Here is a 42,728-nt window from a genome sequence, read left to right as displayed (position 1 = left end):
AAGGTCCATACTATCAAGGTCAATAATCCTGATGGTACTGAAACTACTTGGGATATTCCTGCTGGTAATTATGGCGACAAACCTAAATCTATTACTAATGATAAAGATGATGTTTACGGATACGTAACCCCTGTACTTAACGTCGTATATGGTCAAGACGGTACTCCAGTTATAACTGATCAATTTGGTAATGTCCTTGATAAGGATAATCCAGTAGCTGCATATACTGGTAAACCTAACGATGCACAAAAGCTATCAATCACAAACCCTGATGGTTCAAAAGACCCTATCACTTTGGACATCCCTGCCGGACACTATGGTGATACTCCTAAGACAATCACGGCTCCAGCAATACCTGGTTACAATTCACCATCTATTATTGTTACTTATGGTGCTGACGGAACTCCTACTATAACTTATGCTAATGATCCAACTAAGGAAGTTAAGTTAACTGACGTTCTTTCATACACAAGAAGATCATCAGGTAGCTCAAATACTGTCAAGCCTGTAACTCCTGACGAAGGCGTAATTGAACACAAGGTTCAAACAATTGCCACTTATTCTGACAAGCCAGACGTTGAGATTTATCAACTTGGTTCTGACAATAAGATGTCAATGGTCACAAACCGTATGTTGAAGCATCAAACTAACTGGTACAGCGATGCTACTATCACTGTCGATGGAGTTGGCTACTACCGTGTTGCTACAAATGAATGGGCTAAGGTTAGCCAAGCTTATCCATATCAAGCACTCAACTTACACATTAGAACTTATGACGATTCTGACAAGGCTCTATACAAGGCTGAAGATGTCGTCATCAGCAATGAGACACTTGCTCCAAGCAGCAGCTGGATCACTGATCGTGAAACTTACGTTATCAACAATACTAAGTACTATCGTGTTGCCACAAACAAGTTTGTTAGTGCCGATGATGTCTATGTTTACTCACCAGTAAACATGGTCGTTACAACTCACGCTAACACATACACAACTGTCTACACTGCCAAAGGTGCTGCAGTAACCAACAGATCATTGATGAATGATAGCAGTTGGAAAGTTGATAGTATTACATATATCAACGGTGATAAGTATTATCGTGTTGCTACAAATGAATTTGTCAAAGCTAGCGATGTTGATGTTAATAATATGATTTAATCGATTAAGCGCCATACAATTTAAATATTGTATGGCACTTTTTTTGTTGCTAAATTTCACATGTCAGTCGGAGGTACAGAAATATTTATCAGCCGTGAAAAAGGACGAGCTTGGAGATTTGCGGGTCCATGCAAAGCTCCAAGTCGAGGCTCGAGACCTTGGCTCGAGCCGGTCCACGGCAGATGAATATTTCTGCACCGGAGATTCTAAAACAAAAAAGGCTTGATTCCGCTAAAAAGCAGAACCAAACCTTTTTAAAATCTATAAACGCACAACACCGACACCAACTAATCCAGGACCAGTGTGAACCCCAAGTGCAGGTCCAACCTGTCCGAAGAATTGCTTAGTACCGTGAATTCCGTTATCAGCTAATAGTTTGACCATCCGTTGACCCATTTCTTCATCAGCACCATGGCCGACTGCCAACAAATAATCCTTGTGATCACCAATGAAATCTTTGGCAAGATCAAGCATTAATCGCTGACCCTTTTTCATACCACGTGCCTTAGCAGCCGTAGTATAGATGCCTTCGCTATTGCATGTAATGATCGGTGCCAATTTTAACATGCTACCGACCACTGACGTTACGAGACCGATACGACCACCGGCACGCAAGTATTCAAGCGTTGGAATACAGAAGTAAACCACCGTATTCTTGACCATCTTATCAACACCAGCAACAACTTCTGAATAGCTCTTGCCAGCATCGATCAAGTCCTTGGCACCAACGGCAATAAGTCCCGCCGCCACAGCAACTTGCTTCGTATCAAATGTTGTATAAGTAAATCTGTCATCGTCTTCTAGTAATACTTTTAAGAAGTTATAAGTACCACTCAAACCGGATGAAACTGAGATCGACACGATGTGATCATATCCATCTGCAGCAATTTCATCCAATGTCTGATTGATACACTCACCTGAAGGTAGGGACGTCTTAGGAATCTCCTTTTCTAGTCCGTCATAAACCTCAACCGCCGTAATATCTCTTCTATCTAAATACGTTTTGTCTTTATAAATAATTTGTAATGGTAATTCATAGATTCCTGACTTCTTAAGGTACTCCTCAGGGATATCACAGCAGGAATCAACCAATATAGCAATACGTTCTGTCATTTCTCTTTACTCTTTTCTTTCGAGCCGTCACTATCACTTAGCATCAATATCTTCTTTGTCACCCACTTGGATGCAAATGACATTGTTACCATCTCAACCATCAGGTACGCTGAAGAATCATTGCCTTCAGACAACTTCTGATCTTCAGTCCGATGATTGATCAATTTCAAAGCTGTCTCTTGCTTGGCACAGAAGAAGTCAAAGGCATTATCGATCCCGCCGTTGAGCTTCGTCATGAGTTCAATGCCCTCTTCGATCTCGCTGATCGAGACAACTTGCTTCAAAAAAGTAATAGCAATTAAATACGCCAAATGTTCTCTGGTATATCTCTTTTTAATCGGATGTGGTAGAAGTCCGTTCTTAACATAATTGTTGACCATTGATGTAGTAACGATTGGCCCGTCATCTAACCAAATGGGACCTAAGTACTTATCTATCAATGTCAACAACTGATCTCGATACAAATCCAATTCTGGCAGATCAGACCAGCGTGGTAACTTGAATTCCTCTAAATTATCTAACCATTCTTGCAATTCATCCATTAAAAAGCACCTCTTTATAATTACTAATATAATTTATCATAATAATTAATACTATTCAATCTAGTTTTTAAAACTAGATAAAAATAATAATAAAAAAAAGCCGAATCACTTCGACTTTCTTTTGCGTATTGCTTCATTGATTTTTTTCGTACCGACAATGTCTGAGAGATACATGATCAACCAAACTATCGCATACATGATAACCACCGTGAAAATAAAATCTAACTTGTGATTGATAATCTGCCATCCCGCTGTAAACATCATTAACCCAACAATGATTATTGTAATAACCATATGAATTAACAGTCTTATCGGAAAATTAAACCAGTCCGTTTCAAATATCATCGAGACAATTCCAATCAGACCGCTGAAGAAGAATAGAGATATGATTCCACGTACGGTGGCTGTTATTCCGCCTTGAAACAGGCCTATGAGGAGGAAACTGAACGATCCCAACAAAACACCAATCAAAAAATATCTCATAGCTTTAAATAATTTATTCATGTCTTTACCTCACATCCCCAACTGTCTTTTTAGCTCGGTCAAATATTTTCGACTGACACTAAACTTCAGATCATCTGTCAAAAAGGCCGTCATATTGCCCGAAAAAGCTGTTTCCAATGAGTCCAGATGATTCAAATTAATGACAGTATTCTTAGATATCTGGACAAAGTTACCGTCATTGATTCGCTCAACCATTTTCTTCAACTGACCACGTAGACGATAAACATTCTCATGTGTATAGATCGTTAATTCATTTTCAAAAACCTCAATAGCAATGATTTGGTCGATTTGAACCATAACCACCCGATCATCAACAGAAAGTGGAACAACAGAAAACTTGGAATTCAGTTCTTCTAACTTCTTCATTAGTTCTTGAACCTCATTAGAAAAATTGGCTGCTTTAACGGTGACATCAATCTCATTTTTAGGAATTTTATCGTCTTGATTAAAATTTATTTTCATCCCACATTCTCCTAAACAACTTGCAACTAGACTCGGCTAATAACTAATCTCCGACTGATGCTCGAAATTAGCAATACGCAGATACTGATAACTACTGCAAAGCCAATAATTATCAACATGTCCTGTTGAAAAGTAAGTGTACCATGCAATTGAATACTTATCCCCATAATTTTTTTGAATTCAGTTAATACTGACGCTGGCAAATCTTTGAAAGACTTATGTAATTGCGAATTCATCAGAATATTGCGATACATCGCCGTATTGTATGGTGCTGGCGTGTACTTCATAATTCTCTGCATCGTGGTCGGCAATACTCCAATCGGCATGTATACCCCGGCGAAGAATCCTGAAGCTGTACCAATGATCGTTGATATTTTACCTAGAGTATCAACTTTTCTGACAAACGATAGGATTAATAAATTAAAGATTGTCCACATAAAACTACTTAAAATTGCAATTCCAAGTATTTGTGGGAAAAGACTCAGATCAAAAGTACTGTTATCCACAATCAAAAAATACGTTCCCATAATAAAATACATAATTAATTGCATGACTACTCCGATGATCACTGAGGTAATCAGATATGAGCATTGAATCCCGATGTAACTAATATCAGTCAAACTGAGATCTGCCAAAACTTTACTTTCTCTATCCTTCACCATTAAGCTCAAACTACTCAATGTCGTAGTGATTGCAGTAATCGTCATAGTTCCGCCAATTAACCATGGATCTAGAAGTAACCTGGCATCAGGAACTTTTCCCCAACTACTTATCATGTTTTGACTTAAAAAAGCTAGGTATAGGATAAAAGAAATCATGGCACCCATCAATGAGAAAAAGATTCCACTTCTATCATTGAAGTACATTTTTAAATTGCGATAAACTAATCCATTCATATTAGCGAATCTCCTTTCCAGTTAAGTTCATAAAGACATCATTCATTGTTCCCGGACGATATGCGAAGTCGGATATGACTTGAGAATTTTTAGATAGTATTTGTATTGCCTGATTTTTATCGCTGACAGTAATATTTTTTGGTTCACCATTTTGATAATATAGAGTCAAAATATTTTTCGTATATTTCTTTTGAAGCTGATCAACCGTATCTTCAGCAATTATTTTGCCTTGATCAATAATGTAAACATAATCTGCATTTTGAGTTTCTTCCAAATAATGCGTTGTAAGAATAACCGTCAATCCCATGTTGTGCCGCAACTCATCAAGCACATTCCAAATTGCGGTTCTAGTTTGAATATCTAAGCCAGTCGATGGTTCATCTAGAAATAATAGTTCTGGACTATTGATCAATGCTCTCGCAATATCAACCCGACGCTTCTGCCCACCGGATAGACTTCCATATTTTTGTTTCCAGATACTTTCCAATCCAAACTTATTAATTAATGGTTGAATCTGAGTTGGCTTATTGTACATTCTGGCTCTGGCCATAATGTTGTCCTTGACCGACAAATTATCGTCCAAAACACTATTCTGAAAAACAACCCCAATTTTGTTCTTATATTCACAATTGTTGCTGGTTCTGCCATCAAAATCAATTCGACCGTCAGTTGGTTGAATAACTCCCGTCAGCATATTGATCGTGGTAGATTTTCCAGCTCCGTTGGGTCCCAGTAATGCGACGAAGTCACCTTTGTTGATCGTCAGATTGATACTATTAACAGCTATTTTATTTTGAAATTTTTTGGTTAATGAGGTTGCTTGCAGTAGTTTCATAATGGTCATCTCCATTTGCTTTATGAACATTATTTTATGCAGAAAATTTTATTTGTATCCAGTTATGCAACAAGTGGTAAGTATTTGATGTTTAGTGGTTAATTTTGGGTAATAAAAAATCTTCCTAGATTTCTCTGGGAAGATTTTTATTGCTTATTTAAATATTCCATCATTTTATCAACATCAGTAAAAGTCGGCGTATCATCAGGGATTATTCCTAAAGCTTTGTCCTTTGCGATTTCCATTGCCATACGGGTAACCTCATTTGGAACTAATTCTTCATTCAACTTATCACCACTTTCTTTTTGTATGCTTACAAATATAATTCATTACTCCAATATTTTGCCTAAATTAATCTCAAAGCTATCAGTGTTCTTAATCAACGGATTGTGGAACCAGCCGACTCCTTCATTGACCACTTCACCAATAACTAATGCCCGAATACCACGGGTAATAGTCAGTTTAGTCTCATCATCCGTAACGAACTCTTCAATAAATTTGTACATAATATATTTCAATCTCAAAACTGCTTCACCAATACTTTTATCATCGGAAGTTTCTGATGTTTTCAAGGCCAGCAACGACAATGACAAATTTTTGAGCCCATATGCACGCATGACTTTTGCAGTTTGAATCAAGCCTTCTTTACCCGAATAACCGATACATTTAGTTTTGATTTCATCGTCTAGATTATCGAAGCACTTCTTAGTTAGAGCCAGATTTAGAGCGTCACGATTCTTGAAGTAGAAATACAACGCTTGAGTTTTACAATCTAACTTCTGGGCAAGATTCTTAAAGGTCGCAGAATCGGAATTTCCATCATTAATTATTTCTATTGCCGTTTGAATAATTTTTTCTTCTGACAGGTCACGTTTTTGAGCCACTTATAATTGCCTCCATATATTGCTTTCTTTACATTTTACAACTTGTAAATTATAATTACCAATTGTAAGTAGGAGATGTAAATATGACATATTTAGCCTTAGTTATAATTGGATTTGTAATTGGTGTTTTTGTTCTTTCAACTGGTGGCGGCGGTGCAGCCTTCTATCTAGGAGTACTGACAAGTGTCTTCCATTTGAGTGCTCCAGTTGCAGCCGCAACTTCACTATTAACAGCTTTTCCATCACTAGTCGTCGGTGCCTACGGACACTACCGTGCCGGAAATATTCGCTTCAAAGTCGGTAACAGAATGCTGATATCGGCGGTACCCGCTGTTGCCGTTGGTGCATTGCTTGCTCCATATATACCAATCAAAGTCTACACTTGGATTGTTGCACTAATCCTAGTTATTTTGGGACTTCAAATTCTGATGCGTCTCTTTTTTCCCAGTAAATCATCCACAAAGAAATCTACTAATGAATCTTTAAAAGCGTCGTTATTTGGAATTATCAGTGGACTAATGGTTGGTGTGGCAGGCTTAAGCGGTGGTGGTCCCATTTTAGCCGGACTATTATTACTTAACCTCGATATGGTCCGTGCCGCCGCGACATCTTCATACGTCTTAGCTGGAACTACTTGTGTCGGATTATTATTCCATCTCTCAGGCGGCAATGTGAATTGGTCGATCGGTATCAGCTTGATGATTGGTGCAATTCTGGGTGCTATTTTGGCTCCTAGATTATTGGCCAAGGTTGATCCCATCAAGTTCAACAAAATCGTTAGACCTGTTATCGGTGTACTTTTGGTTATCATGGGTACACGTATGGTTATTTAAATTCTGAAATTTGACCAAAAAAAATAACCGCTGATTAAGACTTTTAGCAGAAGTCGCGGTTATTTTTCGCACTTTTAGCTACCGCCTAGGCGGACGATTCTTCAAGCAGACCAGTGAGGTCTGCTTTTTTATTACACCGAAAGTATAACAAGATTATATTCACATATCAATTTTAAGACATCAAAAAAGAGTTGAGATTTCTCCCAACTCTTAACTAATTAATCTTCTGTAATTAAATCACGTTCATGCCAACCAAAGATAACGATCAACACAGCACCGACAACAGTCAATCCTGCGATCATAGCAATGTTATTAGCAGCTTTTGAACCACCTAGGTACAAATCACCTACAATAACAACTAATAGTGTAGCAAGGATTCCTGTCCATTGTAGACGTGTGAATGCTGAGCCAGTTTGACTACGTTCTTCACGACGAGTGACATATGGCATGATGGCACCAAGTCCAATCAATACAATGATAGCAACGAAGTTAATAATCAATTCGTACCACCATGTACTTGATCCAGTAGCGACATCTTGAGGTGCAATACCAAAAATTGTTGCAACGGCTGTGATAATCAAGCACCACCAACCAACTGACAAGGCAATTTTATCGTTCTTAATGTAGACATATTCAGAAGGATATTTTTGGCTATCCATACGAATTTTAATGAAAGCGAAGAAGATCCAGCAAGTAACACCTGGTGAAATGATTCCATTAAGGTTCAGTAGCCAATTGAAAATATCGTTCATACTTGGAAGGAAAATACCTAGTAACATAATGAAGGCACTCAATCCACAAGTTAATAGATAACCATTAACTGGTAATCCTGACTTGTTTCTTTTACGAAGAACCTTAGGCATATATTTAGCACCTGTATCAGAGATCAACATTCTAGTCATAGCGTCTAGCAATACGGCTAGTAAAGCAGCTAAGTAGAATACTTCAGTCCAGGCAAAGATATACATAAGAGTATTTCCCATATGGAATTGTTCACCTAAAGCTTGGAAAGCATAGTATGAACCGTTCATCTTCAAATCATTTGGTAAATGATAAGCATCGAAGAAGACACCAAGTGAGAATGAACCGAAGATAGTAAGGAAGGCCGTCATAACGGCTAACATAATCATAGCCTTAGGAAATTCACTCTTTGGCTTACGCATTTTAGTAATAAATGGAGCAATCAATTCAGCACCATTCATTGCATAAATCAATAGACCCAAAGTAGTTAAATAATGCAAGTCAAATTTTGGAACAATGGTATGAACATTCATTGGTTGAGTAGCAATGTGACCACCCATACCCAGTGCGGCAAATGTCATGATTACGAATAACACTGTCATTCCAAACATGGCAACCCCACCGATAGTACTCAAAAATTCAAGTGAGTGCTTGAATCTAGATTGAACAAAAATGAAGACAACGAACGTTATAACGGTCCAAAATGCGAACCAACCGTTAGACATCGTATTCTGTAATTTACCATTTCCGTACCATGCCCAACCTAATCCAACAACGATTGAATTAGCTGTATCGACAACGTAAGGAATTGATGCAGCCCAGTATGTCCAAGCTGTAAAGTAACCTAGAAATTCGCCACTAGTTCCACGAACCCAAGATGTCAGTCCACCACCCTCATGATTGAAGACTGATCCTAACTGTCCAACCATAAGTGAATATGGAATGACATATAAAAATAGCATAATAACCCAGGAAGTGATAACTCCCATACCTTGTTTTGAAAATTATAAGTCAAATCATCAAAACCAATTACCGTAACAAAACTCATCAACGCCAGTACTGGCCAGCTAATGAAGCTTTTTTTCGGCTCTAAAGTTTCCATAAAAATCCCCCGAAAATATTTTTATCGTTTAGTAAACATTTGCAATTAAATATTTTACAACTTTTTGAACCACTTTATGTGTGAAAACGTTTTTTAATATAAAAAAATTCAAAATTGATTGGCGCCCAATTTTGAATTTTGGATTAGTTTGTTTATTTAAATGTATATGAAGTTTTATATCTGATAATTGCTTTTGCATTGTTAGTAATTGAAATTCTGAAATTTGACCAAAAAAATAACCGCTGAGTAAGACTTTAGCGAGTCGCGGCTATTTTTGCATTTCTTGCTACCGCCCAAGCGGACGATGTTTCAGGCAGACCAGTGAGATCTGCCTTTTTTATTACACCGAAAGTATAACAACTTTCTTTTTTATTATCAATTGATATGATGCTGGCGAGTTTGGTGCCTTACTATGGCAATAACTCGATAAGCAATATCTTCACCAACAAGCGTAATAGCTGAGCCTAATAGAATTACAACGATTCCTACAATTGTTCGACTAGTGATGGCTTCACCTAAGATCAGCAGCGACAAGACCGGAGCCAAAGCTGGCTTGATCAAGAATATAAGTGACGCTTGAACGATTCCAACCTCTTCCATTGAGATGAAGTACAAACCAAAAGCTACACCAGTGACCAATACGGAAATGTAAAGTATCAATGGTAATGTTTGTAACGTCAAACCTTTGAAGAATGGAATATTAACGAACTCACTGTAGTGTGCTGGTAAATTTTGGGCCATCGGTGTGTGACTTAATAGCATCAACACACCCAATTCTAGTGATCCAAACAAGAATGAGAAACAGGTCATCGATAGACCATTGATTCCGATCTTATGTCCATTGATCCGCGACATGACTCCGTAAACACCGAAGATGATCGATGCAAGAAGTCCAAGTACGATTCCCATTGGATTCTTTAAATTAAACGGATTAATAATAATTAATAAACCGACAAGTGTCAGCACTAAGGCGAAGACATTTGTTCGGGAAAGCTTCTCATGTAAAAAGATAAATCCAATGATCAATCCGAAAATTGGATTTGCACTCAAAATAATGGCAATGACAGAAGCTTCTGTCACCTGAATCGACAATTGGTATAGTGTCATGCTGACAACTACGATGACAAAACCAGTCAGAGCACAACGACCCCAATCGTATAAGGACATCTTAACGCCATTCTTCTTAAGGTGAAGAATCGCAAACGGCAATAATGCCAATCCACCGATTAAAAATCTGATAAAGTTCAATTCAACTGGATTGAATTGACCACCGGCAATCTTCAAAGCAATTTCCATCGAACTGAATAAAAACATCGGTATTATTATGTATAGAAAACCTTTTAACTTCAAAACGCTTGTTTCATCCCCTAATTGTAAAGTAACAATACTAGTTTACTCTTCTTGGCATGGTATTTTCGACCCGATTTATGAAAACGTTCTACAAAAATATTAATTATTTATTTTTTAGTAAGATCGCTTTAATACCTGAGATCAAGAATACTGGTATAGCTGGAATAAATATCACCATTAGATATACACTGTCACTCAATCTGGCAGTTCCCATAACTTCATTGAAGAACGGCGAGATCGTCACAAACAATGAGCTCAGTGCCGAGAATGTTACCGCCATAATCAACTTAGGATTACTGAACGGATTGCGGTGAAACAATGTCTTAGAACTTCTAGCATCAAAGACGTTCCACAATTGTCCAAAGACTAATGTCAAGAATGCCACTGTCTGTGCCTCCTCAACTTGCATACCACTTCTTGCAGCCAAAATGAAGGCAATGAAAACTACCACACCCATGGTAATTCCTCGAACAATGATTCGACTCATCATTCCATCAGCCAAAATCGACTTATGCGTATCACGTGGTGGTTCATTCATAATGTCTGATTCTGGCACATCATAACCCAGTGCAAACGATGGTAAGGCGTCACTGATCATATTCACCCACAATACCATTAAAGCCGTCAATGTCGGCGTATTACTGCTGACATTACCAATATCATGTGTGATCAATAGCAGACCAAACATCAATGACAATATTTCTGCCACATTAGTCGTTAATTCATGACGCATAAAATTCTTGATGTTAGTAAAAATCGTTCGACCGGCTTCAACTGAATGTTCTATCGTTGTGAACTTGTCATCTAACAAAATCAAATCAGCCGAGTCCTTCGTTACATCAGTTCCGTTGATTCCCATCGCCACACCAATATCAGCAGCACGCAGTGCTGGAGCATCGTTGACGCCATCACCCGTCATTGCCACTACTTCATCGTGGCGTTGTAATTGATTAACGATACGTTGTTTGTGTTCAGGTGATACTCGTGCATAAACTCTGATGTTCTCGACTTGATCAAATAATTCATCATCAGACATTCTATCGATCTGCTTGCCTTCCATAACTTGTGTACCATTATTAGAAATAATGCCTAACTTAGCAGCGATTGCTTGAGCAGTCTTGGCATGGTCGCCCGTGATCATTACCACATTTATATCGGCGTTATGCAGTGTCTCAACCGACTGCCTAACTTCCTCACGAGGTGGATCGATGATGCCAGCTAATCCTAGCAACGAAATATTATTCTCTAATTCCTCCATTGCAGCGTTCATAGCTTCATCTTCAGAAATAATCCTTTCACCAACCGCCAAAGTTCTTAAAGCTTCGTTAGCAAACTTATCAATTTTTTCTTCGAATGCCTTTTTATCAGTATCCGCATCTGCCTTGTTAAGCAAGACATCCGGCGCACCTTTAGTCAGCACTTTGAACTCATCTCCAGCTTTGACCACAACACTCATCATTTTTCGAGTACTGTCAAATGGGAAAATCCTCAAAATATCATAGTCAATCTCAGATTTCTTATTTAATAATTCATGACGATCTAAGTCGTTCTTTAGACCCAAGACAACTAGTGCTACATCCGTTGGATTACCGAACGGAACGTAATTACCATTTTCATTTTTGGATACATTAGATTCGTTGTTTAGAATACTTGCAACGATAAATTGCCTCGCTGATTCTACTTGGCCATTAGGAGTGATCTCCCTAATGGGTCATAGCCGCGGCCCTCAACCTCGAACTCAATTCCATTCGCAAAAAACCTTGTCACGGTCATTTCATTCTTAGTTAATGTTCCTGTCTTGTCTGAAGCAATAAAAGTGGTTGAACCAAGTGTTTCAACGCTGTTCAAAGATTTGATCAAACCTTTGCTCTTCGTCAAAACAGTGGCACCAATCGTTAGTACGATCGACAATACTGCCGGCAAAGCATCAGGTATTGCGGCAACCGCGAGTGCGATTGCTGTCGAAAGAATCGCTGCAAAACTAGTGAATGAGAATGTTCCAGTTGTTAGCCACGTCTTAAGTGAACCCGCCACAAGAGTGAATAACACCACACAACCAGCAACGTACATCAACTTGCGTGTCAATTCGTTAACTGTTTTTTCGATCGGCGTTTTTGAATCTGGAGTGTCCTTTAACAATCCAGCAATCTTACCTAGTTCAGTTTCCATTCCAGTTGCCACAACAACGGCATAACCATTACCATTCGTTACCGTGGAGCCTGAGTAACCCATATTCTTACGGTCACCCAAATCAGTTTCTTCAGGTAAAATCTCAACTGCTTTGCTGATGGGTTCTGATTCACCAGTCAAATGTGCTTCCAAAACTTGCAATTCTGACGTTTTAAACCAACGAACGTCAGCTTCAATGAAGTCACCCATTTTAACCCCGATAATATCTCCGGGTACCAACAGATTGACTGAGATTTTTTCCCAGTTGTTGTCGCGCAATACCGATACTTGATGGTCATTCATTTTCTTGAGACTATCAAGTGACTTTCTGGCACTAGCAGTCTGCCAAACGGACAGACCACTGTTGATCAGAATCAAAATCATAATCGCAATGGCTTCGTAGAAGGATGACATCGCATGTTTGACATCCCCACTACTAGTTAAGTCATAGATTCCACTTACCAAAGATAACAAAACCGCTAGCAACAAAATTATTACTAGTGGCTCTTTGAAACTGTGAATAAATATTTTCCAAATCGGCGTGGGTGGATCTTGTTGCATCTCATTTCGACCGTACTTCTCAAGCCGAGCTTGAACTTCTTTTTTAGTTAATCCTTCGTGACGGCTAGTATTTAGTTCTTTCAGCACATCATCTTTGCTTTGATTGTAAAACATCTCCACGCCTCCTTTAATTTGGCATATTCATTTAATTGGCTATTAGTGTCTTCTTATAGTTTAACAAATATTTTTATGATATACGAGATAAATCGCATCATTTAGAAAAATATTATCCAGATATTGACTAAAAGTACAAAATCCTTCCTATGTATATATCAACGCAAAAAAACACGAGTCGAAATTTCGACTCGTGTTTGCTTTATTTTGTAAATCCAGCTTTTGTACTGTAGCCTTTTCCAGCTGTTAAATCATATTGGATCAACTTGTAATCTGACAATAATTTTTTTTGATTGTTACTTAGATCTTTGTAATCTACTTGTTTACCAGTCTTCTTATTAACGTAGAGACTTTCAGAATTACCAACTGTACTCTTCGCCATCGCTGGTGCATCTTCTTGAATCTTAGTTAACATAGCGTAGAATGGTGTAACCTTTTGTCCCATTTGTTTGTATGCCAAAGCAATGAATCCGTTCGGGTCAGTTATCTTAGTGCTACTATTTAATTTCTTTGTAGCCTTGTCATGCTCGACAGCATATTTATTACTGTAAACAAAATATTCTGTCTCATGTTGAACAACATTGTATTTCTCCATACTGTTGCCATCATAAATACCAGGTAAATGGTCACCATACCAAACAACTGTAATGGGCTTATTTATTTTATCAAGGTTTTCTAGGAAGGCCTTAGTTGAAGCATCTGTCAAATTCAAACCTTTAGAGAAGTTAGCGACTTGTTTGGCATTCTTACCAGTACCGCTACCACTAGCTTTGAACTCATTATCCTTGTACTTATTAGTGTATGGCATATGATTTTGCATCGTGACCAAACTAATGAATTGACCATCTTTGACATTATTAACTTGCCACAAGGCGTCGTTATACGCTGCTTCATCACCGATATACTGTCCGCCATCTGCAGGTTGAGTATACTGCAATGCTAAGTTGCCACTTGTATCAATATTTCTAAACGTTTGGAATCCAAACTTCTTATAAACACTGGCACGACTATAGAAATTACCAATATAAGGGTGAATAGCAGCCTTCGTGTTGAATTGATTAGTGATATTTTCAGGATTACTTTGTTTTTGAACTAACTGTACATATGGTGATTGCAATGACTTAGAGAACTGGTTAAATGCCAAACCTGTGAAAGTCATGTATTCCATATTGGCGGTTCCCCCACCGTATCCAGAACTGAGCATCAGACCAGAAGTATTGTCTTTCATGGTTTGACGGATATTAGGAATCGCATCTTGATTGATTTTGACATTCGGAACCCGACTCGGATCAGCGAAACTTTCGCTCAAAACAAAGATCAATGTTTGCTTATTAACATTGCTGTTCGGACGATCTTGATTAATGTCTGAAGCAACATTCTTGTATTTCTTAACAATTGAATCAATCTTAGCCTCACTGTATCCTTCAGGTTGATCCATGACATTGACGCGAACATTAGTTAAAAATGTGATCAATGGACCATTGCTGTTGGTTTCCCAAATCAAGTTGGCAGTGAAATCTGAACGTCCAGCCTTCGCCAAAACTTTGTTAGTCAGTGATCCTTCATCATTAGCTGAGTAAAAACTACCCAGACTCAGCACTGCTAATAGAATAAAAATCACACGGGCTGGCCACTTCATACGGAGCAACGACTTACCAAACTTTCTCTCTAAGAAAATACAAATGGCGATACCGATTAACAGAGCTACAACGATTTCTAGGACAAGTTTCAAACTGACCATAGTTAATAATTCTTTGATATTACTCAAGAACATCAAGTCACTTGGCAAAACTGGTTCAGTTCGATACATGACTTTCAGTCGATTGGCGACAGCGTATATAAGGAAGAAAACATAAAACACCGCCGTTGAATAAAAGAATCGATTGATGATTCCGTACAATCCCATATAAATCAAGAACAATATCGTCGCTGTTACGAGATACATTCCTGGATACGTCTGTGTAATGGTAGAAAACGCAAATTGTACTCCACCGATTTGTGAGTACTCCAAAACAAATCCCATCAGTAATGCCGACAAGATTATGAAAACAACTTGTAATGCGTAAATTTTGTTAAATCTTTTCATTATTTAATAACACCTTATTATTTCGTAATTAACACTTCTATATACTAACCTAATTTATTTAAAAATGGGAATTAAAATCGATTATTAATAGTCTGAAAGTAGTTCTGACAAACAAAAATCAATCAATTTATCATTAAATTCACGCTACAGTTAAAAAACAACGAGCGTATAATTAAAATTAAGAGCAAATATTCGGTTAGAAAGAGGTCACTATGGATGACAAAATCATGATAATCAAAAACCATTTATCCGAGGTCATTGACCCTGATATGGAACTTGATATTATCAATCTTGGTCTAATCTACGATATTGAATTAAACCAAGATATCTGCAATATCAAAATGACTATGCCGACGCGTAGCTGTCAATTTGGCGAATCAATTACGCAAAACGTAATCAAAGCTGTCGAAAAAATTGATTTTGTCAGTAAGTGTAACCTTGAAATGGTTTGGACACCAGTTTGGACCAAAGAACGTATGTCAAAAATTGCCCGGATGACTCTGGGAGTATAAAAGAAGCCAACTCTAAAATAGAGTTGGCTTTTAATATCCAATCAAATCATTTTTTCCATCACATTGAATATAGTCAAAGATATCATTCTTATCAAAAATCGGGACGTCATTCATTGCTTCCTGAGTCATGACGGCATTTGCTACTGCAAATTGTAGCATGCTGTCATAATCCCAGTGCTCTATCAAGCCTGTAATTATCCCACTGGCAAAGGCATCTCTACCGCCGATTCGATCCAAGACATCAACTTCTCGAGGCTTAGAACGATACAACTCTCCTTCATGATATATAAAACCTTCAAAACACTTTTTAGAATCTTTCTGACCCAGGTTACTGCCAGCAAAGTATTCAATGTCAAAGTCATCCATGAAATGTTTGAATATATGTTGCGCTCCAATATCAGGATAATCCAACAAATCAGTCAAATCACGAATACTGCCAAACGCCACATCAACATATGGCAGTATTTCCTCGTAACGCTCTTTCATCACAGAATGACTCGTATCCTCATTCAAGCCTATTCGATAATTAAAATCAAAACAAACTGTTTTTCTCATTCTTTGAGCCATTTCTGCCAATTTTAGAGCAGCCGTTCTAGTCTTATTAGTCAGACTGAGAGTGATTCCACAAATATGAACATAATCTACATCTTCAAGCATTGCTTCAAAATCATATTCATCTGCTCCGCCTGACAAAAAGAACTTGTTAATCGATCTTGATAAATAACACGCTCAGGTCGCGATCCATATCCGAGTTCCACAAAAAAGCTGCCAAGATGATTTCCAGAATACTCGACACATTCATCTGATATTCCCAGTTTTCTAAGGTCTGCGGCGACTTTCTTACCCAAGCTGTTATCTGGAACTTGCGTTAATATCTTAGTCTGATAACCCAAGTGGGACAAACTACCTAGCAAATTAACTCCTGTACCAACCGTACTCATTCTCACAGTGTCGCTTTGCTCCAGTAACATATGCTCCGGAACAGTTAATCTAAGCATAACTTCACCAAAGGACAATATTTTCATAATCCAACCTCTTAAAACTTTTTAATAACTTCATATAACTTAGCAACATCTTCAGGACGCGTATTCCCTGTTGACTTATCGATTATCGAACTATAGACGTGGGGAATAATGTGCTTTACGCCAGCCTTAAAGGCAATCGAGACAACTTCTTCAAAATTATCCAAATCTATCCCACCAGTTGGCTCAATATCAAAATCATTGTTGGCACAGGCTTCAGCGACAGCTTTGAATTCTTCAACATGAGCCAATCCGTTCATCGGATAATATTTGATCGACGAACCACCCATGTCTTTTAGCATAGCAATGGCTGTTTCAATTGGAACTTCAGCTGAAGTAATTTGGCTACTCAATGGACCGGTAGCTATGTTAACTGTTCCAATATTACCAGTAGGTGAGACCAAACCGTTGATAACTGTTTCAGCTTGACCTAACAATGCTCGACTGGCACCAACACCAGTAAAGACTTGGTTGATATGTTGTGGCTGAATTTCTTTAGAGACTCTCGCAACCATGTCACTTTGATTAGGATCGCCTGCACCAAGACCAATTGAAACGGCGTTATGAACTTGTGCTTTATAGGCTAGCATATCTTCAATAGCTTCAATATCACTAGAATAATTTTTCGTTAAAACTCCCAGAACAACATGACCTTCGGCGGCAGCAAAACAGTCTTTAGCATTTTGAACTGAATTAGCCAGAACATTCAAACAAATTCCGTTATCCAAATAATTAGGTTTGAGATTCATCTAAATACCCCCAATTGTATACACGTTACCATTGACAATACTGTATTTGGGCAATACCAATGTATCAGTTGTTCTAACATCACCATTAGAGTCGGTCAATTCCTTGCGACCCTTTTTAATATCAAAAATAGTAATGTCGGCATCATAACCTTCTTCTAATCGGCCCTTACTATTGAGATTAAAGTTCTTAGCTGGACGAGTCGTGATCATAGGAATGACTTCTGACAATCTATAACCAATGACTAATAACTTTTCGATACACGTCGACATATCATAAACTGGTCCATCTTCACGATTGGAATGGGAAATATCAGTGCTCAAAGTCTCGGGTGATAGCTTATAGTCTTTGGCAACTTCAGCGGTATGGAAACTAAAGCTCTCCGTTCCATGACCAACATCAAAAATTATTCCGTGCTCATATCCATCCTGTACAAAATCTCTAATGTCATCATTCTCATCCAAAATTCCGTTCTTCTTACCATTAAAACAATGCGTTAAAATATCTCCACGTTCCATAACGGCAATGACCTCAGCCAACTCGGGTGGATTCGAACCTACGTGAACCATCAATGGTAATTGCTTTTTCAACTTCATCTGAATATATTTAGCTTCGACCAGAGGATTGATACCATTATTGATAACAACAGAATGGCTCATTCTGGCTTTGATTCCCACAATAAAATCTGGATAATTATCTACGGCAGTTTGTACATCGGACAAACTTATCTGACTCATATCCTCTAATTCATTTTTAGTTGTGATTCCATTGCTAGAAACATTGATCATTGCGTATACGTTGGTTTTTTTATCGCGGGTAACGTCATAAAAATCTCCAATATTATTGGCACCAGTAGAACCAGCATCGATGACGGTTGTAACGCCCGTCTTATACCCAGCTTCGTCCGGGTCATCAGAATAGAGATCAAATTTTTCATAGCAATGTGTATGATCATCGATCCAACCTGCAGTGACGAATGACTTTTTTTCGAGATCGATTGTCTTTTCAGCAACTACATCTGCCAGTTCTTCCCCGACACGTTCTATTTTTCCGTTTTTAATCAAGAGTTCAATTGGTTCAGAATGCTCGTTCAACCCATTTTTTATATATAAATCAGCCATTCAAATCGCCTCCAATTTAAATTTGGCCCACGGTGTCACATAATCCAGCAGGAACAGTTCCTTCTCTGAGATTTTTGCGACCAAATTCTTCCGCGGATCACTGTGTGGTTCTAACACAATTTGTAATTCATTTTTATATTTACCAAACTCATCATTACCAATAACAATGTCACCACGTCTGAAGTCATGCACTCCACTACTTTGAGGATTATCACTTGGGCCATACTTTTGTCGAACCTCGGTGGAACGTATAACCAAGTCAGTAATATCCCCTCGTCTTACATGCTGATCGTCGAATAATATTTCGCGTTCAACCTCATCGATATCAGATGATAATTTAACATTGAAAGCTAGTTGATAGCGATCCATCCTGCCTAACTCTTCTAATTCTTCATCCGAAGCGTATGCATTACCAATGATCACGCAATCGATTAATCCAGTCGCAAACAAATGCTTTGCTTGTATGATTACCGGTAAATCACGATGCATCTCTAAGGTTGGCAAGCCATCGTTAATATCCCAGGGACCAAGTTTCCCAGTTTGTGAAGTTACAAACGCTGCTGTCTCAATATTTTGCTCTCTAAAACGTTTGGAACAAGAATTGAAAAAGTCCAATGGTAAACCCGTTCCACGCTGGGGATAAAAATTATGGCACCCCCAAATGAATGGTCGATTAGCTGAGAAAGATAGAATATTATTTAAATAATCCACATCATTACTCATGTTGAGTTCAATATTCAATCGTTCAGGATTATAAGAGATCATTGCCTCTGTCTTACCGTCAAAACCCGTATCCAAACGAATCGTATCCGCTTCTAACTGCTTAAAAAAGCTCAGATCGTAATATGAAATTCCCAGCTGATCGAAAATATCAGGTGCAACATCTAACGTAACGGTGTACCCGAGCATCTTTGCATACGAAATTAAATCATGGTACTTTGCCATAACTTTTTCTTGGCCGTCACTAACTTCTAACATGCTCATGAAAACCCGACTAAATCCTTGTAACGCTGCTTTAGCTAAATATTCTTTGTCAACTTCTACTTCACTATGATCAGGATATACTGAAACGCCCAAAGTTCGTTTTGCCATACCTCCGTACCGCCTTTCAAGTCTGTAAATACTCTTTAGTATTTGTTCGAAATGATAACTGATATATAGATCGTAGCTAATATTATCGGAAATATTATTTTTGACAATATACAAATCACAGTAATACTTAACAAACACTCCCTTAAAATTCACAAAGATTATAACATTATAACAATACGATGTAAACGCTTATACAAAGTCTAGACTTCGTATTCGATTTCATAAGGAAATTTATCAGTATCATACATAGCTAATGAATATTCGACTAGATTGCCAAAGCGATCAAAACCTCTTCTAACACGGTTAAGCGCCAAAGTATCCGACTTACCCAATAACTCCTTGTCATCATCTTTTAGATTAACAGCCTTGAATTCATCCTTGAAGCTTGCCACCTCTTGACCGCTCTCTTGGAGTATTTTGTAGAGTGATTTGTGACGCAAATCTTTCAATTCATTTTGAATCGCAACATTTGGAAGATAGTGTTCAAAAATTATGAACGGCTTATCATCTAGTGAATAAAGACGTTTAATATACAGAACCTGTTGCTTACCAGATTCCTCAAAGGGAGTTCCTTTTGGTGAAACTAATTTGATCTGTAGGATTTTCTTAGTTAAATCACCGTGTTCATCGACAATAGATGAGAATGATCTGGCTTTTGATAATTTATTGAACAAGTTGTTGCTAATAACTGTCGTTCCGATTCCACTTTTCTTAACCAAATAACCTTCACTGACTAGTAATTCGACCGCATTGCGGACCGTGATTTTGCTGACATTATACATTTTCTCTAATTCGTTCTCTGTTGGTATAAGGGTTCCTACTTCATACTTACCTGATAAAATATTCTTTTTAATATCACTGGCAATTCTCTGATATAAACTTCCTGCTATCATTTTATTATCTCCGTGGTTCATCTATATTAATTATTATGTATCCATACATTATAATATATGTAACGACCGTTAAATAACAGCAATTAAATTTAAGGAGCACCTCATGAAGTTATATCCCCAACCCAAATATTATCGTGGACGACCACACGTATTACGATGATAAATCTGAACCAGAGAATTTTGAAAAACATGCAACTCACTATTATGAATTTCTAGGTGACAAACTAATAATCGGACGAGATAAGTATTTACAATAAAAAGTCCTCGCATTTTAATAAATGCGAGGACTTTTTATAATTGTTTATCACTTCAAGAACTGTAGTCTAACAGCGTTTAATACCGCTATAACGGTGACGCCGACATCGGCAAATACTGCTTGCCACATGCCTACGAAACCGAAGGCTCCTAGGATTAAGAACAAAACTTTGATCCCTATGGCAAAACCAATATTCTCCATAACTATTTTTCTAGTCACTTGAGCAATTTTAATCGTCTTAGAAACCTTTGAAGGTTCGTCACCCATAATAACAATATCGGCCGCTTCAACTGCAGCATCACTACCAAGACCGCCCATGGCGAACCCGATATCAGCTGTCGTTAATACTGGCGTATCATTAATACCATCACCAACGAAGGCCACTTTTTTATTTTTCTTCTTAGAAGTTGCAAGTAATTTTTCAACAATATTAACCTTATCTTCAGGTAACAAGTCAGTATAGACATTGTCTAACTTAAGTTTATCCGCAATTGATCTACCAACTATGGCATTATCACCAGTCAACATGGCACTCTTAATCCCACGTTGATGTAATAATTCAATTGCATCCTGTGCATCAGACTTAGGCTCATCGGCAATCACAATGCTACCCATAAACTTACCGTCAACACTGACATAAACAACCGTACCAATTCCATTATCTCTGATGAAATTAATTCCTGACATTGCTTTATCATTACCTACTACAACTTGTTTGCCATCGACTATAGCCTTCAAACCATGACCAGCATGTTCATTCGCGTCTGTGACCTGATACTGATTCATATCGCCGTTATAAGCTTTGATAATCGATTGCGCAATTGGATGCGTAGAATTCTGTTCCGCTGCAGCTGCAATACCTAATAAATCTTGTCTCTTAATTCCAGCTACAGGTTCAATTTTAACAACTTCAAATTGTCCTTTTGTCAAAGTACCCGTCTTGTCAAAGGCTACTGTATCAACACTATTCAAGGCTTCAAGATAACTGCTACCCTTTACTAGTACACCTTGTTTAGATGCCGCTCCAATTCCGCCGAAGAAACTCAGTGGAACTGAAATAACTAGAGCACAAGGACATGAGATAACTAAGAATACCAAGCACGTGAGATCCACTCACCCCAGTTGCCAGTAAACAGTGACGGAATTATTGCTAGTGCAACCGCCATAGCAACTACGATCGGTGTATAGATTTTGGCAAAACGTGTAATGAACTTCTCTGCTGGAGCTTTTTTATTGCTTGCATTTTGGACCATATCCAATATTTTGGCAACTGTAGAATCACTATATATCTTTGTAACCTTAATCTCCAAAGTACCGTTTTGATTGATAGAACCACTCATGGCGACATCGTTTTGACCAATACTACGAGGCATTGATTCACCCGTTAAAGCTGATGTATCAACCATCGATTGTCCAGACACGACCGTCCCATCTAAGGGGATCTTCTCACCAGGTCTGACGATAATAATCTGTCCAACTTGAACTTTAGATGGATCAACTTTCTTAGTACCCGAAGCCATTTTTATAGTCGCAAAAACTGGTTTAACTTCCAATAACGCTGAAATAGATTTTTTAGAATTATTTGTCGCAATATCTTCGAATAAGTTACCTACTTCATAGAAGAACATAACCGCTACGGCTTCCGGATACTCTCCCAGAATCAGAGCACCGACAGTCGCTATCGTCATTAAAAAGTTCTCATCAAAAATTTCACCACGAAAAATATTTTTTACCGCTCTTAAGATGATACTTCCACCAATAACGAAGTAACCCATGAAATAAAGGACGATATTAATCGGTTCACCGAATATTCCTATGAATCCCGCAATCATAAATACAGCTGAAATAACTAATTTCCATAGTCTGACAGTGGATTCATGATCTAATTTATGTTTTGATTTCGTTTGCTTATTTTTTACTTGATATTCGGATTGGACATTGTACGATTTCATTAGAAACATCCTCCCTACAATTGTGTAAGTGTTTACATGAATATATGAGCATTCATTCATATTTCATCTATAATATAATATATCCTACAGGGAAATTCAATGATTTGTAGAAAAAAGGTGAAGTATTATGGTAGAAAAAGATTTTTCAGAACAAGAACATCAAGCTGCTCTGAATCATTTGAAGGAAAGCATTCCTGCCAATGAAGAATTAGAATCAATGGTCAACATTTTTAAGGCTTTTGGCGATATGACCCGTGTAAAAATTATCCTGGCATTGTCAAAAACACCCTTGAGTGTTGGCGAGATCGCCGATACTTTGGACATGAGTCAATCATCAATTTCCCATCAACTAAGTCTATTACGTCAATTAAATCTTGTTACGAGTGTGCGACATGGTCGAAATATTCATTATCGATTAAGTGACCAACACATAATCACAATTTTTGGACAGACAAAAGATCACATTATCGAAGATGAAAACGACTGATACTACTGCCTTCCGAGTGAACTATTGCTCGGAAGTTTTTTATTGCAAAAAAACATATTTAAACTGTTGACTTTAAAATTAGTAGAACTATAATGATCCATGTAATCAAGAAAGTGAGTGCTCACTTTCTAAGAAACAAAAAGATTTTTAGAGGAGCTGATATTATGTTTACAACAATGTTTTGGATTTTGGCAATTTGGTTCGTAGTCAACGCAATTTGGATGTACGTAAAAAGAGATGATCAACAACTTCAAAAGGCACTTGGATGGGTCAACGTCGTTGCTGTCATTGCCGGATTCTGGACTTACTTTGGCGTAAGCAAGTAGCTGGTATTGATACATGGTTCAATATTTTGAACTACGTAAACATCGTCCTTGCGGCAACTCAACTATACTTAGGTTACCGCAATGGTCATAGCGTAAAACACGCTTAATTCTAATATTTTTGATTCACCCCTGATGAAGCTGGGACAAAAGCAATTTTGTTCCAGCTTTTTCGTTTCTATTGAATTACAATTAAAGTATTAATGATCTGAGGATAAAATATGAAAAGTCTAATTGATATATATAAAAAATCACCTGAAACATCTGGATTAACTGATAAACAACTAAAAATTTTCCAAGCCGCTATAACGCTGTTTGCAAAAAAGGGTTACAAAGATACCAGCACAAAAGAAATTGCACATGAAGCCGGTGTGTCTGAGGGAAGTTTGTTCAAGCGATTTAATAACAAAGAGGAATTATTATTATCAATTCTTAAACCATTGTCACGCGTTATTCTACCTGAAGTCATGACTGAATTTTCTGAGGTAGCCTTGAAGACTGAATACCCTACCCTGCAGGACTTCATAAATGTTATTTTGAGAAACCGTCTAGAATTTTTTGTGGAAAATATCGATGTGATCAGAATTTTTGTGGATGAATTTATTTATGATGAAAATATCAGACAAGATATGATTGCCGAAATTCCATATGACTATATGAAAAATATTAATGATTCTTTCGACCATCTGAAAAATAACGGATTGTTGGTCGACTGGACCAATGTAGAGATATTTAGATTTATTTTCTCAACTATTTTTGGTTATCTGGCACAGCATTACTTCCTATTTAAATCTCCAAATTGGGATGAAAATGAAGAGGTCGGTCATTTAGTTACATTCTTAGTAAATGGATTGACTCCAAGTGGAAGTAACAATTGATGTACGGGATACATAGTGAAACCGTTCCTGCAAAAATACTTATATTTATAGTCCAAATAATTTATATACTTGCTGATTACTTATGGGTAATTCCCCATTTATCAACTGCAATGACTATTAATGTGTCACTACTAATATTGGTAACATTCATCAGATTGAACTGCATGATGTTCATTTGGCTGCCACGTGGAATCGGTTGGAAGGAAGCAATCGGCAACAGTCTTGCATTTGGACTGTACTACTTAGTATTCCCTATTCTGGCAATCTGGGGTAATTTAACCTGGATCTGGTTAGGATGGCTATTATTCATAATTGGCTCAGGAATCAACAGCACCTCAGAATTACTACGCAAACCATTCAAATCTAATCCTGCTAATAAAGGAAAATTGTACACCGGAGGATTATTTAAATATGCCGTTCACATCAACTACTTTGGTGATGTTTTATGGGTTTTAGGATTTGCTCTAGTAACCGGTAACTGGTGGTCATTGTTGATACCACTGATGTTGTTGTGCATGTTCGTATTTTCGTACATCCCTAATGCTGATAAATACCTGATACAACATTATGGTCATGACTTCGTTGAATATAATAAGAAAACAAAATCATTAATTCCATTTATTTGGTAATCTCATCAGTTTTTGAAACTGATGATTTTTTTTATTTATTTTTTCCTTGACTAATAACTTTAATTTTCTGAAACTTTACATGAAATTTACATTAACTTAACTGGATATTTACACTAGTCCGTTATTATTATCTAGTTCTTAATTATTAGACCCTAAGGAGAGATTTTATGAAAAAAACTAAGTCCCTTGTAATTACGAGTTTATTATTTAGTACTATGATTTTAAATCCAAGTATGATTAACGCTGTGGTTGTTAATGCAGCTGATGGTGCTTCAGCTGAAAAAGCAAATGACAAAGTGACATAACATTAAACTTAATATACACAAATTCAGATAGTGAACATCCCAAAATAGAAACTATTAGTGTTAAAAAAGGACAAACTTCTATCAGCGTTGATGATCTTAACAAAGCGTTGAATAACAGGTATAAAGTTGATACTACAGTAAATAATAAACCATTTACAATAGACACTTCTAAAAAGGAAGTTACAGAAAAAATTCTTGTAACAGTCGTTCCTAGTCCATCAGGGAAAGAAGAAAAAAGAACAATAAAGGTTCAATTCAAAGTTGGTGATAACATTTTACCCAAAACAGATGAGATAAAAGATGTCCCATCAGATATTACCCAAATTGAAAAATCGAAAATCAATGCCCCTGAGGGCTATAAGCTAGCGGGGGATCAAACATTTGATATTAAAAATGGAATTGTTGAAGTAAATGTAGTCCCTGCGCTAAAAATACCAATTACGGTAAATTACACTAACAAAGAAAATGCTAAAGATAAAATCAAATCACGCATCATACCTGATGTATATGAAAATGCTTCTTCTGTAAATCCCAAACTTGTTGAAATACCAAAGGGTTACTCAATTGTTCCTAATCAAGACTTTTCAATCATTGACGGGAAAATTGCTGTCACTCTAACACCAAACAAAAAACCAGGTCACTCATCATCAACAGACGCAACAACATACACAAACAAAATCCAATTCATTGACCAAGCAACAAACAAGGAAATCGGATCAATGAAAGTATCTGGTCTCAATGGATCAAAACACAAGCTTGTTATTCCTGAAGGATACGTACTAGCTAAGAATGAGTCTTCAGAAGTTAAGGTAGACAAATCTCAAAAAGCTTATCACGTTCAAGTTATCAAAAAAGGTGCAGTAACAACACCTGCAAAACCAACTATAACTGCTCACAAGACTACCTTCAGAACAAATAAAACTACTCAACTATTTAATATTGAAGGCAAGGCAGTAAGAAACCGTGCTTTAATGGCTAACACTAGTTGGGCTGTCGATAAACAAATGACATTAAACGGCACAACTTATTACCGTGTTGCCACTAACGAATGGGCCAAAGTTTCTGATGGTGCAGAAGACACATACATCGCAATGGAAGTATTTAGTAAAACTATTACTACTTCTGGAAATACACCAAAACGTCTTTACACTTCAAATGGTGAATTAATTGGTAACCGTGCTCTGGCTCCGAATACTCCTTGGTTCTCAGACAATTCCCTAACTAAAAATGGACAAACATTATACCGCGTTGCCACTAACGAATGGGTTCGCGCAGAAGACTTAGTTTAATTCTAATAATTTCTCTCCTCACACTCTCAAACTCCTTTCCCTACACACTTATACTTAACAAAACCACTCAACGCGAAAAAGCAGTAGCTGTCCTCCAACAGTTACTGCTTTTTTGTAATTAATCATCTAATAACTGCGCTTCACCATTTCCAAATGACCAATCTTCTAAATTATTATTAGTAATATTAACCATCAAGTCACTACTTGGAAGTTTTAGATTCGATATACTTAATTTATCAGCTAACACTTTATACAATTCTTTCTTCTGTTCAACAGTCCGAGTAAAGCTTGTAATAGATATAATAACCACACGCTTACTTCTAGATATATTTAATCCTGTATCTTCAACTATCATTTCATTTTTTTGATGATAATTAACTATTTGATAGCGATCGCGAACAGGTATATTCCATGTCTCAAGTAATGATTCATGAATAATGTCTAATAACATTTTTGTATTGTCTTCAGTCCAACCATCTTCTAATAGATCTACTTTTACTAAAGGCATATTTCCTCCTATAGACCTGTGACTTTATTTATGTAAGCTCTGGTATTCTTGGCATACTCATATGGATTAGCCTTATCAGGATCCTGTTCAGCTTCCACAACGATCCAGCCATCATATCCACTGTCTTTGATTTTTTCCCAGATAGGTGCAAAATCAATCATCCCATCACCAGGAACAGTGAAGGTTCCAGCTTTAACACTATTCAAGAAACTGCGATTTTTTGCGATTGTTTTTTCCATCTCAGGTTTTCTAATATCCTTAAAATGAATATGTTTGATTCTATCTTTGTATTTATCATAAATATAAAGTGGATCCTCTCCGGAGAATACAAGGTGACCAGTATCAAATAATAAGTTGACCTTGTCAGGATCCGTGTTGTCCATCAAGTATTCGATCTCTTCAGTCGTTTGTATACCCGTCCCCATGTGGTGGTGATAAACAATCTCCATCCCTTTTTCATGAGCTAACTCTCCATACTTTTCGAGTCCATTGATTACTAATTCCCATTGTTCTTCTGTATAAACTGGTTTATTCAAAAATAACGGTGTATCAATCTGACCTTGAATACTATTTCCTTGTTCCGAAACCACAATAACCTTTGATCCTAACGCATGAAGAAAATCACGATGTGCCTTAAAGGCTTCTTCGTTCTCTTCCCAACTCTTTGAAAGCAAGAATGAACTGAACCAAGCGCTTGCTATACTCATATTACGAATTTCTAATGCATGTTTTAAAACATCAATATCTCTTGGAAACTTACTTCCTACTTCAGTACCTGTGAATCCTGCCAATGACATTTCAGAAATGGCTTGTTCAAAAGTATTGCTTGAGCCTAATTGAGGCATATCATCATTAGTCCAACCGATTGGTGCAATTCCCAGTTTGATTGTCATGCTATTGGCCTCCCTTGATGTTGATAATTTCATTACTGTCATACGATTCTTGCAATGCAATCGCAACTTGAGTTGCATATAAACCATCTTCGGCTTTGATTTCAATTTCAGTATCATTACTGATAGCATCAATGAAATATTGTTCTTCAGACATGAAGGCTTGCTGGAATCTTTCAGGGAAGTTCTGTGATGTTGGTCTAACTACACCACTGGAATTCATTACTTGGACTAAGTTCTTTTCAGGTGTTGCTGCAATTCTCAAAGTTCCTTTTGTACCAATAATTTCTGTTTCCACATGGTATCCATGAGCAGCGTTTCTACCAGCAACTAGCATCCCGATTTTATCATCAGTTAATTGAAGCATTGCCGCACCAGTTTCTAATTCATTCAAATCATTCAATACTGGATAGGCAACGTTATTTCCTAGTGACCAAACTCTGTTAACACCAGAATCCTCTGAATTCAAGAACCATCTGATAACGTCAATATCATGGATCGACATATCTGAGAAAATTCCACCACTATTACTATTCTTGGCAAAGTTTACAAAACTCTTCATACCATCACTTGGATCAATACTGTAACAGCGAATCAAAGTTATATCACCGATTTCACCAGCATCAACTTTTTCTTTGGCATATCGATATGAATCATCGAATCTACGCATAAATCCAAGCATAAATTTGTTAGAACTACTATTGATAACTGGCAAAATTTCTTGAATATCTTCAACGCTGAGACCTAATGGCTTCTCACTGAAGACATGCTTGTTCTTGTTCAATGCTTTGACAACTTGATCTGGATGGAATGAAGATGGTGAAACAATAAAAATTGCATCAACTTCATCATTAGCAATCATTTCATCAAAATCGTGATATAGATACTTCACTCCTAATTCTTTTTGGGCCCAATTTAATTCCTCATCAACAATGCTAGTGGCTGCGATTAATTCACAATTATAAATTTTTTTCGATAGATTCTCTGCGTGAATTTTTCCCAAACGACCTAATCCTACAATTCCAACTTTTACGACCATGATTTTCTCCTAAGTAAACTGACATTTAATATTGTTTTGCATTTTTCAACATTTCATTTTGTTCAGAAACCAATCGATCTATTTGTTCTCTATCAGAAACTTCTGAAAGACCAACCCGCCACCAACTATTGTCATAACCTTCGGTCATAGTTTTTGGTAAAACTTTGATTTCAATTAAAGTTGATCTACTTTGTTTTTTAGCGTCACTTATTGCTGCAATTAAATCTGCTTCATTGTTGACCTTATACGAAACTGCTCCGTAACCCTCTGCAATTTTGGCATAATCAACATTGATCACATCGTTCTTGTAATCTCTGAATTCCGTTCCATAAGACCTACTTCCATGACCCATTTGCAGATTGTTGATACTTCCGAATCCAGAATTATCGAATAAAATTATATTGATTTTTTTGTTATATTGCAGCGATGTCAATAATTCACTGTGTAACATTACGAAGCTACCATCACCGACCAACGCGTATACTTCCTCATTTTCATCAGCTAGTCTTACACCCAACGCGCCACTCACTTCGTACCCCATTGTGGAATATCCGTATTCCATATGATATGTATTGAACTTGTTAGTTTCCCATATACGCTGAACATCCCCAGGTAATGAACCTGCAGCCGCCACAATTGTCGAATCCTTTATTAAATCATTCAGCTTGATCAACGCACGAGTCTGTGTGTATTCAGTGTTCAATTGTGCAGAATATTTATTCAATAGCACTTGATCGAATTGACCTTTAATCTCTGGTTCAAAATTCTTATCATCAAACTTGATATTGGCTAAACGATTTCTTTCATCATTCCAATCATTTTTTAAATCTGCCAAATTATTAATTTTAGAACGATAATCACCCACCGCATCAATCAACATCTCTAATGACTTCTTAACATCCGCAACCATTTGAACTGCATCGAACTTGTACGTTTGAACTCGATTCAGATTTATATTAATGAATTGCGCTTCACTGTTAAAAATTGTTTTGGAACTAGTAGTGAAGTCGGTATATCTCGTACCCAACCCGATTACCAAGTCCGAACGTTTCATAGCAATATTAGCGGCTGAAGTTCCTAAAATCCCTAAGCCACCGAGATTGTATTCAAAATCACTGTCGATCGTAGACTTACCCGCATGGGTTTCAACGATGGGAACATTGAACTTCGTCGCAAACTCTTTAATGACTTCTTGTGCTTCTGAATACTTAGCTCCGCCTCCAACAACCAAAATTGGATTCTTACTTTTGGCTATTAAACGACTGGCGCTTTGTAATTCCTGATTATCCGGAGAAACTCTTTTTAAGTGATGCACACGTTTGTTAAAGAACTCTACCGGATAGTCATAACTCATCCCTTCAACATCTTGGGGAAGGCAAATCGTTACAGGCCCTGTTGTCGCCGGATTGGTAAGTACTTCAAATCCCTTGATCAAACTACCCATCAATTGTTCAGGACGTTCAATACGATCCCAAAACTTAGAAACTGGTTTGAAAGCATCATTTGTCGTAATAGTGGGACTATAATCCACTTCGATTTGTTGCAATACCGGATCAGGCTGTCTAGTAGCAAAGACATCTGCTGGAAAAATCAATAGTGGAATATTATTTGCGGCAGCAGTCCCAGCTGCAGTCACAATATTGGCTGACCCTGGTCCCGCTGAAGCAGTTACTGCAAATATTTTTTGACGTAAGTTCTGTCTTGCAAAAGCACTAGCAGCATGAGACATTCCTTGTTCATTTTTTCCCTGATAAACTTTGAGATGACCAGGATCTTCTTGCAAGGCTTGAGCTAATCCCAAGACATTCCCATGACCAAATATTCCAAAGAATCCTTCTACAAAAGGTTCTTCTTTGCCGTCAACTGAATAATATTGCTGATTCAAAAACTTCACGATTGCCTGTGCCACCGTCAGTTTGATTGTCTCAGTCATCAAATCTCACCTCTCCATCCGCAATAACCTGTTTAATTTGTTCCTCAGTTGGCATGGCTTCAGACGAAGAATGCTTACTTATGACGATCGACGATGCAGCAGCTCCATACTTCAAAGCTGTTTCAATTGGCAAATCTTTGTGAAGCGCGAAGATAAATCCCGAGGCATACGAATCACCTGCGCCAAAACTCTTCAACACCTTAGTCTTATAAATACTGCCTTCATAAACTTTCCCATCTCGTATATGCGAAAGAACCATCTTTACCATGTTTTATAAGAATTAAACTGGGATTATATTTAAATAATTCTGTAATCGTTCTCTGATTATCTAGTTGAGTACCGTCCTGAATGTTCTCCATAACATCATATTCATCTCTTGTACCAATAACGACATCTGCCATCTTCGCCATCAACTGATAATATTCCGATACTTCTTCCATCGACTTCCAAGTATAAGGACGATAATCCAGTTCAAAAATCAATTTGAGATTATTTTTAATTGCTAATCTAGCAGCCTTAATAGTCGCTTCACGTGACGGACTCTGTGCTAAGGCTGTTCCTGAAATCAATAATGAACTAGCAGACTTGATATATTCTTCATCTATATCACTTGGTTCTAAATACAGATCCGCTGTTTCATCACGATACATGAGAATATTACTTTCCGTTGGGCTCTTTATTTCTGTAAAAGTAAGACCGGTTTTGTGTTTTTTATGATCAACAATCACATTCTGTGTATTGATACCAACATCCTTAATATATTTTGAAATATAACGACCATGCTGATCATCCGCAATTTTACCGATGAATCCAACTTTTAAACCCAACTTTGAACTACCAATGGCGATATTAATTGGGGACCCACCAACATATTTTGAAAAGGTTTTTGTTTCCTCCATCGGTCTATTAATTTCTACGGAGTTTAGGTCAATACAAGCTCTTCCTAAAGTGATCAAATCTAAATTTGTCATTATTCGCTCCTATCAAGATCCACTCGTGATCCATATCGTTATTGAACTTCCATATCTTTGTTGGTCCAGCCATAACATTTAAATAAAAACTATCATATCCATCAGGAACACCGACTGGATGGTATCCTCTTGGCACTATAACTGCATCACCATTTTTAACCGTCATAGTTTCATCAATATCTAAGTCATCCGTGTATACACGTTGAAAGACAAAACCTTGTTTAGGGTTCATTTCGTGATAATAAATTTCTTCAAGTAAAGATTCTTCAGGTAAATTATCCTGATCATGCTTATGTGGTGGATAACTTGACCAGTTGGCTCCATCGGTGAAAACTTCGACCACTAAGAGGCTCTCAGAAATTGTCGATTGATCATCCAAAATATTGTGTACTAAGCGTTTATTATTATATTTGCCACGATGTTCAACCAAATTATCTTCCGCAAGGATTACCTTTGTTGGTAATTCTTTTTTTGCTGGAGCATAGGCAATCAATACCTTGGCGTCGTTCTCAGCTGTTATTTCGAATCGGTTGTTAATACCAATATAGACGCTATCCGTTGGTACTTTTTCAAAAATATCATTTCTTTTTCCAATAATTCCAATATTACTTTTATTATCTGAAACTGCAATTTTCCCCGTCAAAGCTACTACACAAACTTCAAAATCATTAGTGGTTTCACCATAACTAGAACCTGCACTTATTTCCAATACTCGCATCCCTGTATACTTCAGATCATCAACACTCCTCAAAGGCAAATCCTGTAACATCGTTACTCCATCTTTAACTGGTTTGGATAACTTTTGTTTTAGCAGCATAATTTTCACCTAGACATCAGCTCGTGAATAACGGGCTGTGACAACTTTCTTTCTAGTATAGAAATCAACACTATCTTTTCCGTTAGCATGTAATGTCCCATAGAACGAAGACTTCCAACCACTGAATGGGAAGAAAGCCATCGGCGCTGGAACACCAAGATTGATTCCCAACATACCTGCATCAATGTTTTCTCTAAAGTATCTAATGGCACTGGCATTGTTAGTAAATAGGCAGGCACCATTTGCGAACTCCGATTTATTAGCTGTCGCAACTGCTTCTTGAATATTTTTAACACGCATAACACTAAGGATTGGCGCAAACATTTCATCTTTCCAAATCGTCATATCTGTCGTGACATTCTCAAAAATAGTTGGTCCGACAAAGTAGCCCTCGTCGTTCGTTCTATCTCTTCCGTCTAACAGAATATCTGCTCCTTCAGAAATACCTTTTTCAATGTAGCTATATGTTCGTTCTTGATTTTCTGCTCTGATCACCGGACCAAGTACCACACCATCATCTAGCCCATTACCCATTTTGATATTCTTAACTGCTTCGACAAACTCTGTCATGAATTTGTCATAGATGCCATCCTCAACCGCCAAAACACTAGTTGCCATGCAACGTTCACCGGCACTACCAAATGACGAAGAGACAATTGCTTTAACAGCATCTTTGACATTGGCGTCATTTAGAACTGTTGTATGATTCTTAGCACCTGTTAGGGCTTGAACACGTTTGAGATTCTCACTACCGCGTTTATAAATATATTCACCAACGGCTTTGGAACCAACGAATGAAATAGCCTTGATATCTGGATGGTCCAAAATTCCGTTAACAACATCTTTTGCTCCATTGACCACATTGAAGACTCCTTTAGGAAGTCCAGCTTCTTGCAATAATTCAGCTAACTTTTCAGTTAATAGCGGTGCTTTTTCTGATGGTTTCAAAACAAAAGTATTACCAACCGTGATCGCCATTGGAAACATCCAGCAAGGAACCATCATTGGGAAGTTAAATGGTGTAATTCCGCCGACAACACCGATGGGATAACGATAATTAGCTGCTTCAACATCAGTAGCGATTGAAGATAATGAATCACCCATAGTCAACGTTGGGGCTCCAGTAGCAAACTCAACGTTCTCGATTCCTCTCTTTACTTCCGCAATAGATTCATCGAGACTCTTTCCATTTTCCATCGTAATTATTTTCCCGAGTTCCTCTGTATGTTCTACAAGTAACTGGTGAAACTTGAAAAATATCCGCGCACGACGTGGCACAGCAATGTTCTTCCAAATTTCAAAAGCATCACTTGCGGCTTTGGTTGCGAGATCAACATCTTCCTTATTTGATACTGGAATTAATGCAATAACTTCTTTGGTAGCCGGATTAATAACTTCCATTGTTTCTTTAGACTTAGATTCAACCCATTCACCATTAATAAAATTTTTAAGTGTCTTCATTTAAGTTCTCCCGAATTAGTTTTGTATTTTAACTTCTTTGTGTTCTTTAAATGACATTTGACAGGCCTTGGCGATCTCTACAGCCTTTAGTCCATCAGTTTCGTTAACACTGGGTTTTCTATCTTCGGAGATAGCTTGATAGAATTCCTTAAACTCATCACGATATGCATCTTTGTATCTGTCTAAAAAGAAATGAGGTAATACTTCCTTCTCTACCCCTTCTGCTGTATAAAGTTCTGTATTACTTTTTTGATCATTGTAAGCAATGACTTGCCCCTTATTACCAAGAACTTCGGCCCTCTGGTCATAACCATAGGCTGCCGCACGGCAATTATCGATTTGACCTAGAGCACCATTTGCAAATCGTAAATTGATTACCGCTGTGTCAATGTCACCCGCCTGTTTGATTTCATCATTTACCAGATTGCCACCGAATACTTCGACTGCTACAACTTCACTTTGAGCAAGATATCTAACCATGTCAAAGTCATGTATCGTCATATCCATGAATAATCCACCGGAACTCTTTATGTAGTCAGCTGATGGTGGTTCTGGATCACGGGAAGTAACTTTAACAAGTTGTAATTTTCCAATCTTATTATCAGTAATCTGTTGTTGAATGGTTTTGAAGTTATGGTCAAAGCGGCGATTGAACCCGACTTGTAACTTAACGTTATTTTTTTCAACTTCTTTGATAACCTCTTTGATACGATTAATATCATGATCAATTGGTTTTTCCAAGAAAATTTGTTTCTTCGCTTTGGCTGCTTCAATAGCAATTTGAGCATGAGTATCTGTTGGACTACAAATCAAAACTGCGTCAACATCTGAATCACTTAGTATTTCTGTATAATTTTTATAAACATTTTTAATATGATAACGAGCTTTTAAGCTCTCTAATTCAGTAGAGAATGCATCTGCAACAGCAACTATTTCAAACATCTCATCCAATTGAGAAATATTGTCAATATGGAATTTTCCTATTCGACCAGCACCGATAATACCAATTTTTACCTTATTCATATTCTGTCCTCTTTCTTGAAGTGATCATTGAATTTGAAATCAAGTTCTATTTCCTCTAATGACTTACCTTGTGTTTCAGGAACAAAGAAGATAACGAAGACTATGGAAATTACGTTGAAGATTACAAATAATAAGAAACTGTATGTCATACCCACATTAGCTACTAACCATGGGAAGATGATAGCAACGAAGAAATTACCGATCCATAAGAAGAATGTTGCCATCCCCATTCCCAATCCTCTTAAACGAACTGGGAAAATTTCGGATAGAAGCGTCCAGGTAATTGGAGAAATACCTCCTTGGAAAAACGCCAAAAATGTAATTGTTAAGGCAATCGTTGCGTATGGCATCAATGGATTGCCTTTCATAAATGCATTAACGAGTGTTATTAAGATCATTGTTGTCGTAGTTCCAGCCAAGGTTGTTAAGAATACTGATCGACGTTTAAACCTATTTACAATGAACATTCCGAAGAATGCCGCAACTGTCGAAGTCAAACCATTAGCAATATTGGCCATCAATGCTGCATTTCTAGAAAAGCCTGATTTTTCAAGGATCGTTGTACCGTAGTACATCATGATATTAATACCGACAATTTGTTGAACAATTCCCAAACCAATCCCAATGAAGAGAATCTTTCTTACCCAAGGTATTTTCAAATCTTTGTACGAAGCTTTGTCTAATTCCTTTTCAGATTTCAGAGAAATTTTGATTTTCTCCATATCATCTTCGGCTTCTTCTGGAGTTCTGATTGTTTTCAAAACATCAAATGCCTTTGATTCACTATCATTCGCCGCTAACCATCTTGGTGAATCTGGAACAATCAACATTCCAAACCAAAGAATAACAGCCGGTAAAGTTGCTAGTACCAGCATCCAACGCCAGACTCCAGGAACATGTCCCATCGTTGTTCCCAAAATTGCATTCATCGTAAACGCAAGAAACTGTCCACCAGTAATCATTACTTCATTCTGTGCAACAATTCTTCCACGCTTATGCGTAGGAGCCATTTCAGCTAAGAAAGTTGGAACAACAACTGATGCCGCACCAACCGCTAAACCTAGAAGAAATCTGAAGAAAATCAGTACACCCAACGTTGGAGAGACCGCACATCCAATCGTTGTAATGATGAAGATCAAAGCTAGATTAGTAATGATTTTCTTACGACCATACTTATCAGATAATTTTCCACCAGTTACAGCACCGACTGCTGCACCTAATGTCAGCGCCCCAGCAATCACTCCTTCAGCTGAAGCCGGAATGTTCAACTCATCCTTTTGAATCATAAACGGAAGAGCCCCATTAATAACACCAGTATCATATCCAAAAAGTAATCCACCAAATGTAGATATGATCGATATTAACGTTACTTTTCGATTAACGCTTTTTTCCTTTGCATTCAAATATAAAACCTCCTCACACACCAATTAGAATTTCACAAGTGAATGTTAACTTATGGTTAAGTATTTGTCAACTTATTAGCAACTTGATAATATATTGTGTATATGCTAGCGTTTTATTATAAAAAAGGAGCATTTAAAGGAGTAATTTATGAGAAACAAAAGAGTTGAACAAATGTATAACTATATCGTCCAGCAAAAAATCGTTAGTTTAAAGGAATTACAAAGCCATTTTAATGTCTCCATGAACACCATTAGGCGTGATGTAGCAGAGCTTGAGAAGTCCAGTGATATTCAAAAAGTCTATGGCGGCGTTGAAGTAATTCAAAAAGATCAATCACCTATGGATGAATTACAGTTATTTAATGCACGTAAAACAAAAAATATTTACATAAAAAAAGCAATTGCTCAAAATGCCAGCAAATTAATCAAGGAAAACGATATTATTTATATAGATTCCGGAACAACCACTGAACAGTTACTCAATTTCTTACCAAAAGATATTAAATATGTGATAGTAACTGATAACTTTAAAATAATTTCACAAATGGAAAAGTTCACAAATATAACTTTAATTGTCATTGGTAATGTTCTTGATCGTGAGACTATGTCGATGGTGGAACGGGTCGGGGTTTCAAGTGAAAGTCTGAAGGATTTAAATATAAATACCGCCTTCATGGCCGCAACAGGACTCTCGATAAAAAATGGACTGACAAATTATTCATCTGACAAATACAAAGCTAAAAAACAAATAGTTAATAACTCTCAAGACATAGTTGTTTTGGCTGACCATACAAAAATTGGTAAAAGCACCCTAATGACATATGCTGGCTTGAATGAAATATCACTTTTGATCACAGATGAGGAATTACCCGAAAAGTATCGAGAATATTTTGACCAAAATAAGATAAATTATCATGTTGTAAATAAAATCTAAAAATTCTAAAAAGGTGTCTGAATCCAATCAGACACCTTTTTTATGTTGTATACAAAAAAAAGGCCCCTCATCCAACCGGACAAGGAGCCAACAATTAATTATTTTTCGTCATAAATACGCACTTTACTTTTAATAATACTCTCACACAAATCAGCATAAGAAATACCAGCAGCCTTAGCTTCACGAGGCATCAATGACAATGGTGTCATACCTGGCAAAGTATTAGCTTCCATAACGTATAATTCGCTATCACGTAACAAGAAATCAACACGACCATAATTTGTCATGCCAAGGGCATCAAATGTATCTTTGGTCATTGCTTGCATACGTGCATGTGTTTCATCATCCAAATCTGGAGGAGTGATGAAGTGAGTTACGTTATTCTCAACAAACTTGTGTTGGAAGTCATACCAACCTGTATCAACTGCAATTTCAACAGCTGGCAAGGCGTGATCATCAACCATCGCAACTGAGAACTCTCTACCCTTGATGTATTCTTCGATCAAAACTTCTTTGTCGAATCTCAATGCATCAGCGATATTTTCTTCAAGTTCTGCTTCATTATTAATAATATGTGTCCCAACACTTGAACCACCATTCGATGGCTTAACTACCATTGGGAAGCCGAATGGAATATCTTCGGCCGAAATCTTGCTTGTAGTTGTTGTTGTATAATCAGCAGTTTGAATGTTGTTTTGTACGAAGACTTCCTTAGAAAACTTCTTATCCATTGCAATACCAGAAGCCAACGAGCCGCTTCCTGTATATCTAATATCGAAGACATCGAAGACAGCTTGCATCTTACCATTTTCGCCATCTTCACCGTGAAGTCCCATGTAGACAATATCGGCGTGTTGGCAAATCTTCAATACGTTCTTTCCAAGTAATCCAATAGTATCGTCAGTACGTAAGGCATTGATCTTTTCATCAGTCAAAACTTCATCACTGATGATCAAATTTGATTCGTCTTCTGGCTCTGTAGTGAATAAATCATCGATCTTATCTTCTGCTACATCTACTCCAAGAAATGAATCGACATATGCGACTTCATAACCCTTACTTCTTAATGCGTTTGTGATCTTCACACCTGAAGATAAAGAAACGTTTCTTTCGGTACTTCTTCCACCTGAGAGGACAACGATTTTCATTGTTCGTTTCACCTATTCTTTCTTTTTTTGTAAATCAAAGCGATTTCCTAGAAACTATAGAATACCACAATCATTATTCAATGGCTATTTTAAGCGTTTGCACAAAAATTTCTTTGACATAATTCTCGAATTATTCATATTTGTTTGGTTTAATGTAGTCAAGGAGGATTTGACTCGTGAAAAAGTTAAATATTATTTTACTTAGTTTAGTATCTTTGATCACCCTGGGTATCTTTACTACTCAGAGTGTTAAGGCCGATAGTTTGAGCGACCAACCAGTGATGACACTGGGAACATCTCTTACAGATAGCCAAAAGCAAGGTACGATCGATGCCCTATCTTCACAGATCAGTGGCAACAATAGTAACTACACGACCGTTACCGTAACTGGTGATACTTTGGTCAAGTACTTGAACCCAAGTGGTAGTTCATTTACTAGTAGTTCCGGAGTCTGGTCATCAGCCTTGATCCAAAAGACTTCGTCTGGTTCAGGTATCAACGTTAAAATCGTCGACTACAATGGTAACAATAACATCACTACTATTACCGCTGACCAATACAGAAACGCCGCCGTTACGGCTGGTATCAGTGATGCTGATATCTATGTAACGTCTGCTACACCGATCGATGGATCTGGTGCTTTGGCAGGTATCTATGCCGCTTATGCAAGTACTGGTAGTTCTTTAAACCAAAGCCAAGTTAATGCAGCCCAAAATGAAATGGGTGTTCTAAGTGGTATCACCGATGCCAACAAAGGAACTGACGGTTATTCCGATAAGCAATTGAACAATGCCGTTGCTGGCATGAAATCAGATATTGCCCAAAAGGGTGATAACATTACCGTTAACCAAATCACACTATCGTTAACAACAACCTACAAAAGAATAATCTCCAAAACATCATTAATAATAATCAAAAACAGAAGATCATTAACTTAATGGTAGAAATCAGAGATTCAGGTGCTTTGAAAAACTCAAACTTCAAGGAACAAGCTTCTAAGTTGAGTAGCGATATCACAAGCAAGGCCAAGAACCTTTTTAACAACTTGAATACTCAAGAAAATCGTAATTTCATCCAAAGAATCTGGGACAGCATAGTTTCATTCTTCCAAGGATTATTCAATTAAATAGCAAAACAGGTTTGGACAAATGTCCAAACCTGTTTTTTATTCACATCTTATCCATAGTATCATTCAACAAAGCATCAACTCGGTTATTACCAACGTTCGTAGCATGACCCTTAGTCCATTCAAACGTCTTGTCTTCAATCGTAGGCAACAGCTTATCCAACTCACGCCACAATTCAACATTAACTGGAACTTGTCCGTCAGCCTTCTTGAACCCACGACGTTTCCATCCGTTCAACCATCCCTTAGTAATGGCATTAAGAACGTATTGTGAATCCAAAACAAATATAATCTTCCTATTATTAAGCTTTAAATCATTCAAACGTTTGAAGCTCTCGATCAGTGCCATAATCTCCATGCGATTATTAGTAGCACCTAGTTCGCCATCGGTTCCTTCGAATATTTCACCGCCAGCATTGATATGATACGCCCAAGCAGCTCGATCATCACTTCTAACATGTCCGCCTTTGACGTTACCGTGGTTACGAGAACCACCATCCGTATATACTACGGCATCAAAATCCTTTAAATCACTAGTCTTATTGGTAGCCTTTTGCTTTGGAGCATAATTATCTTTATTAGTTAAAAACTTCTGTGCCTCTGCTTCAGTAACAAAACTTTTATAACGTGCGTTGGTAAATCCATCAACTTGAGCCTTGCACTCTGCCCATGTTCGATAGATTCCCGGAGTCTTGCCGCGTCGTACCGCATAATATTTTTGCAATGTCTTACCTCGATATGTTATATTTTGTTACTTTTCATTATATAATAGGTTAATGTTGGGGTGAATTTATGAAAAAAAAACAGTGGCCGATACTTTACATTCACGGCTTTCGTGGCGGGGACTACACGACTGAAAAGATGATTGAATCAGCACTAAAGTTCAATCACAAAACAGAGTACCTAAAAGCCATGATCAATTGGAATGGGAAAATCACATATGAGGGTACTTGGACTGACGATGCGCATCCAATCATCCAAGTCGTCTTTCAGAATAAATACGTTGGGAGTAACCTAATATCTTACTGGTTATCCAAACTTTTATTTAATTTGAGAACCAAATATGAATTTGACACTTACGATGCCATTGGGCATTCGCTGGGTGCCGTTGCCTTAGTCCTAGTCAATTTGAAAGAAAAATTGCATCCCTACATGCCACGCTTAAAAAAACTAGTCCTCATTGCCGGTCCATTCAATGGTATTCTCGGACTCGGCGATCTTCCAAACCTTAACCGCATCAAACCTGACGGCCGTCCAGCTTTCATGAGTCCAACCTATTTTAGGATCTTCATGGGACGAAATAGTATTTCCAGCGACCTAAGAGTTTTGAACATTTACGGAAATGTCGAAGATTATTCAAATAGTGATAAATATATTTCTGTCACATCGGTTCAATCGATTTCTTATATTCTTAAGCCACGTGTCAAAGAATATATCGATTATCCCGTCAATGGTTCCAAGGCAGAACACTCACTAATGCATGATGATTCTGAAATTTTAAAACGCGTTAATAATTTCATTTATTATAATCCATTAACATAATGGTTTATTTAATAGTTGATTTATGTTAACTTATCTTGTTAGGAACCGAACCGTTGAGGAGGCACATCATCAAATCCTGGGAATTATTTAGAATAGATATACAAAGAACTCTTAAATCAAAGCCAGCAACACTACTAATGATGGCTTTGATTATTTTGCCATGTCTGTATTGTTGGTTCAACGTATGGGCATTGTGGGATCCATATTCAAACACTGGCGACTTGAAAGTGGCCGTTTATTCAGACGACCAAGCTGTCAATCTCAAAGGTGAAAAAATTGAAATTGGTAAAAATTTAATCTCTAACTTAAAAAAGAATAAAAAACTTGGATGGGTCTTCACTGACTCAAAAGAACAATTAGACCATGGGGTCAAATCTGGTAAGTACTATGCCGGAATCTACATCCCTAAGAGTTTTTCAAAAGATATTATGAGTTTTGCTTCAGGAGAAATCAAGAAACCTACCCTAGTTTACTCAGTCAACCAAAAGATCAATGCCGTCGCGCCGAAGTTGACTGAATCGGGTGCGACGACTCTCCAGAATACGATTTCTGATGAATTCATCGGTACAATCAGTAAAACGGTCGCCACGGTCTTGAATAAGTCAGGTGTCGAACTTGAAAATAACCTGCCTATGTTGAGGCGTTTGTCTAGCTTATTGGAATTAACCGACCAGAATCGAGACGAATTGCAAGGCATCATGGACAAGGTCCAAGTCGCTAATACACTGATTCCAGACTTGAACAACAAACTTAATGAAGTCAATAACATGTATGGCTACATTCCCGAACTAAACGCCGATGCCCAAAAGATCGTTAACTTGAACAACTTCTTACCACTGGTTGATGAAGGTGGCACAGCTGTTAAAAAACTACAAACTAAAATTCCAGAAATCAAGAGCGCTGGTTCACAGATCAACACGATCGATAATGACTTCAGCCAGATCTCTAACTTGATGGATAGCAGTATTACGCAAGTTGATAATGGTATCAAAGTCATCAATCAAGTTGAAAATGTCATGCCAGACGTCACAAAACTTGGTAACGATGCTGAGACTGCCAAGGCACACAAGGGGATACGGA

The 42,728-nt window shown here is 37.4% G+C and carries 38 protein-coding genes and 6 pseudogenes; 14 read left to right on the top strand and 30 right to left on the bottom strand.

Translation table 11 applies throughout. From position 1 onward, the window contains the following. Positions 1-1,155: SLAP domain-containing protein (locus JCM14932_RS11195; protein ID WP_025024926.1), on the top strand; the 1,155-nt coding region annotated here is incomplete at its 5' end. A gap of 261 nt (positions 1,156-1,416) precedes the next feature. On the opposite strand, the gene JCM14932_RS11190 is transcribed toward JCM14932_RS11195, so the two are convergent. The 8 genes from JCM14932_RS11190 to JCM14932_RS11155 all read right to left on the bottom strand — a co-directional run bounded on the left by JCM14932_RS11190 (position 1,417) and on the right by JCM14932_RS11155 (position 6,391). Next, positions 1,417-2,268, bottom strand: a complete 852-nt coding sequence (locus JCM14932_RS11190; RefSeq protein ID WP_025024925.1) for a DegV family protein — start codon at positions 2,266-2,268, stop codon at positions 1,417-1,419. After that, positions 2,265-2,810: a DUF1836 domain-containing protein gene (locus JCM14932_RS11185; RefSeq protein WP_025024924.1), complete on the bottom strand. Its 546-nt coding sequence runs from the start codon at positions 2,808-2,810 to the stop codon at positions 2,265-2,267. Before JCM14932_RS11185 ends, JCM14932_RS11190 begins: the two co-directional genes overlap by 4 nt. Positions 2,811-2,915: 105 nt before the next feature. Beyond that, entirely contained in the window at positions 2,916-3,293 is a 378-nt protein-coding gene (locus tag JCM14932_RS11180) for a DUF3021 family protein (protein ID WP_034543308.1), read from the bottom strand. A gap of 30 nt (positions 3,294-3,323) precedes the next feature. After that, positions 3,324-3,776: a LytTR family DNA-binding domain-containing protein gene (locus JCM14932_RS11175; RefSeq protein WP_025024922.1), complete on the bottom strand. Its 453-nt coding sequence runs from the start codon at positions 3,774-3,776 to the stop codon at positions 3,324-3,326. Positions 3,777-3,802: 26 nt separating this feature from the next. After that, positions 3,803-4,672, bottom strand: a complete 870-nt coding sequence (locus tag JCM14932_RS11170; RefSeq protein WP_025024921.1) for an ABC transporter permease — start codon at positions 4,670-4,672, stop codon at positions 3,803-3,805. Position 4,673: 1 nt separating this feature from the next. After that, entirely contained in the window at positions 4,674-5,507 is an 834-nt protein-coding gene (locus JCM14932_RS11165; protein WP_025024920.1) for an ABC transporter ATP-binding protein, read from the bottom strand. 146 nt (positions 5,508-5,653) lie between these two features. Further along, complete coding sequence (locus JCM14932_RS16620; protein WP_155832122.1) at positions 5,654-5,794, bottom strand: hypothetical protein; 141 nt, start codon at positions 5,792-5,794, stop codon at positions 5,654-5,656. A 42-nt stretch (positions 5,795-5,836) separates the two neighbouring features. Beyond that, complete coding sequence (locus JCM14932_RS11155) at positions 5,837-6,391, bottom strand: TetR/AcrR family transcriptional regulator (protein WP_025024919.1); 555 nt, start codon at positions 6,389-6,391, stop codon at positions 5,837-5,839. A gap of 83 nt (positions 6,392-6,474) precedes the next feature. Between JCM14932_RS11155 and JCM14932_RS11150 the strand changes: the two genes are divergently transcribed. Continuing rightward, positions 6,475-7,224 carry a sulfite exporter TauE/SafE family protein gene (locus JCM14932_RS11150; protein ID WP_025024918.1) on the top strand — a complete coding sequence of 250 codons (750 nt, stop codon included), beginning with the start codon at positions 6,475-6,477 and terminating at the stop codon, positions 7,222-7,224. A 218-nt stretch (positions 7,225-7,442) separates the two neighbouring features. Here JCM14932_RS11150 and JCM14932_RS15420 read toward each other — a convergent pair. The 4 genes and pseudogenes from JCM14932_RS15420 to JCM14932_RS11130 all read right to left on the bottom strand — a co-directional run bounded on the left by JCM14932_RS15420 (position 7,443) and on the right by JCM14932_RS11130 (position 15,347). Beyond that, positions 7,443-9,067, bottom strand: a pseudogene (locus JCM14932_RS15420) (APC family permease). A gap of 375 nt (positions 9,068-9,442) precedes the next feature. Next, a complete protein-coding gene (locus JCM14932_RS11140) occupies positions 9,443-10,417 on the bottom strand; it encodes a DMT family transporter (RefSeq protein WP_025024917.1) in 975 nt (324 codons plus the stop codon). A 103-nt stretch (positions 10,418-10,520) separates the two neighbouring features. Beyond that, a pseudogene (locus JCM14932_RS15415) lies at positions 10,521-13,261 on the bottom strand (cation-translocating P-type ATPase). A gap of 202 nt (positions 13,262-13,463) precedes the next feature. Next, positions 13,464-15,347, bottom strand: coding sequence for an LTA synthase family protein (locus tag JCM14932_RS11130; RefSeq protein ID WP_025024916.1), 1,884 nt, complete (start codon positions 15,345-15,347; stop codon positions 13,464-13,466). 212 nt (positions 15,348-15,559) lie between these two features. Between JCM14932_RS11130 and JCM14932_RS11125 the strand changes: the two genes are divergently transcribed. Further along, positions 15,560-15,859 (top strand): metal-sulfur cluster assembly factor, encoded by a 300-nt coding sequence (locus JCM14932_RS11125; protein WP_025024915.1) that lies wholly within the window; start codon positions 15,560-15,562, stop codon positions 15,857-15,859. 30 nt (positions 15,860-15,889) lie between these two features. Here the strand turns inward: JCM14932_RS11125 and JCM14932_RS17265 are convergent, their stop codons facing one another. The 6 genes from JCM14932_RS17265 to JCM14932_RS11100 all read right to left on the bottom strand — a co-directional run bounded on the left by JCM14932_RS17265 (position 15,890) and on the right by JCM14932_RS11100 (position 20,734). After that, the gene (locus JCM14932_RS17265; RefSeq protein WP_235700596.1) at positions 15,890-16,516 is read right to left on the bottom strand and encodes a carbohydrate kinase family protein; all 627 of its coding nucleotides are present in this window, start codon (positions 16,514-16,516) and stop codon (positions 15,890-15,892) included. Continuing rightward, positions 16,501-16,884 carry a carbohydrate kinase family protein gene (locus tag JCM14932_RS17260; RefSeq protein WP_235700595.1) on the bottom strand — a complete coding sequence of 128 codons (384 nt, stop codon included), beginning with the start codon at positions 16,882-16,884 and terminating at the stop codon, positions 16,501-16,503. Before JCM14932_RS17260 ends, JCM14932_RS17265 begins: the two co-directional genes overlap by 16 nt. Positions 16,885-16,895: 11 nt before the next feature. Further along, positions 16,896-17,630 (bottom strand): 2-dehydro-3-deoxy-phosphogluconate aldolase, encoded by a 735-nt coding sequence (gene dagF, locus JCM14932_RS11115; protein ID WP_025024914.1) that lies wholly within the window; start codon positions 17,628-17,630, stop codon positions 16,896-16,898. Then, entirely contained in the window at positions 17,631-18,749 is a 1,119-nt protein-coding gene (locus tag JCM14932_RS11110) for an amidohydrolase/deacetylase family metallohydrolase (RefSeq protein WP_025024913.1), read from the bottom strand. Continuing rightward, on the bottom strand, positions 18,750-19,841 hold the full coding sequence (locus tag JCM14932_RS11105; protein WP_025024912.1) for a DUF871 domain-containing protein: 1,092 nt from the start codon (positions 19,839-19,841) through the stop codon (positions 18,750-18,752). A gap of 200 nt (positions 19,842-20,041) precedes the next feature. Continuing rightward, a complete protein-coding gene (locus JCM14932_RS11100; RefSeq protein ID WP_025024911.1) occupies positions 20,042-20,734 on the bottom strand; it encodes a GntR family transcriptional regulator in 693 nt (230 codons plus the stop codon). 113 nt (positions 20,735-20,847) lie between these two features. Here JCM14932_RS11100 and JCM14932_RS17745 point away from each other — a divergent pair. Beyond that, positions 20,848-20,973: pseudogene (locus JCM14932_RS17745) on the top strand (acetyltransferase); the annotation flags it as partial. Positions 20,974-21,038: 65 nt separating this feature from the next. On the opposite strand, the pseudogene JCM14932_RS15405 reads toward JCM14932_RS17745, so the two are convergent. Further along, positions 21,039-22,618, bottom strand: a pseudogene (locus JCM14932_RS15405) (heavy metal translocating P-type ATPase). Between the two features lie 451 nt (positions 22,619-23,069). Between JCM14932_RS15405 and JCM14932_RS11090 the strand changes: the two are divergent. The 6 genes from JCM14932_RS11090 (at position 23,070) to JCM14932_RS17255 (ending at position 26,853) form a co-directional block, all read left to right on the top strand. Then, complete coding sequence (locus tag JCM14932_RS11090) at positions 23,070-23,429, top strand: ArsR/SmtB family transcription factor (RefSeq protein WP_025024910.1); 360 nt, start codon at positions 23,070-23,072, stop codon at positions 23,427-23,429. Positions 23,430-23,593: 164 nt separating this feature from the next. Further along, entirely contained in the window at positions 23,594-23,755 is a 162-nt protein-coding gene (locus JCM14932_RS17735; RefSeq protein WP_439644404.1) for a hypothetical protein, read from the top strand. A 218-nt stretch (positions 23,756-23,973) separates the two neighbouring features. Then, entirely contained in the window at positions 23,974-24,630 is a 657-nt protein-coding gene (locus JCM14932_RS11080) for a TetR/AcrR family transcriptional regulator (RefSeq protein ID WP_025024909.1), read from the top strand. Further along, positions 24,630-25,259, top strand: coding sequence for a methyltransferase family protein (locus tag JCM14932_RS11075; protein ID WP_025024908.1), 630 nt, complete (start codon positions 24,630-24,632; stop codon positions 25,257-25,259). Before JCM14932_RS11080 ends, JCM14932_RS11075 begins: the two co-directional genes overlap by 1 nt. Before the next feature lie 167 nt (positions 25,260-25,426). Then, positions 25,427-25,564 carry a hypothetical protein gene (locus JCM14932_RS16615; RefSeq protein ID WP_155832121.1) on the top strand — a complete coding sequence of 46 codons (138 nt, stop codon included), beginning with the start codon at positions 25,427-25,429 and terminating at the stop codon, positions 25,562-25,564. 107 nt (positions 25,565-25,671) lie between these two features. After that, a complete protein-coding gene (locus JCM14932_RS17255; RefSeq protein WP_025024907.1) occupies positions 25,672-26,853 on the top strand; it encodes an SLAP domain-containing protein in 1,182 nt (393 codons plus the stop codon). A gap of 118 nt (positions 26,854-26,971) precedes the next feature. Here the strand turns inward: JCM14932_RS17255 and JCM14932_RS11060 are convergent, their stop codons facing one another. From JCM14932_RS11060 to JCM14932_RS11020, 9 genes and pseudogenes are all read right to left on the bottom strand, one after another. After that, a complete protein-coding gene (locus tag JCM14932_RS11060; RefSeq protein WP_025024906.1) occupies positions 26,972-27,361 on the bottom strand; it encodes a tautomerase family protein in 390 nt (129 codons plus the stop codon). Between the two features lie 8 nt (positions 27,362-27,369). Next, positions 27,370-28,254, bottom strand: coding sequence for a myo-inosose-2 dehydratase (gene iolE, locus JCM14932_RS11055; protein WP_025024905.1), 885 nt, complete (start codon positions 28,252-28,254; stop codon positions 27,370-27,372). Between the two features lies 1 nt (position 28,255). Beyond that, complete coding sequence (locus tag JCM14932_RS11050; protein ID WP_034543287.1) at positions 28,256-29,290, bottom strand: Gfo/Idh/MocA family oxidoreductase; 1,035 nt, start codon at positions 29,288-29,290, stop codon at positions 28,256-28,258. 25 nt (positions 29,291-29,315) lie between these two features. Next, positions 29,316-31,223: a 3D-(3,5/4)-trihydroxycyclohexane-1,2-dione acylhydrolase (decyclizing) gene (iolD, locus tag JCM14932_RS11045; RefSeq protein WP_025024903.1), complete on the bottom strand. Its 1,908-nt coding sequence runs from the start codon at positions 31,221-31,223 to the stop codon at positions 29,316-29,318. Beyond that, positions 31,216-32,197: pseudogene (gene iolC / locus JCM14932_RS15395) on the bottom strand (5-dehydro-2-deoxygluconokinase). Before iolC ends, iolD begins: the two are co-directional and overlap by 8 nt. Then, a complete protein-coding gene (gene iolB / locus JCM14932_RS11035; protein ID WP_235700597.1) occupies positions 32,151-33,014 on the bottom strand; it encodes a 5-deoxy-glucuronate isomerase in 864 nt (287 codons plus the stop codon). The pseudogene iolC and the gene iolB overlap by 47 nt, the downstream one beginning before the upstream one ends. 6 nt (positions 33,015-33,020) lie before the next feature. Beyond that, positions 33,021-34,472 (bottom strand): CoA-acylating methylmalonate-semialdehyde dehydrogenase, encoded by a 1,452-nt coding sequence (locus JCM14932_RS11030; RefSeq protein WP_025024901.1) that lies wholly within the window; start codon positions 34,470-34,472, stop codon positions 33,021-33,023. 15 nt (positions 34,473-34,487) lie between these two features. Continuing rightward, positions 34,488-35,495: an inositol 2-dehydrogenase gene (iolG, locus tag JCM14932_RS11025; protein ID WP_025024900.1), complete on the bottom strand. Its 1,008-nt coding sequence runs from the start codon at positions 35,493-35,495 to the stop codon at positions 34,488-34,490. After that, positions 35,492-36,898: a sugar porter family MFS transporter gene (locus tag JCM14932_RS11020; RefSeq protein WP_025024899.1), complete on the bottom strand. Its 1,407-nt coding sequence runs from the start codon at positions 36,896-36,898 to the stop codon at positions 35,492-35,494. The genes iolG and JCM14932_RS11020 overlap by 4 nt, the downstream gene beginning before the upstream one ends. 148 nt (positions 36,899-37,046) lie before the next feature. On the opposite strand from JCM14932_RS11020, the gene JCM14932_RS11015 reads away from it, so the two are divergent. Then, on the top strand, positions 37,047-37,832 hold the full coding sequence (locus JCM14932_RS11015) for a DeoR/GlpR family DNA-binding transcription regulator (RefSeq protein WP_025024898.1): 786 nt from the start codon (positions 37,047-37,049) through the stop codon (positions 37,830-37,832). Positions 37,833-37,930: 98 nt separating this feature from the next. Here the strand turns inward: JCM14932_RS11015 and JCM14932_RS11010 are convergent, their stop codons facing one another. Next, on the bottom strand, positions 37,931-38,980 hold the full coding sequence (locus tag JCM14932_RS11010; RefSeq protein ID WP_025024897.1) for a D-alanine--D-alanine ligase: 1,050 nt from the start codon (positions 38,978-38,980) through the stop codon (positions 37,931-37,933). A gap of 191 nt (positions 38,981-39,171) precedes the next feature. On the opposite strand from JCM14932_RS11010, the pseudogene JCM14932_RS15390 reads away from it, so the two are divergent. After that, a pseudogene (locus tag JCM14932_RS15390) lies at positions 39,172-40,106 on the top strand (DUF1002 domain-containing protein). 43 nt (positions 40,107-40,149) lie between these two features. Here the strand turns inward: JCM14932_RS15390 and JCM14932_RS11000 are convergent. Next, positions 40,150-40,830, bottom strand: coding sequence for a ribonuclease H family protein (locus JCM14932_RS11000; protein WP_025024896.1), 681 nt, complete (start codon positions 40,828-40,830; stop codon positions 40,150-40,152). A gap of 68 nt (positions 40,831-40,898) precedes the next feature. Between JCM14932_RS11000 and JCM14932_RS10995 the strand changes: the two genes are divergently transcribed. Together JCM14932_RS10995 and JCM14932_RS10990 are read left to right on the top strand one after the other, a co-directional pair. Beyond that, on the top strand, positions 40,899-41,648 hold the full coding sequence (locus JCM14932_RS10995) for an alpha/beta hydrolase (RefSeq protein WP_025024895.1): 750 nt from the start codon (positions 40,899-40,901) through the stop codon (positions 41,646-41,648). A 53-nt stretch (positions 41,649-41,701) separates the two neighbouring features. Then, positions 41,702-42,728: YhgE/Pip domain-containing protein (locus JCM14932_RS10990; RefSeq protein WP_034543292.1), on the top strand; the 1,027-nt coding region annotated here is incomplete at its 3' end.

The sequence above is a fragment of the Companilactobacillus nodensis DSM 19682 = JCM 14932 = NBRC 107160 genome (assembly GCF_000615905.1).
Classification (GTDB): Bacteria; Bacillota; Bacilli; order Lactobacillales; family Lactobacillaceae; genus Companilactobacillus; species Companilactobacillus nodensis.
Note: the sequence above shows the minus strand (reverse complement) of the source record. Positions and strands in the feature narration are given on the sequence as shown.

What these genes read in the sequence shown, in the direction of transcription:
- JCM14932_RS11190 (WP_025024925.1), bottom strand. Translation starts at nt 2,268, where the DNA reads ATGACAGAACGTATTGCTATATTGGTTGATTCCTGCTGTGATATCCCT.
- JCM14932_RS11185 (WP_025024924.1), bottom strand. Translation starts at nt 2,810, where the DNA reads ATGGATGAATTGCAAGAATGGTTAGATAATTTAGAGGAATTCAAGTTA.
- JCM14932_RS11180 (WP_034543308.1), bottom strand. Translation starts at nt 3,293, where the DNA reads ATGAGATATTTTTTGATTGGTGTTTTGTTGGGATCGTTCAGTTTCCTC.
- JCM14932_RS11175 (WP_025024922.1), bottom strand. Translation starts at nt 3,776, where the DNA reads ATGAAAATAAATTTTAATCAAGACGATAAAATTCCTAAAAATGAGATT.
- JCM14932_RS11170 (WP_025024921.1), bottom strand. Translation starts at nt 4,672, where the DNA reads ATGAATGGATTAGTTTATCGCAATTTAAAAATGTACTTCAATGATAGA.
- JCM14932_RS11165 (WP_025024920.1), bottom strand. Translation starts at nt 5,507, where the DNA reads ATGAAACTACTGCAAGCAACCTCATTAACCAAAAAATTTCAAAATAAA.
- JCM14932_RS11150 (WP_025024918.1), top strand. Translation starts at nt 6,475, where the DNA reads ATGACATATTTAGCCTTAGTTATAATTGGATTTGTAATTGGTGTTTTT.
- JCM14932_RS11130 (WP_025024916.1), bottom strand. Translation starts at nt 15,347, where the DNA reads ATGAAAAGATTTAACAAAATTTACGCATTACAAGTTGTTTTCATAATC.
- JCM14932_RS11125 (WP_025024915.1), top strand. Translation starts at nt 15,560, where the DNA reads ATGGATGACAAAATCATGATAATCAAAAACCATTTATCCGAGGTCATT.
- JCM14932_RS17265 (WP_235700596.1), bottom strand. Translation starts at nt 16,516, where the DNA reads ATGCTTGAAGATGTAGATTATGTTCATATTTGTGGAATCACTCTCAGT.
- JCM14932_RS17260 (WP_235700595.1), bottom strand. Translation starts at nt 16,884, where the DNA reads ATGAAAATATTGTCCTTTGGTGAAGTTATGCTTAGATTAACTGTTCCG.
- dagF (WP_025024914.1), bottom strand. Translation starts at nt 17,630, where the DNA reads ATGAATCTCAAACCTAATTATTTGGATAACGGAATTTGTTTGAATGTT.
- JCM14932_RS11110 (WP_025024913.1), bottom strand. Translation starts at nt 18,749, where the DNA reads ATGGCTGATTTATATATAAAAAATGGGTTGAACGAGCATTCTGAACCA.
- JCM14932_RS11105 (WP_025024912.1), bottom strand. Translation starts at nt 19,841, where the DNA reads ATGGCAAAACGAACTTTGGGCGTTTCAGTATATCCTGATCATAGTGAA.
- JCM14932_RS11100 (WP_025024911.1), bottom strand. Translation starts at nt 20,734, where the DNA reads ATGATAGCAGGAAGTTTATATCAGAGAATTGCCAGTGATATTAAAAAG.
- JCM14932_RS11090 (WP_025024910.1), top strand. Translation starts at nt 23,070, where the DNA reads ATGGTAGAAAAAGATTTTTCAGAACAAGAACATCAAGCTGCTCTGAAT.
- JCM14932_RS17735 (WP_439644404.1), top strand. Translation starts at nt 23,594, where the DNA reads ATGTTTACAACAATGTTTTGGATTTTGGCAATTTGGTTCGTAGTCAAC.
- JCM14932_RS11080 (WP_025024909.1), top strand. Translation starts at nt 23,974, where the DNA reads ATGAAAAGTCTAATTGATATATATAAAAAATCACCTGAAACATCTGGA.
- JCM14932_RS11075 (WP_025024908.1), top strand. Translation starts at nt 24,630, where the DNA reads ATGTACGGGATACATAGTGAAACCGTTCCTGCAAAAATACTTATATTT.
- JCM14932_RS16615 (WP_155832121.1), top strand. Translation starts at nt 25,427, where the DNA reads ATGAAAAAAACTAAGTCCCTTGTAATTACGAGTTTATTATTTAGTACT.
- JCM14932_RS11060 (WP_025024906.1), bottom strand. Translation starts at nt 27,361, where the DNA reads ATGCCTTTAGTAAAAGTAGATCTATTAGAAGATGGTTGGACTGAAGAC.
- iolE (WP_025024905.1), bottom strand. Translation starts at nt 28,254, where the DNA reads ATGACAATCAAACTGGGAATTGCACCAATCGGTTGGACTAATGATGAT.
- JCM14932_RS11050 (WP_034543287.1), bottom strand. Translation starts at nt 29,290, where the DNA reads ATGGTCGTAAAAGTTGGAATTGTAGGATTAGGTCGTTTGGGAAAAATT.
- iolD (WP_025024903.1), bottom strand. Translation starts at nt 31,223, where the DNA reads ATGACTGAGACAATCAAACTGACGGTGGCACAGGCAATCGTGAAGTTT.
- JCM14932_RS11030 (WP_025024901.1), bottom strand. Translation starts at nt 34,472, where the DNA reads ATGAAGACACTTAAAAATTTTATTAATGGTGAATGGGTTGAATCTAAG.
- iolG (WP_025024900.1), bottom strand. Translation starts at nt 35,495, where the DNA reads ATGAATAAGGTAAAAATTGGTATTATCGGTGCTGGTCGAATAGGAAAA.
- JCM14932_RS11015 (WP_025024898.1), top strand. Translation starts at nt 37,047, where the DNA reads ATGAGAAACAAAAGAGTTGAACAAATGTATAACTATATCGTCCAGCAA.
- JCM14932_RS11010 (WP_025024897.1), bottom strand. Translation starts at nt 38,980, where the DNA reads ATGAAAATCGTTGTCCTCTCAGGTGGAAGAAGTACCGAAAGAAACGTT.
- JCM14932_RS10995 (WP_025024895.1), top strand. Translation starts at nt 40,899, where the DNA reads ATGAAAAAAAAACAGTGGCCGATACTTTACATTCACGGCTTTCGTGGC.